At 70.4% G+C, this 56,296-nt stretch carries 55 protein-coding genes (2 of these 55 only partly in view); 28 read left to right on the forward strand and 27 right to left on the reverse strand.

Going from position 1 to position 56,296, the window contains the following annotated elements; translation table 11 throughout:
• On the reverse strand, positions 1–630 hold the 5' portion of the coding sequence (locus OG943_RS09340; RefSeq protein ID WP_328609310.1) for an amidohydrolase family protein. The gene continues 372 nt to the left of window position 1, outside the view; only the first 630 of its 1,002 coding nucleotides appear in the window; its start codon is at positions 628–630; its stop codon lies beyond the left edge, outside the window.
• Between the two features lie 60 nt (positions 631–690).
• Here OG943_RS09340 and OG943_RS09345 point away from each other — a divergent pair, with 60 nt between their 5' ends.
• The 4 genes from OG943_RS09345 to OG943_RS09360 all read left to right on the forward strand — a co-directional run bounded on the left by OG943_RS09345 (position 691) and on the right by OG943_RS09360 (position 2,656).
• Positions 691–1,110 carry a MarR family winged helix-turn-helix transcriptional regulator gene (locus OG943_RS09345; protein ID WP_328609311.1) on the forward strand — a complete coding sequence of 140 codons (420 nt, stop codon included), beginning with the start codon at positions 691–693 and terminating at the stop codon, positions 1,108–1,110.
• Between the two features lie 6 nt (positions 1,111–1,116).
• Entirely contained in the window at positions 1,117–1,500 is a 384-nt protein-coding gene (locus OG943_RS09350; RefSeq protein ID WP_328609312.1) for a hypothetical protein, read from the forward strand.
• Entirely contained in the window at positions 1,487–1,726 is a 240-nt protein-coding gene (locus tag OG943_RS09355) for a response regulator transcription factor (RefSeq protein ID WP_328609313.1), read from the forward strand. Before OG943_RS09350 ends, OG943_RS09355 begins: the two co-directional genes overlap by 14 nt.
• Before the next feature lie 105 nt (positions 1,727–1,831).
• The gene (locus OG943_RS09360) at positions 1,832–2,656 is read left to right on the forward strand and encodes an alpha/beta fold hydrolase (RefSeq protein ID WP_328609314.1); all 825 of its coding nucleotides are present in this window, start codon (positions 1,832–1,834) and stop codon (positions 2,654–2,656) included.
• Between the two features lie 91 nt (positions 2,657–2,747).
• Here OG943_RS09360 and OG943_RS09365 read toward each other — a convergent pair whose 3' ends face one another.
• Entirely contained in the window at positions 2,748–3,197 is a 450-nt protein-coding gene (locus OG943_RS09365) for a nuclear transport factor 2 family protein (protein ID WP_328609315.1), read from the reverse strand.
• Between the two features lie 100 nt (positions 3,198–3,297).
• Between OG943_RS09365 and OG943_RS09370 the strand changes: the two genes are divergently transcribed.
• Positions 3,298–4,248, forward strand: a complete 951-nt coding sequence (locus OG943_RS09370; RefSeq protein WP_328609316.1) for a helix-turn-helix transcriptional regulator — start codon at positions 3,298–3,300, stop codon at positions 4,246–4,248.
• Positions 4,249–4,409: 161 nt separating this feature from the next.
• Entirely contained in the window at positions 4,410–5,921 is a 1,512-nt protein-coding gene (locus OG943_RS09375) for a hypothetical protein (protein WP_328609317.1), read from the forward strand.
• Positions 5,922–5,933: 12 nt separating this feature from the next.
• On the opposite strand, the gene OG943_RS09380 is transcribed toward OG943_RS09375, so the two are convergent.
• The 6 genes from OG943_RS09380 to OG943_RS09405 all read right to left on the reverse strand — a co-directional run bounded on the left by OG943_RS09380 (position 5,934) and on the right by OG943_RS09405 (position 12,675).
• Positions 5,934–7,172, reverse strand: a complete 1,239-nt coding sequence (locus OG943_RS09380; protein WP_328609318.1) for a hypothetical protein — start codon at positions 7,170–7,172, stop codon at positions 5,934–5,936.
• Complete coding sequence (locus OG943_RS09385) at positions 7,169–8,797, reverse strand: putative N-acetylmannosamine-6-phosphate 2-epimerase (RefSeq protein ID WP_328609319.1); 1,629 nt, start codon at positions 8,795–8,797, stop codon at positions 7,169–7,171. Before OG943_RS09385 ends, OG943_RS09380 begins: the two co-directional genes overlap by 4 nt.
• Positions 8,794–9,639, reverse strand: a complete 846-nt coding sequence (locus OG943_RS09390; RefSeq protein ID WP_328609320.1) for a carbohydrate ABC transporter permease — start codon at positions 9,637–9,639, stop codon at positions 8,794–8,796. The genes OG943_RS09385 and OG943_RS09390 overlap by 4 nt, the downstream gene beginning before the upstream one ends.
• On the reverse strand, positions 9,636–10,541 hold the full coding sequence (locus OG943_RS09395) for a carbohydrate ABC transporter permease (protein ID WP_328609321.1): 906 nt from the start codon (positions 10,539–10,541) through the stop codon (positions 9,636–9,638). Before OG943_RS09395 ends, OG943_RS09390 begins: the two co-directional genes overlap by 4 nt.
• Before the next feature lie 5 nt (positions 10,542–10,546).
• Entirely contained in the window at positions 10,547–11,857 is a 1,311-nt protein-coding gene (locus tag OG943_RS09400; protein ID WP_328609322.1) for an ABC transporter substrate-binding protein, read from the reverse strand.
• A gap of 77 nt (positions 11,858–11,934) precedes the next feature.
• Positions 11,935–12,675 carry a GntR family transcriptional regulator gene (locus OG943_RS09405; protein ID WP_328609323.1) on the reverse strand — a complete coding sequence of 247 codons (741 nt, stop codon included), beginning with the start codon at positions 12,673–12,675 and terminating at the stop codon, positions 11,935–11,937.
• Positions 12,676–12,923: 248 nt separating this feature from the next.
• Here OG943_RS09405 and OG943_RS09410 point away from each other — a divergent pair, with 248 nt between their 5' ends.
• The 3 genes from OG943_RS09410 to OG943_RS09420 all read left to right on the forward strand — a co-directional run bounded on the left by OG943_RS09410 (position 12,924) and on the right by OG943_RS09420 (position 16,148).
• Positions 12,924–13,364: a hypothetical protein gene (locus tag OG943_RS09410; RefSeq protein ID WP_328609324.1), complete on the forward strand. Its 441-nt coding sequence runs from the start codon at positions 12,924–12,926 to the stop codon at positions 13,362–13,364.
• A gap of 513 nt (positions 13,365–13,877) precedes the next feature.
• Complete coding sequence (gene srmL / locus OG943_RS09415; RefSeq protein ID WP_328609325.1) at positions 13,878–15,017, forward strand: PheS-related mystery ligase SrmL; 1,140 nt, start codon at positions 13,878–13,880, stop codon at positions 15,015–15,017.
• A 105-nt stretch (positions 15,018–15,122) separates the two neighbouring features.
• Positions 15,123–16,148 (forward strand): amidohydrolase family protein, encoded by a 1,026-nt coding sequence (locus OG943_RS09420; RefSeq protein WP_328609326.1) that lies wholly within the window; start codon positions 15,123–15,125, stop codon positions 16,146–16,148.
• Positions 16,149–16,200: 52 nt separating this feature from the next.
• Here the strand turns inward: OG943_RS09420 and OG943_RS09425 are convergent, their stop codons facing one another.
• A complete protein-coding gene (locus OG943_RS09425; RefSeq protein WP_328609327.1) occupies positions 16,201–17,211 on the reverse strand; it encodes a hypothetical protein in 1,011 nt (336 codons plus the stop codon).
• A 131-nt stretch (positions 17,212–17,342) separates the two neighbouring features.
• On the opposite strand from OG943_RS09425, the gene OG943_RS09430 reads away from it, so the two are divergent.
• Positions 17,343–18,086, forward strand: coding sequence for an ATP-binding cassette domain-containing protein (locus OG943_RS09430; RefSeq protein ID WP_328609328.1), 744 nt, complete (start codon positions 17,343–17,345; stop codon positions 18,084–18,086).
• Positions 18,087–18,115: 29 nt separating this feature from the next.
• On the opposite strand, the gene OG943_RS09435 is transcribed toward OG943_RS09430, so the two are convergent.
• Positions 18,116–19,285, reverse strand: coding sequence for an FAD-dependent oxidoreductase (locus OG943_RS09435; protein ID WP_328609329.1), 1,170 nt, complete (start codon positions 19,283–19,285; stop codon positions 18,116–18,118).
• 81 nt (positions 19,286–19,366) lie between these two features.
• On the opposite strand from OG943_RS09435, the gene OG943_RS09440 reads away from it, so the two are divergent.
• From OG943_RS09440 to OG943_RS09460, 5 genes are all read left to right on the forward strand, one after another.
• Complete coding sequence (locus OG943_RS09440) at positions 19,367–19,951, forward strand: TetR/AcrR family transcriptional regulator (RefSeq protein WP_328609330.1); 585 nt, start codon at positions 19,367–19,369, stop codon at positions 19,949–19,951.
• A gap of 290 nt (positions 19,952–20,241) precedes the next feature.
• Complete coding sequence (locus tag OG943_RS09445) at positions 20,242–23,475, forward strand: NACHT domain-containing protein (RefSeq protein ID WP_328609331.1); 3,234 nt, start codon at positions 20,242–20,244, stop codon at positions 23,473–23,475.
• 63 nt (positions 23,476–23,538) lie between these two features.
• Entirely contained in the window at positions 23,539–24,333 is a 795-nt protein-coding gene (locus tag OG943_RS09450) for a hypothetical protein (RefSeq protein ID WP_328609332.1), read from the forward strand.
• 393 nt (positions 24,334–24,726) lie between these two features.
• Positions 24,727–25,203: a hypothetical protein gene (locus OG943_RS09455; RefSeq protein WP_328609333.1), complete on the forward strand. Its 477-nt coding sequence runs from the start codon at positions 24,727–24,729 to the stop codon at positions 25,201–25,203.
• Positions 25,204–25,285: 82 nt separating this feature from the next.
• Complete coding sequence (locus OG943_RS09460) at positions 25,286–26,110, forward strand: DUF72 domain-containing protein (protein WP_328612037.1); 825 nt, start codon at positions 25,286–25,288, stop codon at positions 26,108–26,110.
• 15 nt (positions 26,111–26,125) lie between these two features.
• On the opposite strand, the gene OG943_RS09465 is transcribed toward OG943_RS09460, so the two are convergent.
• The gene (locus tag OG943_RS09465; RefSeq protein ID WP_328609334.1) at positions 26,126–27,301 is read right to left on the reverse strand and encodes a cytochrome P450; all 1,176 of its coding nucleotides are present in this window, start codon (positions 27,299–27,301) and stop codon (positions 26,126–26,128) included.
• Positions 27,302–27,387: 86 nt separating this feature from the next.
• Here OG943_RS09465 and OG943_RS09470 point away from each other — a divergent pair, with 86 nt between their 5' ends.
• The gene (locus OG943_RS09470; protein WP_328609335.1) at positions 27,388–27,978 is read left to right on the forward strand and encodes a TetR/AcrR family transcriptional regulator; all 591 of its coding nucleotides are present in this window, start codon (positions 27,388–27,390) and stop codon (positions 27,976–27,978) included.
• 105 nt (positions 27,979–28,083) lie between these two features.
• Here the strand turns inward: OG943_RS09470 and OG943_RS09475 are convergent, their stop codons facing one another.
• Entirely contained in the window at positions 28,084–28,644 is a 561-nt protein-coding gene (locus tag OG943_RS09475; RefSeq protein WP_328609336.1) for a dihydrofolate reductase family protein, read from the reverse strand.
• A 197-nt stretch (positions 28,645–28,841) separates the two neighbouring features.
• Between OG943_RS09475 and OG943_RS09480 the strand changes: the two genes are divergently transcribed.
• Positions 28,842–29,507, forward strand: coding sequence for a S1 family peptidase (locus tag OG943_RS09480; protein ID WP_328609337.1), 666 nt, complete (start codon positions 28,842–28,844; stop codon positions 29,505–29,507).
• A 3-nt stretch (positions 29,508–29,510) separates the two neighbouring features.
• Here OG943_RS09480 and OG943_RS09485 read toward each other — a convergent pair whose 3' ends face one another.
• From OG943_RS09485 to OG943_RS09505, 5 genes are all read right to left on the reverse strand, one after another.
• Positions 29,511–30,143, reverse strand: a complete 633-nt coding sequence (locus tag OG943_RS09485; RefSeq protein WP_328609338.1) for a cupredoxin domain-containing protein — start codon at positions 30,141–30,143, stop codon at positions 29,511–29,513.
• Positions 30,140–30,697: a hypothetical protein gene (locus OG943_RS09490; protein ID WP_328609339.1), complete on the reverse strand. Its 558-nt coding sequence runs from the start codon at positions 30,695–30,697 to the stop codon at positions 30,140–30,142. Before OG943_RS09490 ends, OG943_RS09485 begins: the two co-directional genes overlap by 4 nt.
• An 80-nt stretch (positions 30,698–30,777) precedes the next feature.
• Complete coding sequence (locus OG943_RS09495) at positions 30,778–31,764, reverse strand: cupredoxin domain-containing protein (protein WP_328609340.1); 987 nt, start codon at positions 31,762–31,764, stop codon at positions 30,778–30,780.
• A 28-nt stretch (positions 31,765–31,792) separates the two neighbouring features.
• Positions 31,793–32,707, reverse strand: coding sequence for a copper resistance D family protein (locus OG943_RS09500; RefSeq protein ID WP_328609341.1), 915 nt, complete (start codon positions 32,705–32,707; stop codon positions 31,793–31,795).
• Between the two features lie 4 nt (positions 32,708–32,711).
• On the reverse strand, positions 32,712–33,356 hold the full coding sequence (locus OG943_RS09505; RefSeq protein WP_328609342.1) for a hypothetical protein: 645 nt from the start codon (positions 33,354–33,356) through the stop codon (positions 32,712–32,714).
• 346 nt (positions 33,357–33,702) lie between these two features.
• Between OG943_RS09505 and OG943_RS09510 the strand changes: the two genes are divergently transcribed.
• Both OG943_RS09510 and phoU read left to right on the forward strand, forming a co-directional pair.
• On the forward strand, positions 33,703–34,323 hold the full coding sequence (locus OG943_RS09510; RefSeq protein WP_442874702.1) for a copper resistance CopC family protein: 621 nt from the start codon (positions 33,703–33,705) through the stop codon (positions 34,321–34,323).
• 117 nt (positions 34,324–34,440) lie between these two features.
• Positions 34,441–35,136 carry a phosphate signaling complex protein PhoU gene (phoU, locus tag OG943_RS09515; RefSeq protein WP_328609343.1) on the forward strand — a complete coding sequence of 232 codons (696 nt, stop codon included), beginning with the start codon at positions 34,441–34,443 and terminating at the stop codon, positions 35,134–35,136.
• Positions 35,137–35,151: 15 nt separating this feature from the next.
• Here phoU and OG943_RS09520 read toward each other — a convergent pair whose 3' ends face one another.
• A complete protein-coding gene (locus tag OG943_RS09520) occupies positions 35,152–35,490 on the reverse strand; it encodes a winged helix-turn-helix transcriptional regulator (protein ID WP_328609344.1) in 339 nt (112 codons plus the stop codon).
• Between the two features lie 196 nt (positions 35,491–35,686).
• Between OG943_RS09520 and OG943_RS09525 the strand changes: the two genes are divergently transcribed.
• The 3 genes from OG943_RS09525 (at position 35,687) to OG943_RS09535 (ending at position 39,640) form a co-directional block, all read left to right on the forward strand.
• Complete coding sequence (locus OG943_RS09525) at positions 35,687–37,240, forward strand: Na+/H+ antiporter (protein WP_328609345.1); 1,554 nt, start codon at positions 35,687–35,689, stop codon at positions 37,238–37,240.
• 112 nt (positions 37,241–37,352) lie between these two features.
• Positions 37,353–39,350 (forward strand): APC family permease, encoded by a 1,998-nt coding sequence (locus OG943_RS09530; RefSeq protein ID WP_328609346.1) that lies wholly within the window; start codon positions 37,353–37,355, stop codon positions 39,348–39,350.
• A 71-nt stretch (positions 39,351–39,421) separates the two neighbouring features.
• Complete coding sequence (locus OG943_RS09535; protein ID WP_328609347.1) at positions 39,422–39,640, forward strand: cold-shock protein; 219 nt, start codon at positions 39,422–39,424, stop codon at positions 39,638–39,640.
• 11 nt (positions 39,641–39,651) lie between these two features.
• On the opposite strand, the gene OG943_RS09540 is transcribed toward OG943_RS09535, so the two are convergent.
• The gene (locus OG943_RS09540) at positions 39,652–42,204 is read right to left on the reverse strand and encodes a sensor histidine kinase (RefSeq protein ID WP_328609348.1); all 2,553 of its coding nucleotides are present in this window, start codon (positions 42,202–42,204) and stop codon (positions 39,652–39,654) included.
• 133 nt (positions 42,205–42,337) lie between these two features.
• Here OG943_RS09540 and OG943_RS09545 point away from each other — a divergent pair, with 133 nt between their 5' ends.
• Entirely contained in the window at positions 42,338–43,210 is an 873-nt protein-coding gene (locus tag OG943_RS09545; protein WP_442874703.1) for a magnesium and cobalt transport protein CorA, read from the forward strand.
• 7 nt (positions 43,211–43,217) lie between these two features.
• Here the strand turns inward: OG943_RS09545 and add are convergent, their stop codons facing one another.
• From add to OG943_RS09560, 3 genes are all read right to left on the reverse strand, one after another.
• Positions 43,218–44,198: an adenosine deaminase gene (add, locus tag OG943_RS09550; protein WP_328609349.1), complete on the reverse strand. Its 981-nt coding sequence runs from the start codon at positions 44,196–44,198 to the stop codon at positions 43,218–43,220.
• 44 nt (positions 44,199–44,242) lie between these two features.
• Complete coding sequence (locus OG943_RS09555; protein WP_328609350.1) at positions 44,243–44,803, reverse strand: TetR/AcrR family transcriptional regulator; 561 nt, start codon at positions 44,801–44,803, stop codon at positions 44,243–44,245.
• Positions 44,804–44,885: 82 nt separating this feature from the next.
• Positions 44,886–45,806 carry a TIGR03564 family F420-dependent LLM class oxidoreductase gene (locus OG943_RS09560; RefSeq protein WP_328609351.1) on the reverse strand — a complete coding sequence of 307 codons (921 nt, stop codon included), beginning with the start codon at positions 45,804–45,806 and terminating at the stop codon, positions 44,886–44,888.
• Positions 45,807–45,958: 152 nt separating this feature from the next.
• On the opposite strand from OG943_RS09560, the gene OG943_RS09565 reads away from it, so the two are divergent.
• The gene (locus OG943_RS09565; RefSeq protein WP_328609352.1) at positions 45,959–46,534 is read left to right on the forward strand and encodes a TetR/AcrR family transcriptional regulator; all 576 of its coding nucleotides are present in this window, start codon (positions 45,959–45,961) and stop codon (positions 46,532–46,534) included.
• 27 nt (positions 46,535–46,561) lie between these two features.
• Here OG943_RS09565 and OG943_RS09570 read toward each other — a convergent pair whose 3' ends face one another.
• Positions 46,562–47,479 carry an NAD-dependent epimerase/dehydratase family protein gene (locus tag OG943_RS09570; protein WP_328609353.1) on the reverse strand — a complete coding sequence of 306 codons (918 nt, stop codon included), beginning with the start codon at positions 47,477–47,479 and terminating at the stop codon, positions 46,562–46,564.
• Positions 47,480–47,576: 97 nt separating this feature from the next.
• On the opposite strand from OG943_RS09570, the gene OG943_RS09575 reads away from it, so the two are divergent.
• Positions 47,577–48,530, forward strand: a complete 954-nt coding sequence (locus OG943_RS09575; protein WP_328609354.1) for a GlxA family transcriptional regulator — start codon at positions 47,577–47,579, stop codon at positions 48,528–48,530.
• Positions 48,531–48,550: 20 nt separating this feature from the next.
• On the opposite strand, the gene OG943_RS09580 is transcribed toward OG943_RS09575, so the two are convergent.
• From OG943_RS09580 to OG943_RS09590, 3 genes are all read right to left on the reverse strand, one after another.
• Positions 48,551–49,798 carry a lipase family protein gene (locus OG943_RS09580; RefSeq protein ID WP_328609355.1) on the reverse strand — a complete coding sequence of 416 codons (1,248 nt, stop codon included), beginning with the start codon at positions 49,796–49,798 and terminating at the stop codon, positions 48,551–48,553.
• A gap of 354 nt (positions 49,799–50,152) precedes the next feature.
• Positions 50,153–51,544 (reverse strand): DUF4041 domain-containing protein, encoded by a 1,392-nt coding sequence (locus tag OG943_RS09585; protein ID WP_328609356.1) that lies wholly within the window; start codon positions 51,542–51,544, stop codon positions 50,153–50,155.
• A complete protein-coding gene (locus OG943_RS09590) occupies positions 51,537–52,805 on the reverse strand; it encodes a hypothetical protein (protein ID WP_328609357.1) in 1,269 nt (422 codons plus the stop codon). The genes OG943_RS09585 and OG943_RS09590 overlap by 8 nt, the downstream gene beginning before the upstream one ends.
• 360 nt (positions 52,806–53,165) lie before the next feature.
• On the opposite strand from OG943_RS09590, the gene OG943_RS09595 reads away from it, so the two are divergent.
• Together OG943_RS09595 and OG943_RS09600 are read left to right on the forward strand one after the other, a co-directional pair.
• The gene (locus OG943_RS09595) at positions 53,166–53,513 is read left to right on the forward strand and encodes a hypothetical protein (RefSeq protein ID WP_328609358.1); all 348 of its coding nucleotides are present in this window, start codon (positions 53,166–53,168) and stop codon (positions 53,511–53,513) included.
• Complete coding sequence (locus OG943_RS09600) at positions 53,510–54,343, forward strand: hypothetical protein (RefSeq protein ID WP_328609359.1); 834 nt, start codon at positions 53,510–53,512, stop codon at positions 54,341–54,343. The genes OG943_RS09595 and OG943_RS09600 overlap by 4 nt, the downstream gene beginning before the upstream one ends.
• Positions 54,344–54,561: 218 nt before the next feature.
• On the opposite strand, the gene OG943_RS09605 is transcribed toward OG943_RS09600, so the two are convergent.
• Positions 54,562–54,684, reverse strand: a complete 123-nt coding sequence (locus OG943_RS09605; RefSeq protein WP_328609360.1) for a hypothetical protein — start codon at positions 54,682–54,684, stop codon at positions 54,562–54,564.
• Between the two features lie 84 nt (positions 54,685–54,768).
• Between OG943_RS09605 and OG943_RS09610 the strand changes: the two genes are divergently transcribed.
• A protein-coding gene (locus tag OG943_RS09610) for an ATP-binding protein (protein ID WP_328609361.1) crosses the window boundary here: on the forward strand, positions 54,769–56,296 show its 5' portion. 728 nt of this gene lie beyond the right edge of the window; only the first 1,528 of its 2,256 coding nucleotides appear in the window; the start codon lies at positions 54,769–54,771; the stop codon falls past the right edge of the window.

Here is a 56,296-nt window from a genome sequence, read left to right on the forward strand (position 1 = left end):
CTGCCGTTTCCGGCCGCGGGTGACGAGGTCGGCGGCGGCCTTGTAGGTCTCGTTCGGCACCTCGCTGACCGGCGTGGGCAGGTATTCGTTCGGCATCCGGTTGCGCCCCGGGGTCTGCTCGCCGTGCAGGAAGACGAGCGTGCCGCGGCGGTCCAGCTCCGCCCAGAGCGGTTCGAAGACGTCATCGCCCAGCGAGCGGGCGTCGGCGCCGGTTCCGTAGACGTTCGTCAGCGTCACGCCGTCGGCCCCCAGCTCGTCGAGGGCGTACGCCATCTCGTCGAGCGCGCCGTCGACATCGGTGGGTGCCGGGAGGTGCGCGAAGAAGCCGAACCGGCCGGGGTGGTCCTCGACCGCCTGGCGGGCGGTCAGGTTGACCTCGCGGGCGTACTCCCGGCGTTCGGCGACGGGCAGGACGTGCTCGAGATCGTTGGGCAGGGACAGGATCGCCGTGTCGATGCCGAGGCCGTCCATGAACGCCACGCTCGTCGCGGGGCTCCAGCGCGGGGCGCCTTCGGGGAATTTCCAGCCGGTGTCGAGGAGGCTGCGCTGCAGGAGTTCGGCGCGCTCGCCGCCGGGGAACAGGTGGTGGTGGAAGTCGACCCGTCCCGGGCCGGGGGTGCTGGTGGTCATGTCCCCAGTGAAGCACTTAGTTGACATCTGTCAATAGTTTGCTTCTGATAGGGTGACGGGATGAGTGACCTGCCGTCCACGCCGGAGCTGCGGCTCCTGGACGCCCTGTTCCGGCTCAGCAAGTCGGTGCTGGCCGACGCGCGGACCCACGTCACGGCGGCGGCCGATCTCGACCTGGGGGACTTCCTCGTGCTGCGCAGCATCCAGTTCGGCGCCGACTCGCCCGGCGCGCTGGCCGCCGATCTCGGTCTCAACCCGGCCGTCGTGAGCCGCTCGCTGACCAAGCTCGTCAAGGAGGGCCTCGTCGAACGGCGGCTCGATCCCGATGACTCCCGGCGCTCCCGCGTCGAACTCACCGAAAAGGGCACGCGGACCAACGCCTTGATCGCCGCGCGCGTCCGGCCGGGCGTGGCCGAGCGCCTCGGCCGCCTCGACCCGGACCGGGTCGCCGCCCTGCTCGACGGCCTCGAAGCACTCTGAACTCCCATGCTGGAGAACACCACTGGCCTCACCGCACCCGTCGCCTCCGCGAGCGTCCTCGAACGTGCCGGGCGGCTTGTCCCGCTAATTCGCGATCTCGTCAAATGTGACGCGGTGGCGCTGACGGCTTCGAACCCGTTCGCGCTGAGCCCGCAACACAAGTTGCTCGCTGCCGACGGGTACTCGGACGCCGCGCTCAGGCGATCTCCCCGCCGGATTCCGCGAAGGCATCACGGCCTGTTTGTGGTTCTCGCCGAGGCCAGCAATCTCTTGCACCCTCACCGCGTTCTCGCGGACGAGGTGCACGGCGACGCGCACGTCGCGTTGATCGGCGGGACGTTCCACCGGATCGAGCTGACCCGGCGCGACGGTGCTCGTGGCCGAGCGTGAACTGCCGGCGCCCTATGCCCTCACCGCACGGGAACTGCAGGTCGTCACGCTCCTCGCGGCCGGCGCCAGTAACCCGAGGATCGCTGACGCCCTCGTCGTCAGCCGGCGCACGGTCTCGACCCATGTCGAGCACATCCTGGCGAAGCTCGGAGTGGCGTCCCGGGCCGAAGCAGCCGCGCTGGCCACACGCGAAGGCCTGCGGCTGATTCAGCCGGACTCGTTCTGACCTACCGCCGCGTCGGCCTGGCCGGATACGTCAGTTGACCGATGTCGCCGAGGCCGAGTCTGTACCTAGACTCGGCTTCCCCGCGTACGGATCAAGGAGCAGTCCATGAGCAAGATCGAGCAGACCGTCGAGATTCCCCACCTCGGCGGGTCGACTGTCGGGTACACCTTCGGCCGGCCGTACGACCCCGCGCTCCCGACGCTGGTCCTGATCAACTCGTACACCACCTCGGCCGAGCTGTACCGGCCGCAGTTCGCCGACCCGGCGCTCGGCTCCGCGGTCAACCTGCTCGCCCTGGAGCCCTACGGCCACGGTCGCACAAGGGCGTCGTACCAGCACTTCACCTACTGGGACAGCGCGGTCGCGAACCTGCAGGCCCTCGCCGCCCTCGGCATCCGCGAGGCGTTCGTGCTGGGCACCTCGCAGGGCGGCTGGGTGGCGGTCCGCATGGCACTGCTCGCCCCGGACGTCGTGAAGGGCCTTCTCACGCTCGGCACGTCGATGGACTTCGAGAGCCCGCGCAGCCGCGAGCTGGGGTGCTGGGACGGGACCGCGGCCAACACGCCGATCGTCGACGCCCTCGCCGAGCCGGTCGGCGAGGACTGGGTCGTGCCGGACCTGTTCGTGGACGGGGTGTTCGAGGCAGCTCTGGGCGGCGTCTCGGGCGAGGAGCGAGAATTCTGGCTCGCCACCTACCGCGCGAACTACGCCGGTGACGCCGGACGCCACCGCCTGCGCGTCAGCACGGTGAACCTGCGGGACCGCGACGGGCTCCACGGCCGGCTGGACGACGTCCGCTGCCCCGTCCTCTGGCTGCACGGCACCGCGGACCAGTGTACTCCGTGGCGAACGCCGAGGAGGAGATCCGGCTGTTCACCCGCTCGCCCGAGGCGCGCCTGGAAGTCGTCGAGGGCGGGCAGCACTTCCTGAGCGCCTCGAACCCCGCGGAGGTCGGCTCCGCGGCGGTCGAGTTCGTGAAGCGCTGGGGCTGAGCGATACCCCGAAGTCCGGCGCGCAGGGCTCAGGCCGGAGACGTTCCCGGTGTGCTGCCGCCGAGCGCGTCCATGACGAGCAGCGGGTCGAGATAGTCGCGCCAGTGCACGATCTTGCGGTCCTGGATGGTGATCACCGAGACGAAGCGGTTCAGGTAGCGCTTGCCGTTGTGGACGGTCGTCCCGTGGATCGTGTACTCCAGGACGGCGACCGACTTCTCCCGGTCGTAGCAGGAGAACACGTCGCTGCTGCCGTCCTGGACGATCGTGTCCCCGTAACCGCGGTACAGCTCGGCGAGCGCGTCCCGGCCGACGATCTTCCTGGGGTAGCCCGGCACGGTGATCACATACTCGACGACCACGTCCTCGGCGTGGATGTCGAAGAAGTCCTCACCGTCCACCAGCCCTTCGAGGCCTTTTGTGATGACCTCGAAGTACGGCGTCATCGCTGCGTACCCGCTCATGTCCACGGTTGTCATGTCACTCGATCCTTTTCGTTCGTCCGCCGATGCCGGCTCTGCGAACGCTAGGGCCTGACCAGGACAGCTTCGGTCCTGGTCAGGACCTAGAATCGAGTGGGTGATCAGCACCTCGGCCCGCCTGCTCCGGCTCGTGTCGCTGCTGTCGGCGCGCCCGTCGTGGACGAACCGCGAGCTGGGGGAGCGGATGGAGGTCACCGACCGCACCATCCGGCGGGACATCGCCAAACTGCGGGAACTCGGTTACGGCATCGAGTCCGGCCCCGGTCCGTGGGGCGGCTACCGGCTCGTGGGCGGGGCCAAGGTGCCGCCGCTGAGCCTGGACGACGAAGAGGCGCTCGCGGTGGCCGTCGCACTGCGCGAAGCGGCGCTCAGCGGTGTGCTCGGCGGCGACCAGGCCGCGTTGTCGGCGCTGCTGAAACTGCGCAACCTGCTGCCCCAGCGCGTCGCCGCCCGGCTCGGCGAACTGGACGACGCGTTTGTGCACACCTCGCGGACCGACGCCGGCCAGGTGTCACCGGGCGTTCTGCTGGAGCTGGCTTCCGCGTGCCGCAAGGGCGAACGCCTCCGGCTGTCCTATCGCGACATGCGCGGCCGTGACTCGGTCCGCGACGTCGACCCGCACCGGCTCGTGCGCACCCGGCACCGGTGGTACCTCGTCGCCCTCGACGTCGCGCGGGGGAACTGGCGGACCTTCCGCGCCGACCGCGTCACCGACTCGCACCCGACCGGCACCCGGACCGAGCTCGACGACCCGCCCGACGCCGCGGCGCTCGTCGCCCACATGCTGCTGCGCGACTACCCCCTCTACACGACCATCCGGGTGCCGCTGGGCCTGGACGACGCGCGCGGGCTCGTCCCGCCCCACCGCGGCAGTCATCAGCCCGACGGGCCTGCCGTCACCCTTGTCACCATCGGCGGCACGGATCCCGACCAGCTCGCCGGCTACCTGCTCAGCCTCGCGTCCCCACTGCGGATCCTCTCGCCCGACAGCGTCCGCGAAGCCCTGCACCGGCGCGTCCGCGAGCTGCTCGACCCGGACGACGTCTAGCTTGCCGTCAAGGACTCCTTACCTACCTTGAGGGTAGGCAAGGAGTCCTTGACGGCGTCCAGGCGGTGGTGAGTGGTCTACTCCAACGGGGCGGAACTGCTTCTCCTCCCGGGATTCCCGGCCTAACGTCGAGGGATTACCCGGACACCGTGGGGGCCCCGATGGTCAGCAGACGTGACGTACTACGGATCGGAACCGCCGCCCTCGCGGGCACGATGATCGAGTCGGCCGTGGCGGGCGGCTCGGCGCACGCGGCGCCGGCACCGCTCCCGGCACCGCTCCCGGCGGGCCCGGTGACGCCGGTGACGCCGGTGCCCGTCGAGCACGGGTGCTACCTGACCTTCTGCCGCATCCCGACCGCCGGTCTGGCCACCTGGAAGTCCATTATGGACAGCTTCGCCGAGGACGGCGTCGACCGCGTCGTGTTGTGGCTCGGTGGCGCGTTCCGGTCCCGGAAGTACCCGATCACCTGGCAGTACAACCGGTCGCACCGCAACGTGCGGGAGGACTTCGCCGGTGACCTCATCGAGTACGCGCACACCTTGGGCATCCGCGTGCTGCTGGGTTTCACCCCCTACACCTATGACGGCACCAACCAATACGCCTTCGAGCGCCCGGACCTCAAGGCCCAGCAGGCCGGCGGGCAGCTGGCGCGGATGCAGGGCATCCACTCGTGGGGCTACAACCTCGACCCGACGAAGGCGGACGCGAAGCGGTTCATGCTCGAATACGCGCGCGAGCTGTACTTCGACTTCTACCCGAACGCCGACGGCCTGCTCATCGAATCCTCCGACATCGACATCTGCACCGGCGGCGACTGCGGCGGGCCGCGGCACTACTACGAGATCGAGTTCGAATTCGTCCGCCAGCTGTCCGACGAGGTGTGGGCGCACAACCCGGACGCGGACATCATCGTGCACCCCAACTACTTCGTCGGCGGCAGCAACGGCGCGGAACTGCCGTACGATCCACGGTGGACGGTGATCTTCAGCCCGTGGACGGTCAACCTCGACTTCGCGAAGAAGGTCTCCCGCGCCTACTACTTCGACCTGGACGTCATCAGCCAGCCGCCGGAGAACGTCGCGTCGAGCGTCCGCTGGGTGCGCGACCACGGGTTCGCCTCGTACTTCCCCTCGCAGGAATTCTTCACCTTCGTCGCGCAGCACGCCGAAATCGGCGAGACCAATCTCATCGGGCAGCAGCTGCGCCCCTTCGGCTTCGATTTCCTCGGCCTGGACGAGAACCCGTACGCCGACCCGGTGGTCAGCGTCAACCGGGTCGCGTTGCGCGAGTACGCGAAGAACCCGGACCTGCCGGACGCGGACTTCCACGCCCGGCTGGGCGCGGCGGTGTTCGGCGACACCGCGACCGAGCAGAACGTCACGGACCTGCTGTTCCTGCACGATTTCTGTTACGGGCACGACAAATCGCTGTTCTCGCTCGCGGTGCAGGCCGATCCGCGGGCGATGCGGGACCGGCTGGAGCGCGGGCTGCTCGGCTTCGCCGACCTCCGGGCCATTCAGGGCAAGCTCGACGCGCTGCCCGCGGTCGCCGAGCGGATCCGCCGCTCCCGGAACCCGGCGGTGCGGCGGCTCGACCGGCACACCAGCCTCGTCGCCCGCAACTGGGACCGCGATTCCCGCGACCTCCTCGGCGCCCACCTGCGCGGCTGAACCGGTCCGGGGTCAGCAAGTCCGCAGCAGCCGGACGGCCTCCCACACCGCGAGTTCGGCACCACCCTCGCCCACCGGGGAGATGTTGACCTCGTAAACGTCGGTGCGGTAGGCGGCGGCGCCGGGCAGGTAGCCGAGGTATCCACCGGTGTAACCGGCCACCGCGAGCGGGCCGGGTACTTCGGACGACAGTGCGTCCGCCAGTTCGAGATAGGGTTCGCCGCCGAAGCCGACCAGCCTCAGGTCGCCGAGCCGGACCGCGCTCACCACCAGCCGCGGGTCCCGGATCCGCGCGGACGCGGCCAGTTCGGCCCCCTGCAGCGCGGTTTCCGCGGTACGCACGGCCACGGCGTCCGCGGTCCGGCGGGCTGCGCCGAGGTGCCGCCGGAGGGCGCCGGTGTCCGGCATGGGTTCGTCCGCCCGGCCCGGCAAGCCGAGGGACAGGGTTCGCGCACCGGCGATCGACGCGCGGCTCAGGTCGATCGGCCGGCCCGGCGTTTCGATCAGCGCGAGCACCTGCTCGGCGGCCAGCGCGCCGAGCCGGGCCAGCTCGTCCGGCCGCTGCTCCCGGCGGTGCGGGCGGGTGCTGACGTCGCCCGCGGCCCCGGTGGCGACCATCGCCCAGCCGCCGAGCCGCGCGGCCAGCGCCCGGCGCACCGCCCCGGCGAGGTCCGCGCTGACCAGAAGGTTGTCCGCGCCGAGCACGGTCGGGTGCACCGGGAGCACGACGACGGCCCCGAGCACCCGCTCCCGGCCGCGGACGGCCAGCACGGTCACCGGCACGTCCTTCCTCGGGTGCGGCCCGCTGCGTTGCCCGCCGACGCCTTCGATAAGTCCGTTGTGGACGGTGAGGTCGGCCGGTGTTTCGGCGGCCAGCGCGTTCGCCGCCGCGTGTTCGGCGGCTTGGACCACTCGGCTGCGCCATTCGGGCGGAGTCCGGCCGCCGCCCGGCTGGCAGCCGACGTCCGGCCCGGAATGCGTGTGCGTCGCCGACAGCCACACCAGTTCCGGCCGGGTCCGCAACGCCTCGGCCAGCCCGTCCGCCAGCGGCCCGGCGAGGTCGGTGTTCACGGCCGGCAGATCGGCCACGACCCAGGCGAACCGGCGCCCGCCCGCGCTGATCGTCACGGCGTGCACCTCCAGGGGGTCGAGCGTGCCGGTGCTCGTCCCGGTCCGGGCGGCATAACCGCCGAGCGGGGTGCCGGCGGGCACCGCGAGGCCCGCCCGGCCGTGGCCGATCCCCGTGGTCAAGACAGCGCCTGCGCGAGCCGGGAGGTGATGGCCGTCGGGTTCGTGATGGCCGCACCGACGACAACGGCATACGCACCCGCGTCGACCGCCGCCCGCACGTCGTCGGCACTGCGGTAGCGGCCTTCGGCGACCACCGGGCAGTCGAGCCGGGCCACCAGCGCGGCGACCAGGCCGACGTCCGGCCGCTCCGGCACCGGGCCGCCGGTGTACCCGGCCAGCGTCGTGGCGATCACGTCGGCGCCCGCCGCCCTGGCCGCGAGGCCCGAGGCGACGTCGTCCACGTCGGCCATCACCGGCACGCCCAGCTCTTCGTGGATCCGCCGGACCTGCTCCCGGAGCGTGCCACCGCCGGGGCGCGGCCGCGGGGTGCCGTCGACGGCCACCATCACCGCGCCGGCCCGTACCACCGCGGCGGCGTCCTCGAACGACGGCGTGATGAACACCCCGCCCGGAGCGGCGACCTTGTTGATGCCGAGCACCGGAATGTCCACTTCGGACCGGATGGCGGCCACGTCGGCCGCCCCGTTCGCCCGGATGGCCCGCGCCCCGCCCGCGGCCGCGGCGGCGGCCATTCTCGCCATCGACGCCGGTCCGTGCAGGGGGTCGCCCGGCGGTGCCTGGCACGACACCAGCAGGGCACCGGACGGGAACGGCAGCGGACTGTCCACTGTGTCCTCCTTGACGACGGGAAAGGCGTTCGTAATACGGTGTACGGACAAGAGACGGGCATACGGACCGGGCTCGGACGTGGCGAGCCGGACGGCGCCGTCCAGCGGGTCACCGGCCGCGGGGGCGAGCCGAGCCGTGGGGGAGAGGTCGGCCAGCCGCTTCCGGAGCGGGTCCAGCAGCAGTTCACCCGCCTCGAAGACCCGGCCGGTGCAGGCCACCGGAACGGCGACGCCGCGGTCGAGCACGTGCACCGCGGCGGCGATGGTGTGCGCCAGGTCTTCGGCCGCGCCGGTCACGATCGCGGCCGCGACCGGGTCACGGTCAGCGGCCGCGGCGAAGACCTCGGGCGCGAAGGCCGCGATGACGGCGACCGGCGCCGGGGTCTGGTGGATCCGCTGGGCCAGATCGGGTCCGAGGCCGAAGCGCCGCTGGGCGGCGGCAGTGAGGATCGTCGCCGCACCCCGGCCGTCCGCGGCGGCGAGGACCGCGCCGAGCCCGGCCCGGCCGATCGCGAACCCGCTTCCGGCGTCACCGAGGAGGTACCCGCCGCCGTCGACCTTGCGGTATTCGCCGTCCTCGCCTACCGCGAGGCCGACCGTCCCGGTCCCCGCCGCCAGGACGACGCCGTGGCCGTGCCGCAGTGCCCCGGCGTGCGCGGTCACCATGTCCTCGCACAGCCGCACCTCGGCGGCCCGCAGTACCACGGCGACCCCGGCGGCGAGCCGGTCCCGGTCCGCGGGCTCGGCCGGGTAGCCGGTCAGGCCGAGGCAGACGACGCCGACCGGTCCGGACAGCCCGGCGTCCAGCGCCGCGATCCGCACCGCGTCGGTGATCGTGACGGCCGAATCGCCTTGGCGGTAGTCGAACCCCGGGCCCTTGCCGACGCGCGATTCGGGGCCGGACACCAGCCGCAGCGCGCTCTGGCCGCTGTCGACCGCGACCCACGGGGCGGTCATCGGATGCCGGCCGACATGGTCACGCCTTCCACGAACTTCCGTTGCAGCGTCACGAACAGCAGGATCGTCGGCAGCGCGGCGAGCAGCGCGGCGACGAGCATCATCGGCACCGCGGCGCTGCCCAGGTTGTCCGCCTGCATGGCCGCGAGCCCGACCGGGAGCGTGCGGTGCTCGTCGTCCGAGGCGATCAGCAGCGGCCACAGGTGGGAGTCCCAGTTCAACATGAAGATGAACAACGCCAGCGCCGCCATCGGGCCCTTCACTACCGGGACCACAATGGACACCAGTGTGCGCAGGTCGCCCGCGCCGTCCAGCCGGGCCGCCTCGAGCAGCTCGTCCGGGACGTTGCCGATGGCCTGGCGCATGAGGAAGATCCCGAACGCGCTGGTCCCGGCGGGGACGATCAGCCCGGCGAAGCTGTTCACCCAGCCCAGCGAGTACACCAGGCTGTACAACGGGACGTAGATGATCTCGACCGGGATCATCAGCGTCGCCAGCACGATCATGAAGGCGGCGTTGCGCCCGCGGTACTGGAACTTCGCGAAGCTGAACCCGGCCGCGGTGCAGGTCACGACGTTCAGCAGGGTGACGCTGACCCCGACCACCGTGCTGTTGAGGAAGTACCGCGCGAAGGGGGTTTCGGTGAACGGCAGCGTGAGATTGGACCACTCGAACGTCGTCGGGAGCCAGCGCAGCGGAACGGCGAGGACTTCCGACGCCGGCTTGAGCGCGGTCAGCACCGCGTAGACGAGCACGGACACGAACACCAGGCCGCCGAGCCCGGCGACGACCAGCGTCGTCACGCGCCCCACCCGGGCGGCGGTGCCGCGTGGCCCGCTCATCGGTCCCTCCGCGCGAAGACCTTGAGCTGCAGCAGGGTCAGCCCGAACAGCAGCAGGAACATGAGGACCGCGACCGCGGACGCGCGGCCCATCCGGGCGTTCTCGAACGCGGTCTTGTACACGAACAGGTTGACCACCTGCGTGCCGAATCCGCCGTCGGTGAGCACCAGCTGCGGGCTGAACGCCTGGAACCCGCGGATCACCGCCATCACCGAGCACACCGCGGTCACCGGGAGCAGCATCGGCCAGGTGATGTACCGGAAGCGCGCGAACGCCCCCGCACCGTCCAAACGGGACGCTTCGTGGAGTTCCGGGGGGATGGACTGGAGGCCGGCCAGGAACAGGATCAGGAAGAACCCGGTCTCCTTCCACACGCCCATCACGACCAGGCCCCACATCGCGCTGCTGGAGCTGGTGAGCCAGTTGAGGTGCAGGCCGAGCGCCTGGTTGAGCAGCCCGTCCGGGTTGAGCACCACGCGCCAGATCACCGACACCGCGACCCAGCTGATCGCCACCGGCAGGAAGTACAGCAGCCGCAGCAGGCCGCTGCCGGGGGCGCGGGTGTTGAGCGCGTGCGCCAGCACCAGCGCCAGCGTGAGGGCCGGCACGTAGGTGCCCACCGCGTACACCACGGTCTGCCACAACGCCGCGCCGAACTGGGGATCGGTGGCCAGGTAAGTGAAATTGCGGAACCCGATGAACTCCGGTGGCGCGGTCAGGCTGTAGTCGAACAACGACAGGTAGAACACTCGCAGCATCGGGTAGATCGCGAAGACGAGGAACAATCCCATCGCGGGCACCGCGAGCATCATGGCGACCGCGTTGCGCCGCCGTCGCGCCGGCTTGGCCCGCCGGGGCGCCGGGGAGTCCGGCGCCTGGGGCCGGATCGAGAGCACGGTCATCCGCCTCAGCTCCCCAGGCTGCGGTCGATCTGGTCGGAGGCCTTGCGGCTGGCCTCCGGGAGCGCGACGTGGTCGAAGACGGCGTCGTTCACCATCGTCATCATCGCGTCCTTGATCTCGGCGAAGTGCGGGGCCACCTCGTCGAACTTCCCCTGCTGGTACGCGGCCGACCACACGTCCAGCCCGGGCACCTGCTTGCCCGCGGCGCTGGTGTCCCAGCCCTTGACCGGCTGGATGAACTTCACGTCCGAAAGCCAGCGCTGCGACTGGCTCGCCAGGTAGGCGATGAACTGCCAGGCCTGCTGCTGGTTCTTGCTCGCCCGGCTGACCCCCCAGTAGTAGCCGTACCAGCGGTTCACCGGTTTCGCCGGGTTCACCTGCGGCAGCGGGACGAGCTTCAGCTGGGCGAAGGTGTCCGGATTGCTTTCCCGGATCTGCTCCATCGCCCACGGGTAGACCATGGCCATCGACTGGCGCCCGGTGGCGAGGTCGCTGAACGGCGAGGTCGCCTCGCGCGAGGTCTTGTTCGGATCCGCGGTGCGGCCGGCGCCGGTGGCGAGGTCGGTCCAGATCTTCAGCGCCGCCTCGGCCGGTGGCGCGGTGACGGTCGCCTTCTCGTGGTTCGCGTCGGTGATCGTGCCGCCGGTTTCGTTGAGCAGCGTCTGCAACTGCTGGGTGTACCAGCCGGCACTCAGGTAAAGGAAGCTGAACGCCTGGGTGTGCCCGGCGGCCGCGAGCTTCCGCGACGCCGAAGCGACGTCCTGCCAGGTCTTCGGCGGCGCGTTCGGGTCGAGCCCGGCGTCGGCGAAATGCTTGGTGTTGATGGCGAACGCGGTCGCGTTGAACTCGCTCGGAAGGCCGTAGAGCTCGTTGTCCGCCGACGCGCCGTCGAGCGTTCCCGGCAGGTACCGCGCCTTCAACGCGTCCTCGGACGCCACCCCCAGCGCGCCGTAGTCGATCGGGGCGAGCAGCCGTTTGGGCAGGTACTCGCCGCGCAGCGTGGTGTCGTCGAGGTTCAGCAGGTCCGGCCCGCTGCCGTTGCTCATCGCGGTGAGCATCTTCGTGTCGAACTCGTCGTTCGGGATCTGCTGGTACTCGATCTTGACGTTCGGGTGCAGCCGCTCGTACTCGGTGATGAGCGTCTGGTTGAGCTTGATCATCGGCGGATGGGTGTGCGTCCAGAAGGTCAGCGTCACCTTTCCGTCGCCCGAGCCGCCGCCGCACGCGGAAAGCGTGGCGGCGGCCATGATCGCCGCGAGGATCCCGGCGCCCGCCCGCCGGATGTGCCGCAGGGAACGGAGTCCGCGCTTGGCCATGATGCCTCCAGGGTGGGGTGGGTGGCTGGGCAGGTGGGGGGTGGGGGGGTGACTGGGCAAGTGGGCTGGGTGGGTGGTCAGCTGGGCGGGCGGGGCCCGGGCAGGCGGGTCCGGTTCGGCCGCCGGAGGTCGGCGGTGATGGCGTAGCGGTCGCCGCGGTAGGTCGCCTCGCAGCTCTCCATCACCCGGCCGCGCGCGTCGAGGCTGATCCCGCGGATGCGCAGGCACGGCTGGCTGACCGGGATGCCCAGGTGCTCGGCGGTCTTCGGGTCGGGCAGCACCGGGTCCAGCCGGCAGGTCCCGGTGACGATGTCGGTGCCGTACCGGGTCGCGAGCAGCTCGTACCAGGAGCTGTCGAGGTCTTCGACGGACAGGCCCGGCACGTACCGGTCGGCGACGAAGGTGCGCTCCAGCGCCATCGGGGCGTCGTCGGCCAGCCGGAGCCGGACGAACTCGACCACGACGTCGCCGGCCGGGATCCGCAGCAGCCGGCACCGGGCGCGGCCACCCCGGCGGCGGCGCAGCTCCAGCGTGCGGCTGGCCGGCCGCATGCCGCGCCGGCGCATCTCCTCGGAGAACGACGTCATGGCCAGCCGGCGGCTGACCTTCGGCCGGGAGGTGAAGGTGCCGGTGCCCTGCCGGCGCACCAGCAGGTCCTCCAGCACGAGGTCGTCCATCGCGCGGCGGAGCGTCATCCGGGCCACTTGCCAGCGCCCCGCGAGCTCGCGCTCCGGGGGCAGCGCGGCCCCCTCGGGCAGGAGGTCGACGAGGTCGAGCAGGCGTGCCCGTACCTCGCCGATCTTTCCGGGAGCGGTCATAGTGCCCTCCTCGCCACCGCGGGCCACCGGATCCAGCACACGCCATGGGCGCGTCGTGGCCAAGGCCCGGGTTGTTTTCCCGTGGACCAATGCGTCTGCCGATGATGCCCCGGAAACGGTCCTCACCAGTAGGTTTCGTGGCCGGATTGGGCTGACAGTGGTCCACTCCGGGGGCCACCGGAGCGACCATCGCGGCGTTCGCGGTGCCCGGCCTGATCAGCGGGCCCGGGGCAGGCTAGTTTTCCCGGGTGAGCCTCCTCGATGATGTGGCCGAGCGTGACGGCTGGCGGTGCTGGGTGTGCGACGAGCCGGTCGACCCCGCCATGTCGGTGAACGACCCGCGGGGGCCCAGCGTCGACAGCCGGACCGCCGACCGGAAGGCCAAGGTCGCCGAGCGGCTGGCGCACCGCGGGTGCAACACCCGCCGGGGCGCGGTCAAGGTGGTGATCGCCTGGCCGGAGCGTCTGTACGTGGTCGAGCCCGCGCCGTTGATCACGGTCGCCGGGCGGCTGGAGCGCAAGGGGGGCCGTGAGATGGTGGCCCGTTGCCCGACCGAGAACGATGCCCAGGAGGCGGCGGACTGGCTGGTGGACCGGTTCTCCCGGCTCGTGCCAGGGCTGCCGGTGACCGCCAGCATCGAGGCGGGCGGCGGGCAGTTCCTCGTCATCCTGGCCGCCGGCCGCCGCTGACCCGGGATTGCCGAGCGCAGCCGACGTTCAGCTTCGCGGTGGTCCTGGCCCAGAGGCCGGACTCCGACCGGTATGCCGCCGCCGTCTGCCCCACGTGGTGCCGCCGTTGGCCGGTTCAGCACCGCGGAACCGCTCGGCGAGGAGCTCGCTCCGACCGCGCTGTTCACCCTCGCTACGGAGCAAGCCGCCTCCGGCCGCTGGACCGCCTACGCGGCCGCCGCCAGCCGCCGCGCTGACGAGCGGAACCGTTGGTACTGATCAAGGTCTGCGCGGCGACCGGACACGGCGCCGGTGCTGCCACCGAATTCGGGTGCCGGCCCCCAGCCGGACCGCTAAGGTGCTTTCGTGGCCACCATCGCGGATTCCCGCCGATTTACCGGCCCCCTGGCCCCCATCGGGCGCCGCGGGGGTCGAGTCCGGCCACTTCGGCTGCGCTGACCGGCCTCGCCGAGCGAGCTCACGGGCCAGGGGGACTGTCGTGTCCCGCCCGTCCGCTCGTTTCAGGAGGCTGTCATGCCCGCTCGGCTCACCACCGACCAACTCGCCGGTGACCTGGCCATCCGCGACCTCACCGATCCCGCCGCAGGCCCCCACGCCGTCCAGCTCGTCATTCACCGCATGGTCGGTGCGCTCGCGGATCTGTGGAGGTGCGAGGTCCGATGGTGGCGTGGCGACCGGATCGTCACCATCGACGACAACTACGACAATCTGGGTTACGCGCCCGAGGATGTCACCCGCGACGCGCGCTACACCCGCTACCTCGATCACCACCGGATGCTGCGCAGTCACTCCACCGCGATGATCCCGGCAGCCCTGCGCGCGCTCGCCGACGATCCGGCCGGGAACGTGCTGCTGGTATGTCCCGGAATCGTCTACCGCCGCGACGCCATCGACCGGCTGCATACCGGGACACCGCACCAGCTCGACCTGTGGCGCCTCACCCGCCGCACGCCGCCGATGGCCGGCACCGACCTGGACGAGATGATCGCCGCGCTCCTCGGCGCGACGCTCCCCGGAGCCGTGGACCGCCGGGAAGCCCGGGTCCACCCGTACACTCTCGGCGGCCGCCAAGTGGACGTGGCCCGTGACGGCGACTGGATCGAGGTCGCCGAGTGCGGCCTGGCCCACCCCCGCGTACTGGCCAAGGCGGGGCTGGACAGCTCCTGGAGCGGGCTGGCGCTGGGCCTGGGACTCGACCGAATGCTCATGCTGCTCAAAACCATCCCGGACATCAGGCTGCTCCGCTCCACCGACCCGGCGGTCACGGCCCAGATGACGAATCTGGATCCCTACCACCCCGTGTCGGCCATGCCACCGATCCGCCGCGACATCTCCATCGCCGTGGACTCCGACGACCTCGCCGAGGACCTCGGTGACCGCGTCCGCACCGCACTCGGCGACGACGCGGCCTGCGTGGAATCGGTGGAGATCCTCGGAGAAACGCCCTGCGCCGCGCTCCCTGCCCACGCTGTCACCCGCCTTGGCGCCCGCACGGACCAGAAGAACGTCCTCGTCAGGATCGTCCTGCGCCATCTCCGCAAGACCCTGTCGGATCAGGACGCGAACGCCATGCGCGGCCGCATCTACGCCGCCCTCCACCAGGGCACCGCCCGGCAATGGGCCACCGCTCCCGCACACACGCCGAAGCTCTGACGCCTGGTCCATTCAGGCACTGCGAAACCCCTGGCACGCTCAGGTCCGGAGGCCATCTCACCGGAGTTCTCCCAAGATCGTCACCGAACCAGTAGCCTCGCACCCGTGACTGCAGCACGGCTTCCGAAGATCGCGCTCGAAGAGGCCTACGAACACCCGGACAAGGTGGCGCGCGTCCTGTCCGATGAGGATCTGCTGGCCGACGTCTCCGACAAGGGCGGCGTCACGCCGGAGTTCTACCGGCCGGTGATGGAGAAGCTGCCGGAGTTCGGTGAGACCCGGCTGGGCAGCATGGACGCCGCCGGTGTGCGGCACAGTGTGCTTTCGCTGACCGCGCCGGGGATCCAGAGCATCCTCGATCCGGCCGAGGCGGTGGCCGAAGCCCGCCGCCAGAACGATTTCCTCGCCGAGCAGGTCGCTCGGCGGCCGGACCGGTACTCGGGTTTCGCGGCGGTCGCGTTGCAGGATCCGGAGGCGGCCGCGGCCGAGTTGCGGCGCGCGGTGCTCGACCTGGGGTTCCGCGGGGTGCTTGTCAACGGCTACACCAACGTCGGCGACGGGGCGCACGGGAGCTATCTCGACGAACCGCGGTACCACCCGTTCTGGGAGGCGCTGGGGGAGCTTGACGTGCCGTTGTACCTGCATCCCCGGCCGTCACTGCCGCCGGTGCTCGAGATGTACGCGGGGCACCCGGAGATGAAGGGCGCCACCTGGGGATTCGGGACGGAAACCGCGTCGCATGTGGTGCGGTTGCTGCTCGGCGGGCACTTCGACCGGTTCCCCACGGCGAAGCTCGTGGTGGGGCATCTGGGGGAGGGGCTGCCGGCGTTGCTGTGGCGCACGCAGCACCGGTTCGAGGACAACCCGTTCGGCAAGCGGCTGGGCAAGACGTTGCCGGAGTACGTGGCGGACAACATCTGGATCACCACGAGCGGGACGTTTTCCGACCAGGCCTTGGCCAACGCGATCCTGACGGTGGGCGCCGACCACATCCTGTTCTCCGTGGACTACCCGTATTCGGAGAACGCCGAGGCGGCCGAGTGGATCGAGCGCACGCCGATCAGCGAACTCGACCGGCGCAAGATCGCGTACGGCAACGCGAGCACGCTGTTCGGCATCGACCTGGACTGACTGCGGGCACCGGAGGGAGCAGGGCCACCGATGGCACCGGGTACCGCGTGCGTCAGGCGCTGCCGGGTTGCCGCCGTTCGGTGGGCTGCTCGGCGACGGGGCGGACGTCGTCCATGATCCGGTCGGCGTACTTGTCGAGCATGCGGGTGCCGACCTGCTGCGCGTAGCCGAGCAGCACCGACCACAGCAGCAGCGCGGCCTGCGAATCGACGTTGACGAAGCCGTGCGCGAGCCCGGCGCTGAAGCCGAGCAGGCCGACGATGGCCAGTGTCGCACCGAAGAGCACCTTGATCAGCCCCTGGTACCCGGTCAGCACGTACGGGCTCACCTCGGGGCGCCGCCGGATCATCAGCACCACGACCGACAGCGCCGCGCCGATCACGCCGAAGGTCTGCGCGAGCCAGACGTCCCAGCCGCTCGGGGCGTTCGCGCCGCTCGGGCAGACCGTTGTGGACGGTCCGAAGTGGTCGGCCGGGATGCACAGCGGAATCAGGCCGGGCCGGACGATGCCGAGGACGCCGAGCACGGTGTTGAGGACGAACAACGCCGCGGTCGCGATCACGAGCTTGTTGCGCAGTGAACGCGCCGCGGCGTGCGCGTCGTCGGACGCGTCGAACGCCGCCCGGAGCGCGTCGACCACGACGGCGCGGTCGGTGGCCGTGACCGTGCCGGACAGGTCCAGCTGGTGCAGCGCCTGCCAGCGCGGATCCTCGGCCGGGAGGTAGAGGTCGATGCGCGCCCGCAGGCCCGGCATCCGGCCGGGCAGCTGCGGGTCGGCCGAGATCGCGGCGATCTCGGCCTCGTGCAGGGCCCGCCAGGCGCGCTCGATGTGCCAGCCCGACCACCACGACACCAGCGACCACCACCGCCGCGGCGCACCGTACAGCGCCGCGTCCACCACCTCCAGCGACGACAGGGCCGCGGTCCTGGCGACCTCCGTGCCGGGAATCCCCTCGCACGCCGCGAGATCGGCGCGCACCCGGCGGGCCCGCGATTCCACCGTCAGCTGCCAGTCGGTGCCTTCCGCCCCGGATACCAGGCCGGCGAACCCGTTCTCGACCATCGTCATCACCTCTGATCGAGCATCGCAGCGGAAGGCCGCCGGCCGAGACGGCCAAACGCGCACTCCTCGGGCACGCTCGGTGATCGGCCCCGGCCGTTCGGGCAGACTGAACGGGGAACTCGGGAGGCGGCATGGTGACTGCTGAACTGCGTGGGCTGACCGTCCATATCGACACGGGCCGGTGGAGCGAGACCGTCCTCGACGCGGTGAACCTCGCCGTGCCTGAAGGCCGGATTACCGCTCTCCTAGGCGAATCCGGATGTGGCAAGTCCATGACCGCCGCCGCGCTGAGCGGCCGGCTGCCCACGTCGGCGAAGACCACCGGGCACGTGTGGATCAACGGCACGGACGTGCAGGACGAGCGAAGCTGGCGGCAGCTCCGGGGCCGGACCGTCGGCTTGGCGCCCCAATCGGGAGCCGTCGCCTTCACCGCGGGGGAGACCGTCGGCACGCAGTTGCGTGAGCTGGAACGTCGTCACCGGCGATGGACCCTCGACCGTGCCTGCGCCGCGGCCCGCTATCCGGTCGAGGCGTTCGATCTGTACCCGGGCCAGCACTCCGGCGGGCAGATCCAGCGGGCCGCACTCGCCGCCGCGCTTTTGCCCGCACCCGATCTGCTCATCGCCGACGAGCCCACCGCCTCCTTGGACGCGGGCCTCGCGCACGAGGTGTGGGGCGCCCTGCGCGAGTACGCGGACACCGGTGCCGCCGTACTCGCCATCACGCAGGAAGTGCCCTTGCTGACCGCCACCGGCGTCGCCGACCGCATGGTGTTCATGCGCGACGGCCGGATCACCATTGCCGGCCCCGCGACCGAGATCCGCGGCCTCGCCGACCCGTATGTGCAAGGCTTCTTCCGAGAGATCGGGGAATAGCTCGCCGCCGTTCCTCGCGGGGCGGCGGATCAGCGGGTGTTCTGGGGACGCAGCAGGCGTTCGTTGAGGTGTCTCCGCGCGTCTTCCACGTTGATGACGGAGTCCACCTTGATGATGCCGGCCAGGTCGGCGCAGGCTTCGGCGGCCGCTCCGGCGCGGGGCAGCATGAGGTCTTCGTAGGCGCGGACGGCGTGGTCGAGGCCGGGGTGGGTGGCGATCGCGGTGGCGAGGTCGGCGCCGTCGAGCATCGCGAGGTTGGCGCCGATGCCGTACGGGGGCATGAGGTGGGCCGCGTCGCCGAGGAGGGTGATGCCGGGGACGTGCTCCCAGGTGTGTCCGATGGGCAGGACGTGCAGGGGCCGGTTGACGAAGCCGCCGTCGGACTCGCGGATCAGGTCGAGCAGGCGGTCGTGCCAGCCGTCGAACACCGCGAGGAGGTGGCCGCGCACGGCTGCGGCGTCGTCGAGGTCCAGGCCGGCGGTGACGTGCCAGCCGAGGGGGACGTCGAGTCCGGCGTACACGCGGATGTGCCCGCCGCTGTTGCGTTGCGCGGACAGCATGGCGCGGCCGGACTTCGCCGCCAGGGTGCCGTTTCCGACCAGGCGCGCCAGGGCCGGGTGGCGGGTGTCGGCGTCGTCGAGCCAGGTTTCGACGATGGTGTCGCCCGTGTAGGCGGGGGTCGCGTCGGAGAGCGCGGGGCGGGTCCGCGACCAGGCTCCGTCGGCGCCGACGACGAGATCGAAGTCCTGGGTCGTGCCGGCACCGAAGTGCAGGCGGGCGGTGCCCTCGCCCGGGGTGACCGCGTCCACCGAGTGTCCCCAATGGACGGTACCGGGGGTGAGGGAGTCCAGGAACAGGTCGCGCAGCTGGCCGCGGTCGATCTCGGGCGCGTTGGTGGCACCGTCGGTGGGCTGCTCGTGGTGGACCAGCGCGCCGGTGATGGGGTCGAGTCCGCGCATTTCCTGGCCTTCGGGGCGGGCCAAGGCGCGGAACTCTTCGAACAGGCCGGCGGTGCGCAGCGCGGCTTGGCCGGTGTCGACGTGCAGGTCCAGCATGCCGCCCTGGGAACGGGCATGACGAGAGCTCTCGCGCTCGAACACGGTGACCCGATGGCCGTGCCGTTGGAGGGTCCGGGCGCAGGCGAGGCCACCGATACCGGCGCCGACGACCGCGATGTGAGGACTGCGAAGGGAGTTCATGCCAGCAGGAAATCACAACGACTACAAACATGCAACGTTCAATGTTTTGACTGTTTCACCTTTGGTCCGTACGGTGGCGGGGTGAGTGAGCAGACCGGCCGGCGCGAGCGCAAGAAGGCCCAGACCCGCCAGGCCCTGGCCGACGCCGCGCTCGAGCTGTTCCTCGACCGCGGCTACGACCAGGTGGGGGTCAGGGAAGTGGCTGACGCGGCCGACGTGTCGGCGACGACCCTGTTCAAGTACTTCCCGACCAAGGAGTCGCTGGTCTTCGACATCGACGAGGACGTCGAGGCGGCGCTCGTGGCCGCCGTGCGCGACCGTGCCCCGGGCCGGCCTCTGCTGCCGGCCCTGCGCGAGCACATCCGGCACCGGGCGACCACGGTCGCCGCCTATCCGCACACCGCCGCCTTCACCCGCATGATCGAAGACACCCCGGCCCTGCGCGACTACGCCCGCCGCATGTGGCTGCGCCACGAGACCGCCCTGGCCCAGGCCATCGCCGACGAGGCCGGCGCCTCCGCGGACGACATCGGCTGCGCCGCACTGGCCCGGTTCGCACTCGAGGCCGTCAGCCTGGCCCATCAACATCCTGACCCGCCCCAGGCGGTCGACACGATCTTCGCTTTGCTCGAACGCGGATGGGCAGCGACGTATCCCGACGCCTGAGCCGTGGCGTTTCGGCGCACTTACGCGCGCTGTATGCGGCAGAAGTGGATATTCGATTACGCACGAACTGCTGTATTCGGCGAGCCGGGAAGCCCGTGCAGATCTTGCGCCGGATAGGTGACCGGGCAGCTGTACATTTCGCGGGAAATTCAAAAGTTTAGAGCCTGACCTGCGCTGATACCTCAGTTCGGGTGACAACTCGCTCTCATTGTTCCCCACGGTCCGATTCCCCCACTGCGGCGGCGGGGCAGCGGGTATCCTGGAATATCGGGCACGGGAGGGGCCGCGGCATGTCGACGGGCAAGGCGAGCGGGCAGCTTGGCTGGCTGGCGGCGATTCTGGCACCGCCGGGTGCCGCGGCCGGGCTCTGGTCCGGCTGGGTCCACGCGCATTTCGTCCTCGCCGTGATCCTGTTGATCGTCTACGAAGGTGTGCTGGCGCTCCTGTCGTTCGTCCGGGAAGTCGCCTCGGAACTCGTCAAACGCTGGCGGGCGCGATTCATCGACTGGATCGACCAGAGCCTCGGGCGCAAACTGGTGCGCTTCGACCGCCGGTACCGGGAGTTCGTCCTCGCGACCCTGCGGTTCGTCGATCTCAAGGGCCTGGCGACCATCGGGCCCTACACGCCCCAGCTCGACGAGGTCTTCGTGGAACCCTGGCTGGTGCCGCGAAGCCCGCACCAGGTGATGTCGGACCCGCTGGCCGACGTGCCGGCCGAACTGACCGAGCGCTCGTCGCTGTGGGAACGGCTCGACCGGCCTTCCCCGAACGTGCTGGCGGTCGTCGGCGCGGCGGGCAGCGGCAAGACGACCCTGCTGCGCCACGCGGCCCGCCGGATCTGCCACACCAGGGGGAAGCGGCGGCGCACGGTGCCGATCTTCTTGTTCCTGCGCGATCACGCGGCCGAAATCCTGGCCACCCCGGCCGTGACGCTGGCGGATCTCCAGCGCGGCACGCTCGGGCGATATCGGGAGGACGAGCCGCACGGCTGGTTCGAACAGAAACTGCGCGACGGTTCGTGCGTGGTCCTGCTCGACGGGCTCGACGAAGTGCCGGCCCCCGGCGACCGCCGCTCGGTCTCGGACTGGGTGGAGCGGCAGATCGGCCAGTACCCGGGGAACGACTACGTGATCACCTCCCGCCCGCACGGCTACCGGGCCGCCGCGATCACCGGCGCCACGGTGTTCCAGGTGCGGCGGTTCACCGACGAACAGGTCGCGCGCTTCGTGCGCGGGTGGTACCGGTCGATCGAGCAGCAGACCACCGGCGTGGACGCCGACGAGCTGGAGTCGCGCGCCGTCTCCGCCGCCGACGATCTGCTCGATCGGCTGAGGAATTCGGCCGCGCTGCGCGAACTCACCGTGAACCCGTTGCTGCTGACCATGATCGCCAACGTGCATCACTACCGCAGCGCGCTGCCCGGGAGCCGGGCCGAGCTCTACAGCGAGATCTGCGAAGTGATGCTGTGGCGGCGGCACAGTGCCAAGCGGCTGCCGATCGAACTCGGCGGGGACCAGAAGGAACTGCTGCTGCGCCAGCTCGCTTTCACCATGATGGAGCGCCGGATACGGGACCTCCCGCGCTCCGGGGTGCTCGCCGCGCTCAAACCGATGCTGCGCCGGGTCTCCAAGGACCTCACGGCGGAGGCGTTCCTGGCCGACGTCGGTGCCAGCGGGCTGCTGGTCGAACGTGAGAACGGCCTGTATTCCTTCACCCACCACACTTTCCAGGAACATCTCGCCGCCGTGCACATCCAGGACAAGGGACCGTCCGGCCTGCTCCCGGGGAATGTCGACGACGAGTGGTGGCGGGAATGCACGCTGCTCTACTCCGCCCGCGCGGACACCGACCCGATCATCCGGGCCTGCCTCGAGTCCGGCAGCGTCATCGCGCTCGCGCTGGCGTTCGACTGCGCGCAGCACGCCCGCGAGATCGACCCCGCGCTGCGGGACCAGCTGGACGGGCTGTTGCACTCGAGTTACGCCGCCGACACCGATCCGCGCCGCCGCAGGCTGATGGCGCGGGTGATGGTGAACCGGCATCTGCGTAATCTCACCCCCGCCGCCGGGACCGCGCGCATCTGCGTCCAGCCGATCACCGGTGACATCTACTGGCTCTTCCTCGCCGACACCGGCACCGCGCCTCCCGACGATCCGCGGCCGTTCGTCCCGGGGGCCGGCGGTCCGGTGGTCGGGGTGCGACCGGCCGACGTGCTCGGATTCATCCAGTGGGTCAACGAAATCGCCGGCGGCGGGCAGGTCTACCGGCTGCCCAGCCGCGCCGAGATCAAGGACCCCGCGGTGCGGCACGCGCTCGGTCAGCCCGCCGGGCCGTCGGGCAGCCTCAGCGTGTGGCTGCGGCCGGACGCGCCGGGGGCGCTGGAGCTGTGGACGGCGGAGGACGGGCCGCACCCCCACACGATCACCTCCGGGGACCTGATCCGGCACGTCACCCAGGATCTCGAGGGCTCGGCCACGACACTGGCCAGGTTGCTGGTGATCCGGTCGCTCGTGCTGCTGCGGTCCGTCTCGTTCAATCTCGATCATGGCGTGGCGAATGCCCGTGCCCACGACCTGACCGGCGAACTGGTCCGCGGCCTGGCCGGCGCGGCGGAGCTGGCCCACGCCGGCGAGCCGGCCTTGGTCCGGCTGCTCGATTCGGCGACGGCGCGCGCTTCCGATCTGGCGCGCGCGGTCGGCCGGGAGGTCGACCGCGCCGAAGCCCTCGACCTGGCCCGCCTGCGTGATCTCGGCCGTCTGCACACGCTGAACAACACGCTGGCGCTGGACCTCTCCCTGGGGCGCCCGTTCGACACGGCCCGCAAACGCGGACCGGACAAGGAAAGCGACCTGGTGCACGACCTCGACCGGTCCCTGTCCCGCGATTTCGAGTATGCCCGCCGGTTGGCCGGTGCACTGGGCAAAGACCTCGACCGGGCCCTCGAACCGGAACTCGAACTGGACCTGGACATCGTGCTCGGCCTCGACCTGGCCCGCGACGCCGAGCGCGGCCCGGCACCGTCCGCCGAGTTCGAACGGCATTTCACCCGGCTCACCGGACCGGCACTGGCTCGTGCCCTCGCGCAGGCGTTGCACGAGTCCCAGGACCTGAAAACCGGGGACTGGCACCGGTTCCAGGATGCGTTCGCGCGTGCTTTCGTGGCCGCCGCGGACATCGGCACCACCGGCTACGTCGTTCCGCCCGGCTCGCTCGCGGCGGAGATCCAGCGCGCCTGCGAAGCTGTCCGGGCCGGGGCCGGTCCGGCCGCGGGCAGGCTCGGCGAGGTCACGGTCCGGCTGGAGGAACTCGCGGTGCCCGTCTTCGGCCGCGAACGCGAACTCACCGTGGGCACCGCGAAGGCGATCCGCATCGCCGCGCTGTGCCTGGCGGCCGAAGCGGAAACGTTGGCGGACAGCGGTTCCGCCGCCGCGTTCCGCCGGGTCGCGGCGGGGGTCAGCCTGCTCGAGCTCCGCCGCAGCAGCCAGTCGCCCGCCACCGAGACGATCGTGCTCGCCAGTGCCTGAGACCGGTATCCGATGTCTCGTGACCGGTGGCGGGCCACCACCCGGGAGTCCGATGTGGACTCGGTGACACTGCATGTGGCGGCTCGCCGGCATCTGATGGAGCGCTACGACGAGCTGGTCGGCCGCTACGCCGCGCTGCCCAACCAGGGACGCGCCGAAGACGGGTACAACTACCGTCCCGAGGCGTGGCGGATCTTCCCGCGCTACAACGTGGTCGCGGCGATTCTGGCGGGGGTCGAGCGGCTCGATCCGGACCGGCTTCCCGAGCCACCGGACCTGCTCGACCAGCTTGTCGAGGCTGCGGCCACCGCCCAGTCGCTGTTCACCGAGCCGGCGTCCAACGAGGTGGCCGCGGCGGTGATGGCCGAGGAACGCCGTCTCTTCGCCTCGACCGTGCGGGGGTGGGCCGCCCGCGACGATCTGCCGGTACGGCCACTGCCGTACCGGCGCGTGCTCACCTCGGCCGAATCGGCTGCCCGGCAGCGGCAGCTAAACCAACGATGGGGGCTGGTCGGCCGACAGTGGCATCCGATGATCGCCGGACCAACCCCGCCGGACGTGCTGGTGCTGGCGGAGGAGTCCATGTGGGACGGCCAGGCCGTCGACCACGTGCGCGCCGCGCTGCGCACGGCGGGCGCTGGCCGCGTGACCGAGTTGCGCGAGTACGGCGAGGACTACCTCATCGACGTGGACCTCGTCGCGCCTCGGTACACCGGTGCCGAAGGCGTATGGAGCGACGACACGCTCACCTGGATCGCCTACGCATCCTTCGAAGGAACCGTCGCCTTCGGAGGCCACCTCGCCACCATCCTGACCACCACCTGGCCCGGCCTCGATCACTGGCGCTGGACTTCCTGACCCCGATCGCCACGCCACAACCGGGCAGGCAAAGGACATCGAGCGATCAGGGCCGGCGGTCCTTCTCGGTGGCAACGGCGGAGGCGGAGAGGAGCGTCGCGCCGGCGAGGCTGCCCCAGAGGGCGGCCGGGCCGTGGGAGGCGAGCGCGGTGATGACCGCCGGGGAGACGGCGAGGCCGAAGCCCGTGGAGAGCTGGAAGCGGGCGAGGGCGCGTCCCAGGACGTGGGCAGGACGTCACCGAGGAGTCGTTCCACCGGCTGCTGCGCAACTACGGCGAGTGGCACGAGCGCAACAGCGCGCCCGATTCCCGCTACGCCAGCCTCTTCAGCCCGCTGCTGCTCACCGGGCGCAAACCGGGCGACGACCCCGGCGGGTTCGCCATGGTGGCCACAGTGGACGGAGCCCGCCCCGATTCCGACGGGCTGCTGCGCGACTACCTCGCGGAGGTCACCGACGGCGTCCCGGGCACGGCCACGGTCGATCCGCCCCACCGGCTGCCGTGGCTGGCGGCGGTGAAAGCCGGGGCACTGAGCCAGGCCGACGAATCCGGGATGTTCAAAGCGAAAGCGGCCTACCTGCGGAGACGGTTCACCGACGAGCAGATCGGGACCGCCTACACCCACCTGACCAGCGCGGACCACAAACACGGCGTGCAGCGGGATGGTGAGGCGGCCCTGGCCGGCGAGGCCGGCCGCCAGTGGCAGTCCTGCCCAGCCCGGCGACTTTCGACACCGTGCGGAGCCAGTGGGGCAAGGCAGGAGGCCGCCGCAGCGCACGACATCAGCGCCACGGGCCACGCGCGCGGCAAGATCGTCATCACCGTGCGGACGATTCGGCCCGCAGCAGGGCGGCCGCTCCCGGGGCCATGAGCGGAAACAGTGGCCGGGGTAGTAATTTCACTCAGGATCGAGGGGAGCGGACGGAGTGGCACGTCTTCATGTCGGCTGCGCGATGTGGACGCACAAGGCGTGGGCCGGGAGGTTCCTGCCGCCGTCGCTGCCGGCCAAGGAGCGCCTGCGGGCCTACGCCGGCTGGTGCAACGCGGTCGAGGGCAACACCACCTTCTACGCGACTCCCGCCCGGGACACCGTCGCCACGTGGGCGGAACAGACGGACTCCGGTTTCCGGTTCGTGGTCAAGCTGCCCAAGGTCGTCACGCACGAGCGCCGGTTCGTGGGTGTCGAGACGGAGATGCGGGCGTTCCTGGACGCGATCGAACCCCTCGGCGAACGGGCGGTGCTGTGGAGCCAGTTGCCCGGCTCGTTCGGCCCTTCGGACGTCGAGGCCCTCGGCCGCTTCCTGCGCCGGCTCCCGGCCGGCCGCCGGCGCGCCGTGGAGGTGCGTCACCCCGGGTTCTTCACCGACGCCGGCTCGACGTCGCTGCTGGAGGGGGTGCTCGCCGGCGCGGAGGCCGAGTGGGTGCCGTTCGACACCACAGTCTTCTTCCGGAGCCCACCGGCCAGCGAGGCCGAGCAGGATGCCTGGGCCAAGAAACCGCGGCTGCCGCGGCGGACGCGGGCGCTGACCGACCGTCCGATCGTCCGCTATCTGGGCCGGGACTCGGTCGAGGAGACGGTTGAGGGGTGGCGGCCGTGGACCGCGGTGGTCGCCGGCTGGCTGCGGGAGGGCCGGTCGCCGACGGTTTTCCTGCACACCCCCGACAACGACGACGCGCCGGCGCTCGCCCGCCGGTTCCACGACGACGTGCGAGCGCTGGTGCCCGGTCTCGACGCACTGCCCGAGCCGGAGCCGGTTGAGCCCGCGACCCTGTTCTGAGCTTCGACGAGGCGGTCACCAGGTCACGGGGAGTGCGGTCAGGCCGCCGTTGAGGAGGTCCCGCCGGATCGTCAGGTCTTCGACGGGCACGGCGAGGCGCAGAGCCGGGAACCGGGGAATCAGGTGGGTGAACACGGACTGCAGTTCCATCCGGGCCAGCGGCGCGCCGATGCAGTAGCGGGCACCGTGCCCGAAGGTCAGGTGGGCCGAGGCAGTGCGGGTGAGGTCGAGGCGGCCGGGTTCGGCGAAGACGGCGGGATCTTGATTGGCGGCGCCGTTGCTGAGCAGCACGAGCTCGCCCGCTTGGACCGTGACGCCGTCGACCTCGAGATCCGTTCGCGCGTAACGAGGGATTCCGCCGCTGCTTTTCCCCGGCGCTCGTAGGAGTTCTTCGATCGCGTTCGGGACGAGCTCGGGATTGTCGCGCAGCGCGTTCCATTGGCCGGAGTTCGTGAGCAGGAGCAGCGCGCTCATGCCGATCTGGGCCGCGGTGGTTTCGTGGCCGGCGAACAGCAGCGCCATCGACAGCATGGCGGTCTCCTCGTCGGAGACCCCGTCGGTCGCGCACAACCGGGAGATGACGTCGTCGCCCGGGGATGTGCGCTTGCCGGCTACGAGGCGCAGGCCGTAGCCGAACAGTTCGCCCAGTCCTTGTTCGGATCTTGCCCGGTCGCGGGTGTTGGCGGCCGCTTCGGACCAGGCACGGAACTGGTCGCGGTCCTCGTACGGGACACCGAGCAGGTCGCAGATCACCAGGATCGGCAGCGGCAGGGCCAGCGCGGCATGCAGGTCGGCGGGCTGCGGGCCGGCGCTCAGGTCGTCGAGTAGCTGCGTCGTGAGTGCGTCGATGCGTGGCCTGAGCGCCCGCATGTGCCTGGCGGAGAAGTGCGGTTGCAGCAGGGCGCGCAGCCGGGCGTGGTCGGTGTGCTCGGTGTCGAAGTCTCCTTGCGGGCCGCCGGACAACGCCGACTCGCCGGCCCGCGCCGCGCTCTCGGGATCGCGGTGGGACCGGCCCAGCCGGTCGTCGGTGAGCAGGCGTCGCACCTGCTCGTGGCCGGTGACCAGCCAGGCCTCGTCGCCGACGGCGGTGCGGACCCGGTGGATCGGCCCCTGGGCCTGCAAGGCGCGCAGCCGGGGCGCGACGGCCAGCAGGTCCGGTTGCTCGAAAGGCAGCTGGGCGGCAGCGCTCACGATGAACCCCTTGGTGAACTCGCAGTTGTATATTCTGATGTAAACAACGGTACTTGTATACTCTGGTGTTGACAAGTGGAGGTGGGATGGCGACTGAACCGGAGGCCGTCCGGCGTTTGCCCCGCGCCGAACGGCGCGAGCAGATCCTGGACGCGGCGACCCGGGCGTTCGCGCGCAGCGGGTACGCCGCCACCGGCCTGGACGACGTGGCAGCCGAGGCGGGGATCACGCGTGTGCTGCTGTACCGGCACTTCGACTCGAAGAACGACATGTACCGGGCCGTGCTCGACCGGGCCGGCGCCCGGCTCGGCACCGCGATGGGATCCGGGGACTACGACGAGGGCAGCCTGCCCGCGCTGACGCGCAGCGCCGCGGCCGATCCGGACGGTTTCCGGCTGCTGTTCCGCCACGCGGTGCGAGAGCCTGAGTTCCGCGACGTGGTGGACGGCATCCGAGCCGCCTCCGCCGAGGTCACCCGCAAAGAGCTCGGCGCCACGATCCCGCCCGGCCCGTGGCTGGACTGGGCGGTCCAGCTGGTTCCGGCGGTCACCATCGAGGCGGTGATCGCCTGGCTCGACGCGGGACAGCCGGATCCGGATCAGGCCGCGGGCCGTATCGCCCGGATCGTGCGCGGCATCATCGACGTGGCTGGGGCCGTTGACCGCCCGAAGAAGTAACGACATGGGCGACGGACATGGCGGCGGTGTCGCCAAGCGACGACCCCCGGCATTTCTCCGAGCTGAGCGGCAACCATCGTCTCGATGGCCCCGCCTCCGGCCAACTCAGCGGATGCGCTGGTACCGAAGGTAAACGACCCGGGAGCTGAAGGTCCGGGACTCGATCAGCCGCAGCTCGAGGGGCGTGGCCAGCGGCGGGAAGTACGGGGTGCCGCCGCCGAGGACGACCGGGTAGACGAACTGGCGGTACTCGTCGATCAGGTCCTCGGTGATGGCCTCCGCGGCCAGGCCCGCTCCGCCGACGGACACCACGCCCTCGCCCGGCTTGTCGCGCAGCCGGCCGGCCTCCGTGGCGAGGTCGCCGGTGGCCAGGCGCGCGTTGCCCGCCACCGAAGTCAGCGTCCGGGAGAACACCACCTTCGGGATCGGCCGCCAGATCCGGGCGAACTCCAGCTGCGCCTCGCCGGGCATGGTCTGCTCGGCGTTCTCCCAGACCAGCATGTCCTGGTACAGGCCGCGCCCGCACAGGTATGCGGCAAGGTGACGGGTCTGCTCGACGTGGAAGCCGAACTGCTCGGCGTCCGGGCCGCCCCAGCCGATGTCGCCGTCCGGGCCCGCGATGAACCCGTCCAGCGACACGCTCATCGAGTAGATCACCGGCAACATCGGGTACTCCTCAGCGGCTGGGTGATGCGTTCGAACAGGTCGAGGTCGTTGACGATAGTAGTCGCGCCGGCAGCCCCAGGGGGCCAGTTCCATCCGGGGGTGACCGGGTCACTCGTCAGACTGATGTCCATTGTGCCGCCCGCCGGCGGCCGCTGGACTGGTCGGGCCGGTCTCACGCGGAACGGAAGGACATGTCCATGTTTGGCCACTCACGTCGCAGCCTGGTCGGGGTGCTGCTTTCCCTGGCCACGGTCACCTTGCTGGCCTGCCCGGTCGCGTCCGCGGCCGGGACGGCGCAGCAATCCGCCGTCAACGGCGGTGACGCGATGTACACCGTCTCACCGGGACCAGGCCGCGAGCCGTACTACTGCTCGGCGGGGTTCGCGATCGTCGTCAAGGGGGTCCGGTACCTCCTCACGGCCGGGCACTGCACCGGGCACGGGCTCGACTGGAAGGACATCGGCTCCACTGTGGACACCCACTTCCCGGTGACCGATTACGGCCGCGTCCGGGACGTCTCCGGCTCCGGGCCCGGCCGCGTCGACCTCTACAACGGCAGCACCCAGCGGATCCTGCGCGCGGGCACCCCGCGGGTGGGGCAGCGAGTGTGCAACAGCGGCATGACCAAGAAGAAGATGACGTGCGGGAAGGTCCTCGGCCTCAACCAGACCGTGGACTACGGCGGCGGCAAGCAGGTAGTCGGGACGATCGCCACCGACATACCCGTCGCGAGCGGCGACAGCGGCGGCCCGTTGTTCTCCGGCAGCATCGGCTACGGAGTGCTGTCCGGCGGGAACAGCCAGGTCAGCTTCTTCCAGCCGCTGCCGCCCGTGCTCACCGCGTACGGCGCCTCCCTCGCCTGACAGTCAGGCTTTGCGGGAGGTCAGCGCCAGCAGGCAGCCGATGGCGACGGCCGTGACGAGGCCGGCGACGAGCAGCATCGGGTTCAGGGTGGTGGACGGCGCGGCGGCGGCCTGCTGGGCGACCGCCGGCTGGGGCTGGTCCGTGGACTGAGGCTCGGCCGGAGCGGCGGTGCTGGGCGGCGTCGAGACGGCGTTCGCCGGTGGTGCGGCCGCGCCCGTGCGGGTGGGCGCCGCGGCTGTGCGCTTCGAAGTGGGTGCGGCGGCCGTGGTCCGGGCCGGAGCCGGCCGGGCGGGCGTGGGGGCGGGCTGGACGACGGCCTGGGCGCGCATGTCGGGGTGCACCGAGCAGTAGTAGGCGTAGGTGCCGGCCGTCCGGAAGGTGTAGCTCCAGCTTTGCCCCTGTGACAGCAGCGGGCTGCGGAACGCGACGGGCGCGCTGGTCGTGACGACGTCGTGCGGGGCGGTGTCGTGCTGGATCCAGGTGACGGTGTCGCCGGCCTGCACGGTCAATGACGCCGGGGTGAAGGCGTAGTCCTGCATCATCACGGTCTGGGTCGCCGCGGTCGCGGGCGGCGCGACGGGGCCGGCGAGGACGAGGAGGACGGCAGCGGCGAGCAGGGCGAGGAGACGGTTCATCGGACGAACTCCGCGGCGAACTCGACGCGGATCGGCCGGCGGGCGAGGAGCCGGACGATCGGGTTTCCCGTCCTGAGTGGACGGCGCGGTGGTGGCAGGGTCCCGCGCAGCCAAAGGATGACGTGGCCGCGCTCGGGGTGCCGCAGCTCGCCGTCGAGGACGAGGTCGCGGGCCGAGTCGCCGATGGCCACGCGGCCGGTGATGTGCACGCCGTCCTGGATCCGGACCTCGTCGCTGGTGAAACCGAGGCTGGGCGATTCCCCGGCGCACAGGCCACCTTGGCCCGTCACCACCTTGGCCGGTAAGGGAAAGGGTGTCCGGAGTGACGCGGTGGCGAGCTCGACGGCCAGGGTGGCGCCCTCGGCGCTCACGGTGAACACCGCGTGGTCCACGGTCAGCCGGGCGTGGGGCCACCGGATCCCGAACAGCCGCGTCGTCAGCTCGGTCACGCACCGGCCGGGCCGGACGGTGTAGCGGCCGTCGATGTCCATAGAGGACGGATCGGCGAGCGCGAGATCGCCTGCCGCGGGCAGGAACCGGGTTTCGGCGGGCACAAAGTCCTCCGGGGGAGTGGTGGGCGGTCCGGGGCGGGTCGTCGGGGTGGCCCGCCCCGGACCGGGTCGTCAGGCGGTGGTCAGCAACTGGCCTGGTCGAGCAGCGGGGTCAGGACGCTTTCGAGCCAGACGGTGTGGGTCTTGATGTACTGGTCGAGGTTGAGCAGGTCCGTCACCTGCTGGCCGAGGGACTCTTCGAGGTGCGCGCTCTTGATGTGCGCGATGATCGGCGCGAGGGTGTCGGTGACGACCTTGTCGGCCGACCCGTCCAGCACCGGTGCGAGCACGGTCTCGAGCCAGACGGCGTGGGTCTTGATGTACTGGTCGAGGTCGAGGATGTCCTGCACCTGCTGGCCGGGCGAGGTCTCCAGGTGCGCGGCCTTGATGTGGTCGATGATCGGCTGCAGCACGGCCTTGGGCACGCAGTCGCCGGCGGCCGGCGGGGTGTCCGACGGCATCGGCATCGAGGAGCTGGCCGGGGCCGAGGTCGGCGGGGCCGTGGGGCTCGACGGCGGCGTCGTCGAGCCGCCTTCGACGGTCACGGTGGCCTTCATGTCCGGGTGGATCGCGCAGTAGTAGGAGTAGGTGCCGGCCTTGGTGAAGGTGTGCGAGTAGGTGCCGCCCGTCTGCAGCGTCGGGGAGGTGAACTTCTCCGGGCCGTCGGTGACGACGACGTTGTGCGGCGCGGTGTCGTGGTTGGTCCACGTCACCGTGTCGCCGACGTCGACGGTCAGGGTGGCCGGGGAGAATTTGTAGCCCATCATCTCGACCGACTTCGCTGACGCCGCAGCAGGAGCCGCCGCCGCGTCGGCCTGTTCCTGGCTGAGGCCTTGGTAAAGCGGCACGGCCAGCGGGCTCTGCGCGGAGAGCGCCGCCAGGTCGACGGCGGTGGTGGCCGGCCCGGCCGCCGGTGCCGGCTGCCCCGTGCGCATGGTCGTGAGGCTCACCATGGCCAGCGCCAGTGCGACGACCGCGACCGCGATCGGCCACCGACGCCGACGGGCCACCGCGGGCGGGGCGTCGGGCCGCGATCCGGTGGCGGCAGAGGGGGATTCGGGGTTGTCCATCAAGGGTTTCCCTTCCGGAGTGGAACGTTCACCGACCGGGGCTGGCGGTGACGAGGAGGCTCGCCGCGAACAGCACCACCACGACGAGCGTGGTTTCCGCGGCGACGGAGTAGACGAACGGGCGCACCGTGGCGGCGTCGCCGCGCAGCACCACGGCGAAGTCGAGCCGCCGGGCGACCCAGCTTTTGCTGCCCTGCGCGATCAGCAGCACCACGGCGAGCACCGCGAGCTTGACCAGCAGCACCCGGCCGTAGCCGGTGGTGAACAGCCGGCCGACGTCGCCGAGCGTCTGCAGCGCCAGCACACTTCCGGCGACGATGACCAGGAGCACGGAGGCCATCGCGAGTTTCGAGTAACGGGGCACGACGGCGGCCAGCTCACCGGGTTCGCGCCGCGGCAGCACCCCGAACAGCAGCATCGCGAGCCCGCCGATCCAGGCGCAGATCCCGGCCAGGTGCCCGAAATCCGCCAGCTGGCTCAGCAGCGGGTGCGCGCTCTCGGCCGAGTGCCCGGTCAGCCCCGTGGTGCGCAGCAGCCCGATCGAGACGGCTCCCGCGCCGACCCGCCACGCCGTCGACGTCGCGGCTCGCCGGCCCCGCTGCAGCAGATCGGCGAGGACCACCCCGCCGAGCACCCAGAGCAGCGCCTTCGAGAACCAGATCCGGCCGAACTGGCTGGTCAGAACCTGCCCGAGCAGATCGGGGTCGAACAGGTCCGCGGGCGAGCGCTGCGTCACCCAGACGCCCTGCAGGCCCAGTCCGGCGATTGTCCCTGCCAGGCCGAGGATCCAGCCCGTCACGAGCACGCCACGCGCCCGGCGCTGCTCACCGCCGCCCGGCCACAGCAAGGCGAGGAAGAACAGCCCGCCGATGAACAGGGCCATGCCGGCGTAGTCGACGCAGCGCGCGAGGACGTACAACGCCTTGGCGGAAGTGAGGTCCACGGGCTCAGCCCCCGCTGGCCGGGGTCGCCGGGGTGGGCTGGATGCCGGGAAGCACCGCGGGGGCCGTCGCGGGCTGCCCCGGGGTTTCGGGCTGCGGCCGGCACGAGCCCAGGATCGCGGCGAGGATCCCGTCCGGACCGGTCAGCCCGGCACCCGCGGTAAGGTCGCCGACGAGGGGCAGGCCGCTCGCCGTGTCGAGCACCGGCTGCGCCAGCCCGGGTTGACAGTCCGGGACCGGGTTTCCTGGTGGCGTAGGCGTTCCCGTGCCCGGGTCCGGCGGAGGTGCTTCCGTGCCGGGCGGCACGGAGCCGGTGGTCGGCGGGGCCGGCTCGGCCGACGGCGTGTCGGCGACCGGGCCGGTGGCCGGGAACCCGTCGGCCGGTGGCGCGCCGACGTCCGGCATGGCGGGCATCGGCTGGACGTCATTCGCCGGGGGCAACTGGCCTGCCGGCAGGGGTTGCCGCGCCGGTTCCTGTGGTGCGGCCGGGGTCTGCGGCGGGCCGCCGGCCGTCACCGAGGTGCCCGCACCGGCCGGCGTGGTCTTCAGGCCGAGGCCGGAGGCATAACCCACCACCACGACGACCGCACCGGCCAGGCAGGCCGCGACCACGTGATCACGCTGGAAAGCGCGCCCTCGAGAAGCCGACACAAGCAATTCCTTCCAGACGTGGCCGCGCTCGGGCACCCGGAATGAGAAGGGATGGGGGAGCGGGGACCGGGGCGCCGGCGGGAACCTTCTTCCGGCGTCTTTCGTTGAAAGCTGTGGATCGCGATGAGTGAGCAGGAAACCAGTCCCCGCGTTTCCGGTGATGATCTGTTCGTGACGCGCAGGTAAAGTCGATCGTCCCGGCGCGCGGCCCAGTGGTGAGATCCCCAGTGCCCGCTGCCGTGGTGAGAACAAGTTAACCTCTTCGTTTCGCCGCGGACGTGCACCCGGCGATCGGCCACCGGCACCATCGGCCCCCGACCTTCATCCCGTCCCAGAGGCAGGGTTCATGCGATTGGGCAACCGTGTTTCCGCCGTGCCGCGAAATAGGCTCCTTGTCGGCCTTTTCCGGATTTCGCAGATAGTGGTAGCTGTGGTTTTCGGAATTCTCGTGCTGGCTACTCCGGCTAATGCGCACAGCTTCCTGGTGTCGAGTACGCCGGTGAACGATTCGTCGATCGCGAACGCCCCGGCGGAAATCGTGCTGGAGTTCAACGAACCCCTCGACACCGGGTTCACCGAACTGGCCGTGCTCGGCCCGGACGGCAGCTCGCACTGGGAAGGCGGCAAGCCCTCGATCACCGGCCCGGACCTGTCCGCACCCCTCGCGCGGCTCGGGCCGGCCGGGAAGTACACAGTTCAGTACCGCGTCGTCTCCGCGGACGGCCACCCGGTGTCCGGCTCACTCGCCTTCACCCTGACCCAGCCCGGCCCGGGCTCCGCGGTTCCCGCGGTCCCGGCCTCGGCCCCGCCGGGCACTCCCGTGGCGGCGGCGCAGATGGCGGCACCGTCGGCGACCGGCGGCGAGGTGCCCGTGTGGGTGTGGATCGCCGCGGCCGTGGTGCTGCTGATCGCCGGTGCACTGGTCGCCGCCCGCATCGGCCGCGGGCCGGACCGCCCCGGGTCGTAGCCTTTGTCCACAACGGACCGCCCCGGTCCGTGAAGGAATGGGCCCCGGGCGTTGTGATCGCGTGAAGACGGGCCGTGGAATCGGGATTCGCGCTGGGCGTTCGGCAGAGTGATCGGTATGCGAGACGCTTACCACGACCAGCTCGACCTGCTCGGTGGTCGGCTGCTGGGGATGACCCGGCTGGTCGGCGAGGCCATGGACCAAGCCGGCTTCGCGCTGTCGGAAACCGACGCCGAACTGGCCGCCGAGGTGATCGCCGGTGGTGCCCGGCTGAGTCGCGCCCGCCAGGAGGCGGAGGAGCACGCGTACGCGATCTTGGCGTTGCAGTCGCCGGTGGCCACGGATCTGCGGGTCGTGCTGGCCGCGACCCAGGCGGTGGGGGAGCTGGACCGGATGGGGCGCTTGGCTGTGCACGTGGCCGAGGCCGTCCGGCGGCGGTATCCCGAGCCGGTGGTGCCCGCGGTGCTGATCCCGCGCTTCGTCGAGATGGGCCGGATCGCGGTGTGGCTGGCGGTGATGGCCGGGAAGGCGATCGAAACCCGGGACGTGACGCTGGCCCGGACGCTGGTGAGCGTCGACGACGACATGGACGATCTGCACCGGACGTTGTTCACGGTGATCGACTACCAGGATTGGGCGTACGGCCCGGCCACCGCGGTCGACGTCGCCCTGCTGAGCCGGTACTACGAACGCTTCGCCGACCACGCAGTGTCGCTCGCCCGCCAGACGACGTTTGTCGTCACCGGCAGGCCGGATCGGGCGGAGACGGTGCCGGGGCAGACCCGGGTGCCGGCGGACACGCGGGTCGGCTAGGGGCGCCGGACTGCCTCAGGCGAGCGGGCGGCCGTAGAGGCAGATCTCGTAGAGCGTGGTCCACACCTCGATATCGGACAGCAGATCGGCGACCCGCCGCCCGCCGCCGGTGAGCGCGTATCGGGTGTCCTCGCGGGGGCGGTGGTCCCAGCTCCCGGGCCGGTTTTGGCGGACCGCTCCTTCCGCGGCCAGCACGCGCAGGATCCGGCTGAGCCGCCGCCGGGACAGGTGCACGTCGCCGCGCAGTTCGGTGAACGACCGGGATGCGACGGTGAGTGCGTCGATCACCTCGACGGCGTGGCGGTGCGTCACCACGCGCAGCAACCGCGTCACCAGTTCGGTTTCGCGTGGCACGGATCGCCTCCTCGGCTTCGTCCTCCGCCGGGTGACGCTAGGCGGAAACCGTGCGGGGGAAGCACTTCCGGGGAGAGCTTTGACGAGATTCTGACGCGCTGGTGCCGCGCGGCCTCGTTCACTCCGTCGAGTACGGTGTGGACGGCGCGCCGGGAAGTCTGGTCGGCAAACGGCTCGACTGTGGAGGATCGCCGGTATGCGCAGTGTCGAGACAGTGTTGTTCCTCGTGGTCATCGCGACAGTGGTGGCCACCTTCGCGCGGCGCCTGCGCATTCCCGCCCCGTCGCTGCTGGTCGTCGTCGGGGTCGGGGTCGGGCTGCTGCCCGGCGTGCCGGCGGTGGAGGTCTCACCCGAGATCATCAGCCTGGTCGTGCTGCCGCCGTTGTTGTTCGCCGCGGGCGAGGAGCTGCCGCTGCGGGACCTGAAGGCGGTGTGGCGGCCGGTCACGGTGCTGTCGGTGGGGCTGGTGCTGGCGTCGGCTGGCGCGGTCGCGGCGGTGGTCGTCGCGATCACGCCGTTGCCGTGGGAGATGGCGTTCGTGCTCGGCGCGGTGCTGGCGAGCACCGACCCGGTGGCCGTCACCGCGCTGGGGCGCCGGCTCGCGTTGCCGCCGCGAGTGCAGGCCTTGGTGCAGGCCGAAAGCCTGTTCAACGACGCCACCAGCCTGCTGCTGTTCAAGGTCGCGCTCACCGTCGCGGTCAGCGCCGGCGCGTTGTCCTGGGGGCACACGTTGTCCCAGTTCGCGCTGCTCGCCGGGGGCGGCCTGGCCGCGGGCGCGCTCGTGGCGGCGGGCGCGTTCCTGGTCCGGCGGCGCACCGAGGACCCGGTGCTGGAGACCGTGGTCGCGCTGGTGACGCCGTATGCCGCTTATGTGCTCGCGGAGTCCGTGCAGGCGTCCGGGGTGACCGCGGTGGTCGTGGCGAGCGTCATCCTCGGCACGCTGTCGGACCGGGTCACCACCGCGCGGATCCGGCTGCAGCTGGGCGCGGTGTACGCGACGGTGGTGTTCCTGCTCGAGAGCGTGGTGTTCGGCCTGATCGGGCTGCAGCTGCCCACCTTGGTCCGCGGGCTCGACGGCGAGGGCGGCCAGTGGCTGTGGCAGGCGGCGGCGCTGGCCGCGACCGCCGTCGTGGTCCGGCTGCTGTGGGTGTTCCCGCTCTCGGCGATCGTGCAGCGCCGCAGCGGGGTCCGGCGCCCGTCGTGGCAGGTGCCCGCGGTGGTGTCCTGGGCAGGCGCGCGGGGAGTGGTCCCGCTGGCGGCGGCCCTGTCGATTCCGCTGGTCACCAGCGCGGGTGTGCCGCTAGAGCGGCGTGACCTCGTGGTGCTGCTGACCGCGGCGGTCATCGTGCTGACCCTGGTCGTGCAGGGCTTCACCCTCGCGCCGCTGGTCCGCCGCACGGGGATCGCGCTCACCCCGGACCACGTCCGCCGGGAGCACGAGTCCGCGCGGCTGGCGCTGGCCCGGGCGGCGCTCGCGCACCTGGACGTGCTCAGCGAGAGCGAAGCCGTCCAGCAGGTCGTGCTCGCCCAGCTGCGTGACCGCTGGCAGGGCCGGATCGACCGGATCGAAGAAGACGAGCCGTCCAGCGACTCGGTGTCGGCGGCCTACCGCCGTCTGCGGCGGGACCTGCTGCTGGTCGAGGGAGCGGAGCTGACGCGGCTCTACGAATCGGGCGAGATCACCGACGCCACCCGGCGGCGCATCCAGCGCACGCTCGACCTCGAGTTCGCCGGGCTCGACGAGCCGTAATTCGGCATCCTTCGGACATCCCCGAGGCTGTTGACGAAATCCATACAGTCATGGGCGGATCCTGACGAAATGCCTACGCGGGCCCACCCGGCCGCCGGGCACGCTCCGGGGCGTGCCGGCACCCACCTCCTGGATCAAGCGGCTGGTCCTCGGCCGGCCCTTCCGCAGCGACACCCTCGGCGAGACCCTGCTCCCGAAGCGTCTCGCGCTGCCCATTTTCGCCAGTGACCCGCTCTCGTCCGTGGCGTACGCGACGCAGGAGATCCTGCTGATCCTCAGCCTCGGCGGACTGGCGTTCCTGCACCTGGCCCCGTGGATCGGGCTGGCGGTGGTGGTGCTGCTGACCGTGGTGGTGCTGTCGTACCGGCAAGTGGTGCGCGCCTATCCCAGCGGCGGCGGGTCCTACGAGGTCGCGTCACGCAATCTCGGCAGCGGCGCCGGGCTGGTCGTGGCCGGCGCGCTGATGGTCGACTACATCATGACCGTCGCGGTGTCGGTCGCGGCCGGAGTGGACAACATCATCTCCGCGGTGCCCACGCTCAACGGCTACCGCGTCGCCATCGACATCGGGTTCATCGTCGTGCTGATGGCGATGAACCTGCGCGGCATCCGCGAATCCGGCCGGACCTTCGCCATCCCGACCTACCTGTTCATCACCGGGGTGATGATCATGATCGCGCTCGGCATCGGCCGGGCCGTGGCCGGCGACGCACCGGTCGCCGAAAGCGCCGGCTACGGCATCCGCCCCGAGCAGGCCGGCCTGACCGGCGTCGCGCTGGTGTTCCTGCTGCTGCGGTCGTTTTCCTCCGGCTGCACGGCGCTGACCGGGGTGGAGGCCATCTCCAACGGCGTCCCGGCGTTCCGCAAGCCCAAGAGCCTCAACGCCGCTCGCACGATGACGGCGATGGGCACCCTCGCCATCGTCATGTTCGTCGGGATCACCGTGCTGGCGCTGATCACGCACGTGCGGATCGCGGAGAACACGTGCGACCTGATCGGTTTCGCCGGCGACTGCACGACTGATCCGCAGCGCACCGTGATCAGCCAGATCGCCGCCGCGGTGTTCGGCGGGGACCACGCGGTGATGTTCTACTTCCTGCAGGCCATGACCGCGCTGATCCTGATCCTGGCCGCGAACACCGCGTTCAACGGTTTCCCTTTGCTGGCCTCGATTCTGGCCCAGGACCGGTTCCTGCCCCGGCAGCTGCGCACCCGCGGCGACCGGCTCGCGTTCTCCAACGGCATCGTCGCGCTCTCGGTCGCGGCCGCGGTGCTGATCTTCGCGTTCGACGGGTCCACCACCCGGCTCATCCAGCTCTACATCCTGGGGGTGTTCACCTCGTTCACGTTGTGCCAGGCCGGGATGGTCCGGCACTGGAACCGCGAACTCGCCACCGCGACCAGCGCCGCGCAGCGCCTCGGCATCCAGCGTTCCCGGCTGATCAACGCGCTCGGCGCCGTGCTCACCGCGGTCGTGCTGGTCGTCGTCCTGATCACCAAGTTCACCCACGGCGCGTACCTGGTCGTCATCGCCATTCCCGCGTTGTACGGCCTGATGCGGGGCATCCACCGGCACTACAGCCACGTCCGCGAGGAGCTGCTGGCCGACGACGAGAGCGAGCTGCTGCCCAGCCGGGTCCACGCCGTGGTGCTGATCTCGACCCTGCACAAGCCCAGCCAGCGCGCCATCGCGTTCGCCCGCGCCTCCCGGCCCGACACGTTGACCGCGATCACCGTCAACGTCGACGATGACGACACCCGCTCCCTGCAGCTGCAGTGGGAGCGACGCGACATGAAGGTCCCGCTGAAGGTGGTCGAATCGCCGTACCGGGAAATCACCCGGCCGGTCGTGGCCTACGTCAAGAACCTTCGCCGGGCCAGCCCCCGCGACGTCGTCTGCGTCTACATCCCCGAGTACGTCGTCGGCCGCTGGTGGGAAAACCTGCTGCACAACCAGAGTTCCCTGCGGCTCAAGGGCCGGCTGCTGTTCGAGCCCGGCATCATGGTCGTCAGCGTCCCCTGGCAGCTGCGGTCCACGTACCACCGGGACCTGCAGCGGGTCCGGCCCGCGCCAGGCGACATCCGCCGGGGCATCACTCCGAAGCGGTGACGGCCGGCGGGGCCCGATCCCGGACGGGGAACTCGGTTGCCGTGGTCAGGTCCGCGCCCCATCCTGGTGAAATGGCGAATGGCACGGTGAAGTTCTTCAAGCCCGAAAAGGGCTGGGGCGCGATCTCCTCCCCGGATCTGCCCGACGGCTGTGACGCCTGGGTGCACTACAGCTCGATCGAGGCGGACGGATTCCGCGCGCTGGCGGCCGGGGACCGGGTCGAGTTCGACTACGAGCAGGCCCAGCAGGACAGTTTCCGGTTCCGTACCACCCGCGTCCGCAAGCTCTGACGGCCGGCCCGTCAGGTTCCGGTTCCGCGGGCCGGTAGGGAGATCACCACGGTGAGCCCGCCGCCCGGGGTGTCCTCCGCGTGGATGGTGCCGCCCATCGCCTCGGTGAAGCCCTTCGCCACGGACAGCCCGAGGCCGACGCCGGGTGCGCCGCCGAGCCGGTGGAAGGGTTTGAAGATCGACTCGGTGGCGCCCTTGGGCAGGCCGGGCCCGTGGTCCACGACGCGCAGCTCGACCTGCCCGGCGTAGGCGCTCGCCCGGAGCGCCATGATCGGCTCGTCCGGGCCGACCCGGCCGTCCCCGTCGACGTCGACGGTCCGGCGCGGGTAAAGCCGGCCGTGCCGGACGGCGTTGTCGGCGACGTTGAGCACGACCCGTTCCAGCATGCCCGCGTCCGCGCTCACCAGGGGCAGATCGTCGTCCATCGAGGTCGTCACCCGTTCCGTGGTGTCCACATGGGACAGCGCTCGGGTGACGACCTCGTGGACGTGGACGGGTTCGAGCCGCGGCTCGACGTCGCCGTTGGTGAGCTGCGCGGAGTCCAGCAGGTTGTGCACCACCTGGGTGAGCCGCTCGACGCCGTCCCGTGCCAGTGCCAGCTGCCGGTCCGTGTCCTCTTCGGACAGCCGGACCGCGGGTTCGGCGAGGTGGTCCAGCGCGCCGCTGACCACGGCCACCGGCGCCCGCAGGCCGTGCCCGGCGGCGGAGAGCAGGGTGCCCCGCAGCTCGGTCCGCTCGGCATGCCGTTCCGACGCCGCGGCCTTGGCCGCCATCCGCTGCTGCCGCAGAGCCAGCAATGCCTGCCCGGCGGCGGCTTCCAGCACCAAGCGGTCGGCGGCGGGCAGCGCGCGGCCGCGCAGGGCCAGGTGCACGTCCGCGGTCACGGGGACGTCCACGTCGGCGTCGTCGGGCTCGTCACACGGGCTCTCGCCGACGCAGTCCACCCGCTGCCACCCGTCCTCGTCTTTCTCCAGCAACGCGATCGAGGTCAGCCCGAAGTTCTCGGCCATCTTCTCCAGCAGCCGGTGCAACGGGGCGGGGCCGGTCAGGACCGTGCGCGCGTAGGAGGCGAGCAGGGCCGCTTCGGTTCGCGCTTGCGCGGCTTGGGTGGATCGCCGGGCGGCGCGGTCCACTACCACCGCGACGATGACCGCGAGCACCACCATGGTGATCAGGGCGAGCAGGTTGTCCGGCTCGCCGATCACGAGCGAGTGCAGCGGCGGCACGAAGAAGAAGTCCAGCAGCAGCACGCTCAGCAGCGAGGAGAGCAGGGCGGGGCGCAATCCGCCGACCAGGGCGACGACCACCAGCATCAGGAAGTGGTCCAGCACGTCGGTGGTGAAGGTCAGCTGGTCGGTCCAGAACACGCCGGCCAGCGTGGCCAGCGCGGGCAACAGGACCGCGAGCGCCCAGCCGACGATCTGCCGGCTGGGTTTGAGCGGGCTGGGGGAGAGTTTCGCGCCCAGCCGGCCGCCGGATTCGTCGTGGGTGACCATGTGCACGTCGATCGGCCCCGACTGCTGGACCACGCTCGACCCGATGCCCTCGTCGAGCAGCCGGGCGAATCGGGAGCGCCGCGACGTGCCCAGCACCAGCTGGGTCGCGTTGGCACCCCGGGCGAAGTCGAGCAGCGCGGTCGGTACGTCGTCGCCGACCACGGTGTGGAAGGTGGCCCCGACGTCGGCGGCGAGTTTGCGCAGCCGGGGGACTTCCTGCGGGCCCACTCCGGCCAGGCCGTCGCCGCGCAGGATGTGCAGCACCAGCAGTTCCGCGCCGGCGCGGGCGGCGATCCTGGTGGCGCGGCGGATCAGGGTCTCGCTCTCCTGCCCGCCGGTGATCGCGACGACCACCCGTTCCCGGGCTTCCCAGGTGTCGGTGATCTCCTTCTCCGCGCGGTAGCGCTGCAGCGCGACGTCGACCTGGTCGGCCACCCACAGCAGTGCCAGTTCCCGCAGCGCGGTCAGGTTGCCGGGCCGGAAGTAGTTGCCCAGTGCGGCGGTGATCTTGTGCGCGGCGTAGATGTTGCCGTGGGCGAGACGCCGGCGCAGCGCTTCCGGGGTGATGTCGACGAGTTCGGTCTGCTCGGCCCGGCGCACCACCTCGTCGGGCACGGTTTCCTGCTGGCGCACGCCGGTGATCCGCTCGACGACGTCGTTGAGGCTCTCCAGGTGCTGCACGTTCACCGTCGAGAGCACGTCGATTCCGGCAGCGAGCAGTTCTTCCACGTCCTGCCAGCGTTTCGCGTTGCGCGAGCCCGGCACGTTGGTGTGCGCGAGTTCGTCGACCACGACGACCTCGGGCTTGCGCGCGAGGATGGCGTCGACGTCCATCTCGGTGAACTGACCCCCGCGATGCTCCAGTTCCTTGCGGGGCAAGACTTCCAGCCCGTCGAGCAGCCGCTCGGTCTTGGCCCGGCTGTGGGTCTCCACGAGGCCGACGAGCACCTCGGTGCCCCGTTCGGCCCGGCGGTGCGCCTCGCCGAGCATCGCGAAAGTCTTGCCCACACCCGGCGCGGCACCGAGGTAGATCCGCAGTTCGCCGCGTCGGCGCTGGTAGCTCACCACGTCAGTCTGCCTTGCCGGGTAAGTGTTTCTCCAGCAGCTCCGGCCGGGCAGCGGACCGGTGCGGCGTCCGTGGAAAAGCCGTCAAGAAACGTGCCGTGGGCGTAGGGAACTCGTAGTGATTGCTCAAGGTGTTTTGGCGGGTGCCGTGTACGTCGAGGGCCGGCGGGTGGCGGGCTCGTGGACGCCGGAAGAGGCCAAAGTGGAGGCCGCGCGCCGGCGCGGGTTCGTCTGGATCGGCTTGTTCGAGCCCGACGCGATCGTGCTGGAGGGGATCGCTCGCACATACGGCCTGCACGAGCTGGCCGCCGACGACGCGGCGCAGGCCTATCAGCGGCCCAGGCTGGAGCGGCACGCCGACACGATGTTCATGGTCTTCAAGACCGTCAGCCACGTGGCGCACGAGTCTCCGACCACGGCCAACGAGATCGTCGAGACCGGTGAGATCATGGCGTTCCTCGGTACCGGCTTCATCATCACGGTCCGCCATCGCGACCACTCCAAGCTCGGCTCGCTGCGCGCCGCGCTCGAGGCCGCTCCCGATCGGCTGGCGCTGGGGCCGGCCGCGGTGCTGCACGCCGTGGCCGACCACGTCGTCGACGACTACCTGGACGCGACGGAAGCGTTCGAGCGCGACATCGACGAGGTCGAGGCGCTGGTGTTCACGCCACGAAGCCAGGTCGGCTCCGAGCTGATGTACCTGATGAAACGCGAGATCGTGGAGCTGCGCCGCTCGGTCACCCCGCTCGCGGCCCCACTGCGTGTCCTCGTCCGCGAGGACAGCCACCTGATCCCGTCGCGGGTCCGGTCCTACTTCCGCGACGTCGAGGGCCACCTCGAGGAGGTGGCCGAACGCATCGTCGGCTTCGACGAGATCCTCAGCTCGCTGCTGGGTGCGACCACGGCCAAGATCTCCCTCCAGCAGAACCACGACGTCCGCAAGATCAACTCGTGGGCGGCGATCGTCGCGGTGCCCACCATGGTGGCCGGGGTTTACGGCTGGCTCTGAGCAGGCCTCAGCCCCCGAGGGTCCGGAGCGCGGCGGCGACGTCGCTTTCCGGCGCGAAAGAACCGGTGAAACTGTTGCGGGCCAAGCGGATCAGCCGGTCCTCGCCGAGACCGAGCGCGGCGTAGTTCTCGTTGACGTAACCGTCGAAGTAGGCCGGGTCGTCGGAGTTGACGGTGACCAGGACGCCGGCGTCCAGCAGACGGGCGAGGGGGTAGGCGGCCAGATCGGGAGCCACGCCGAGGCGGAGGTTCGACAGCGGGCACATCGTCAGCGGGACCTGCTCGTCGGCCAGCCGGGCGACCAGATCGGAGTCGTCGGTGACGGTGAAGCCGTGGTCGATGCGCTCGACCCGGCAGACGTCGAGGGCCTCCCGGAGGTAGGCGGCGGGGCCTTCCTCGCCCGCGTGGCAGGTGGTGCGGTAGCCCTGCGCGCGGGCGGCGGTGAAGTAGCGGGCGAACTTCGACGGCGGGTTGCCGCGCTCGGCGCTGCCCAGGCCGGCGCCCAGGATCTGTTCGCGCCAAGGCCGGACCAGGTCGAGCAGTTCGAGCGCGTCGGCCTCGCTGCGGTGGCGGTGGGCGCTGATCAGGAGGGCGCCGTCGATGCCCCAGGCTTCGCGGGCCTCGGCGATGGCGTCGAAGATGCCGCCGAGCTGGTCGTCGAGCGGGACTCCGGCGTCGAGGAAGTTCTGGGGCCCGAAGAACATCTCCGCGCGTCGGACGCCCTGCGCAGCGGCGCGGCCCAGGTAGGCCGTGGTGAGTTCGTGAAAGTCCTCGCGGCGGCGAAGCACCTTGCAGCCCTCGAAGTACACCGCGAGGAAGTTCTCGAGCCCGGTGAACGAGTAGGCGGCCCGTAGCTCGTGCTCGTCGCGCCAGGGGATCGGGATGGCGTTGCGGCGGGCGAAGCGGATCAGGTCGCCGGGCTCGAGCGTGCCTTCGAGGTGGACGTGCAGCTCGGCCTTGGGCAGGCCGTCGGCGAAGGACGCGGTCATCAAATCTCCCTAGAAGTGAACTGATCGATTCACTTCTGCGGAGACTACTCCCGTCCGAGCAGAGCCGCGACGGCCCGGTCGTGCGCCGCGTCGACGGCCGCCCGCGGCTCGCCGCCGATCAGCAGCATCTGCAGCCCGCGCCACAGCGCGACGACCGCGATCGCGGTGCCGCGCGGCTCGTCGACGGCCCCGTCCAGCGCCGCCGCGACGGTGTCCGTCCACTCGTCCCGGGTCCGGTCGAGGAAGTCGCGGTACCGGTCCGGGTCGTCCGCCGCCAGGCCGAAGCGGGTGAAGAACAGCCGCAGGTGCGTGAGCCGGCCCGGATCGGAGATGTGCCGCCAGGCGGCGCCGACGCGCTCGGCCGGGCTGCCGCCGGAGCGCAGCAGCTGGCCGAGCCGGGTGGTCAGCGCGGTGCCGTCGAGGATCTCGTCGACCACGGCGCCGAGGATGCCGTCCAGTGAGCCGAAGTGGTAGAGCAGCATGCGGTTGTTCGACCCGACGCCGCGGGCGAGCTCGCTCAGGGACAGGTCCACCACGCCGCGCGTGAGGACGTAGTCGCGCGCCCGCACCAGCAGCCGCGCGCGCTCGGCTGGACCGCTCGCCACGCCTGAAACCTTAAAGGACGCCGTGTTCCGGCGCCGGGCACCAGGCCGCTGCCGCCGGTGGCGCGGATCCGGCAGTCGCGGTTCACGGGTTTGGCCGGCGGGAGGTCATGCCCGCGAGGACGGTCGTGGTGCGGTCTTGTTCCTCGGCCGTGCCGTACGGGGCGGCCATGAACTCCGTCACCCCGGCGTCGCGAAGCCGGTCGAGCCGGCGCGCGACTTTGTCTTCGTCGCCCGCGATGACGAGGTCGCCGGGGCCGGTCATGCCTTCGCGATCGAGCATCGCCCGGTATTCGGGTACCTGCCCGGCGAGGGCGAACTGGCCGGCGACGCGGGCGCGGACGGCGGCTTCGTCGTCGGTCACGCAGATCAGCAGGCCGGCGACGACCCGGGGAGCGGGCCGGCCTGCGGCCGCGGCCGCGTTGGTGATCGAGGGAACGATGTGGCCGGCCAGCGTTTTCGGGCCGGTCATCCAGGTGACGGTGCCCTCGGCGAGTTCTCCGGCGAGGCGCAGCATTGCCGGGCCGAGGGCGGCGAGGAGCACCGGCGGTGGCGTGGCCCCGGGTACGTGAGCCGCGCCGACGGCGGTGATCGTGTCCCCGTGGTGGTCCACGGTTTCCCCGCGCAGCAGGGGTTTCAGCACCGTGAGGTATTCGCGCATCCGGTGCACCGGCCGGTCGCCGGGCAGGCCGAACGCCGTTTCGACCATGGTGGCGATGCCGGCGCCGATGCCCAGGGTGAGCCGGTTTCCGGTGGCGGCTTGAACGCTCAGTGCCTGGCCGGCCAGTACGAGCGGGTGCCGTTGCGGGACGGGGAGCACCGCCGTGCCGAGCCCGATGCCCGGGATCGCGCCGGCCGCGGTGAGCAGGACGAGCGGGTCCCAGCCGAAGGCCTGGCTGGCCCACGCCGAGCTGAACCCGGCGTCGGCCGCGGTGCGGATCTGGCTGGTGATCTCCGCGGCACTGGCGGGCCCTCGTACGTCACCCACGGCGATGGCGATGTCCATGCGGTTTCCTTTTCCAGTCGAGGTCCGCGAGTGCGCGCCATTCGCGGGGAGGCGGTGGTGCCGGCCATCTAAGTGGGGTGGCACCCCGATTCCGTGCGCTACGATACGGAGGGGTACCCCACTTGGCAAGTTCCCGTGGTGAGGAGGTTCCGGTGGTGAAGCCGATGCGCGCCGACGCGCGCCGCAACTACGACCGGCTGGTGGCCGTCGCGGGTGCCGTCGTCGCCGAACAGGGTGCGGAGGCGTCACTGGAGGAGATCGCGCGACGGGCGGGTGTCGGCTCCGCGACACTGCACCGGCATTTTCCCGGCCGGTACGCGTTGCTGGAGGCGGTGTTCCGGGAGCGGGTGGAAACCCTCTGCGCGCGGGCGGACGGCCTGCTGGACGACCCCGCGCCGGGCGACGCGCTGGTCACCTGGCTGCGTGCGGTGGTCGCGCACGCGGCCGCGAACCGCGGCCTGGGTGCCTCACTGCTGATGGGGGCGCGTAGTGCCGAGCTGGGTTCCTCGTGTCACGCGAGGATTCTCGACGCGGGCGCGAGATTGCTGGCCCGCGCCCAGCGTGAACACGAGGTCTGGCCCGAGGTCGCGATCGCCGACCTGCTGCGCGTCGTGAACGCCATCTCCCTGGCGACCGAACAGGAACCCGGCGGTGCGGACCACGCGGACCGGTTGCTGTCCCTCGTCGTTCGCGGCGTGCGGGTTCCCGATCCGCCGGGCCGGAAATGACTACAGGGCGCCGTTGTCTATAAAGGACTATCTGGTTGGCTGGGTGTTTTCCAGGAGGATCTCGTCCAGTGGGGTCGGTTTGAGGTCGAAGGTGTGTTCGGTCAGGGAGGAGTCGAGGATGAACGGCCGCCGGAACTGGTACTGCATTTCGGGCAGTTCCCGGATCATCGGTGAGGTGAGGCCGGCTGTCTTCAGCAGCCAGGCGGGCAGGGAACGCAGCTTCGGGACGGGTGCCGCGGCCAGGCTCGCGAGCCGGGTTGCCAGTTCCCGCACGGAAACCGCCTGGTTCGTCGGCACATGCCAGACCTGGCCCCAGGCCCGTTCGTCCCGGCTCACCGCGACGAGCGCGCGGGCGGCGTCGCCGGTCGCGGTCCAGCTGTGTGGCAGGTCGAGGGCCGCGGGCACCATCGCCTGTTTGCCTGCCAGCACTTTCGGTGCGGCTGTCAGCGTGAACACCGACTGGGCGCCGTTGCCGATGAAGTCGCTGGCCCGCACTTCGGTGACCCGCACCCGGCCCGCGCGGTGCGCGTCGAGCGCGTCTTCCCACATCTCGGCCCGGATTCTGCCCTTCGCGCTGGAGGGCGCCAGGGGCATGTCCTCGGTCATCGGCCGGTCCACCGGCCCGTACGCGTAGATGTTGCCGAGCATCACGTACCCGGCCCCGGTCGCTTCCGCGGTTGTCAGCAGGGACTTCGCCAGCGGCGGGAACTCTTTCCGCCAGCGGTGGTAGGGCGGCGCGGCACAGTTGAACAGCGTGTCCGCGCCGCTGGTCAGCTCGATCAGCCGGCCGGCGTCGGCGGCGTCGGCCGTGACCCGCTCGATCCGCGGATGCTCCGGCCCGCTGCCGCTGCGGGTGACCAGGCGGACCTCGTGGCCGGACTCGGCCAGCAGCGTGGCGGTCGCGATGCCGGTTCCCCCGGCGCCGATCACGACGGACAAAGGCATGTATTCCTCCAGTTTCGCGGTTCGAGGAGGTTCACTCTGGGCCAGATCGGCCCGGCGGCACAGTGGCCTGAATGCCAGATAGGCGTAGGATCCGGCCATGCATCAGATCGCCGTCGTGGCGGTGCCTCCGGTGGGCACTTTCGAGCTGGCCATCCCCGACCTGATCTTCAGCGGTGTGGAGGTGGCCGGTCGCCCCGCCTACGAGGTGTCCACCTGCACGGGCGAGCCGGGCCGGGTCACCAGTACCGGCGGGCTGGACGTGTTCGTGCCGCACGGGCTGGAGCGCGCCGACACGGCCGACACGGTCATCGTCACCGGCACTGGCGCCCGCGACCACGCGGACCCCGCCACGGTGGCGGCCCTGCGCCGGGCGGCGGCGCGGGGAGCGCGGATCGCGTCCATCTGCACGGGCGCCTTCGTGCTCGCCCACGCCGGCCTGCTCGACGGCCGCCGGGCCACCACCCACTGGCGCTACGCCACCGAGCTCGGTGAGCGCTTCCCGTCCATCACCCCGCAACCGGACGTGTTGTTCGTCCAGGACGGCGGCATCGTGACCTCCGCGGGGCTGGCCGCGGGAATCGACCTGTGCCTGCACCTGGTCCGCGCCGACCACGGTGCCGTGGCCGCCAACACCGTGGCGCGCCTCGCGGTCGTGGCCCCGGTGCGCCCCGGCGGCCAGGCCCAGTTCATCAGCGCCCCGCTGCCCGCGGAGAACGGGACGACACTGGCCGACACCCGGGCCTGGGTGCTGCGCCGGCTGGCCGAACCGCTGACCCTGGCCGACCTCGCCACGCACGCGCGAGTGAGCGTCCGGACCCTCACCCGCCGCTTCCGCACCGAAACCGGCGAAAGCCCACTGCAATGGCTACTGCACCAACGGATCGAGCGGGCCCGCGAACTACTGGAGGCGACAGACCTGCCGTTGGCGCAAGTAGCCCACCTCAGCGGCATCGGCAGCATCGAATCATTACGCCAGCACGTCATCCGCCGAACCGGGCTCACCCCCAGCGCCTACCGCACGTCCTTCACCCACCGACGCAACACCGCGTAAACCGGATGAACGGCAGCGGGTCAGAGGCTGCCGCAGTTGCTCGCGGTGGGCTTTCCGGCGAACCGGTCGGCGAGCCAGCTCGCGGCGGTGCCGGAGGCGGTGCTCATGCCGAGGAGGTGGGAGAAGAACGGCAGGATCGACACGATGTCCTTGAACTGGACGTCCGCGCCCTCGGCGCACCAGTCCTTGGCCAGCTGCTTGCCGGTGGCGTACGGGATCACGTCATCGGCGGTCGAGTGTTCGACGATGACCGGGAACGAGGGCTTGACGGTGCCGAGCTTGTTCGCCGCGACGATGCTGCGGAACGGTTCCTGGTCGAGGTAGGCGGCGACCGGGCGGCCGTCCTTGGTCAGGGCGCTGGTGTTCTTGCCCGCGAACTTGAGGACCGCGTCCAGGGTGCAGGTCTGGCGGGCTTCGAGGAACAGCTGTGCCCCGGTCGGGTTGGCCAGGTCGAGGATGCCGGAATCGGGGTACGCGGTCTGGATGCCGATGAGGGCGAAGGCAAGGAATCCGGCATAGGTACTGCCGTCGAGGGTTTTGGCCAGTACCGCCTTGTCCGCCGGGGCGGCGCCGGCATACGCGCCCTTGATGTGCAGCTCGGGCGCGTACGTCGCCGCGAGCTCCGCGGCCGACGCGGACGCGCCGCCGCCCTCGGAATACCCGGCGATACCCAGCGGCCCGTCCGGTGCCAGGCCGGTGCCGGGCAGCCGCTGCGCGGCGCGGAGCACGTCGAGCACGGCGTGCGCCTCGGGAGCGCGCATGACGTACGGGTGATCACCCGGCGTGCCCAGTCCTTGGTAGTCGGTTTCCGCTACCGCGAAACCCTGACCGAGCAGGGCGTCGATGAACGAGTTCTGGAAGCCCGAGACGAGGTCACTCCCTTCGCCCGCCATGGTCTTCGACGTCGCGCACTGGTCGCCCATCCCGGCGGTGAACGGGGCGTAGGCCACGATCGGGCGTGGTCCCGGTCCGGTCCAGGCCTTGGCGGGCACCACCACAGTGCCGGTGATCGGGGTCGCCTGGTTCCGCTGGTCCCGGCTGAGGTACATGATCCGGGTCGAGGTGGCGTTGCTGTACTTCGAGGGCTGCGACTTGACGATGTCCCCGTTGCCGCCGGCCGGCAACGGGGACGGCGGCGTGTAGAAGTCGTCAGAGGCCGCGGCGGGAGTGGCCAAGCCCAGAGCGACCACCGTGGCCGCCGCGGACAGGGTGACTGTCATCGCGCCGGCGAGACCACGGCGGCAATACGAGCGGGAGAACAAGCGCATGACTGGCTCCACAGTGAGTAGAAACGCTGACCTGGCACCGATGCTCGAGAAAGTTCGCGACTGGCGAAGAGCGCCGTCCGCCGACGGTAAGGCCCGGCGTTACATCGCGGCAAGCTTGAATCCCCGGCTCGGCTGTAGTTGTCACCATCGTCCGCCGAGCCTGCCGGGAAATTGTCATCAGGACGCGACCGGTGACCGGACGGGGGAACCGCGCCGCCGGCCGCCGAAGACGGCATCACCGGGATCGACACGCGTGCCGCTCTTGATGAACCCGGTGTGCTGGTGGTGCTCAGTCGCCGCGACGGGCCTGACCTGTCCTATGTGGACAATTACGGGGGTCCCGGCCGATCTGATTCATCGGCTCTGGTTCGAATCAGGCCACGCCGAGCGGCTCTGGAAATACTGCGACGCCTCCGGTGTATCGTTGAACTCGAGGATATTACCGAGCTTCTCCGCCAGGACGGCGCGGATCTCCCACGGCGTGATGAAGAAGAACTCCCGGCGGAGGTTGACCCAGTTCAGCCGACGGTCGGCGAACATCTTGTGCAACTCGTTCTCGAGCGCGACCGCGTCTTCTGAAAAATGCAAAAGGTGAGTGTCGAAGGGGAACGGAACCGAGGCGTCACCGAGCTCCAGAATCCGGTCCCGAGGTTCGAGGCGCCGGGTCATCCCGATCTTCACGACGTTCTCTCCGAAGGCGCCGATGTTGCTGATGACGTACACGTACCCCGCTCGGATGTTGGCGATGCGGTAGTCGTTCTGCTCTATCGCTTCCTCGATGGCAGAAAGGCGTTTACGCAGCTCACCGGACTCGTCCTGCTTTCCTTGCTCCACGAGTTTCGCCAGTGCGTTGGCGTAGTGACCGCGTTCCTTCTGCAGCCGCTCACGTTCGGCCTGCAGTTCCACCTCGGCACGTTTCTCTTCACGCAGCCGCTCGCGTTCGGCCCTGGCCGCTTCGCGTTCCTCCTGCACCTTGATCTGGTAGTCGCCGGTCAGCTCGATCTCGCTGAGTCGGAGGAGGTGATAATCGGGTGCGACGCGCATTTCCATCATCTTGCCGAGCTTTGCGATCGACTCGGCCGATCGGTCGAGACGTTGCTTCGCCGAGGCCACCGTACCGGCGCGAACCGATCGGACGCAGTTGTCGGCCTCCGCGTTATACGCCCGCAGCATCAACTTCGAGAAGTCGCCGGTCATCTTCCGGCCCTGCGCCAGTGAGTTGTTGTAGGCGAACCGTTCGGCTGCGAGGATCGCGGTGCCGTTCTTGACGAAGTCCTTCACTCCCTGGCGGATCTCGACCAATGCTTCCTTGTACTGCTCGGCGGTCTCCAGCGGGTGGTGGTACTCGTAGATCCCGACCTGCTGAAGCAGGACCGCGTCGTCGAGTTCGACGAGCTCGAGTCTTGCCTGTCTGATCTGTTCGCGGACGGCCTGCAGGTCCCGTTGGGCCGAAGCGCTATGTTCCAGCTGCTGGTCGACGTCTCGCGGCGCATCGTCGCGGCCGGGCGCGGGTGGTGTTGGGGTCGGAAGACCTTCCGCCGGCGGGTCCACGGCGTCGTGCTGCCCCCGCTCGCCCGGCGCGTCGGCGACCCAGAACTGCCAGTCCTGGGGCGCGGGCGGCCAGGACGGATGCGGTTGCCACCCCGCCGGCGGCACCCAGCCGGGCTCCGGAGGCGGCCACCCCGGCGGCGCGACGAAGCGAAGCCCGCTCACCGCGCTGCCCCGCCGGCGAAGGAGGTCATCCACGAACACCCTTCTTGTCGTCGATCGGGGTCAGCCGGTGCGGAGACTTCGATACGACGGCACGAAGGTGCTTCAATGTTTCGGACGGAGTGATCCGGGACAGGTCGATGTCCAGGAAGTCCTCACGGCTCACCGCCAGCGCGACGAGCCGGACGAACACATCCTTGCCCACGGCGGGATCGACGTGGTTGGCTCCGCCGACCAGCGAGATGCTGTCGATCTTGCCCTCGCGGTCCGACTCCCACACCTCGTGAACGGTTCGCAACGTCATGTTGTTGATCAAGCCGGCGTACCTCGTCGTGAGGTCCTTCTGGGCCAGCTTGGTCTCCAGGACCTCGTCGGTGGCGCGGGCGTACCGGAAAGACTTGGTCGATGGGATCACGTCAGGCGGCGGCAACACCAATGTAATGGACAGTTCGCGCAGGTCCGGACTGTACGAGAAGTCGACATCACTGTGGGCGGCGATCACGTCCGGGTAGATCGAGTTGCCGAACACGATGGCGATGTACTCTTCGACCGCTTCGGGCTTGTTGTCCGCCAGCCGGTTGATCAGATCATCGAGGCGTTCGTTCTCCGCGTCGACGACCTGCCGGCGTTCGTCGCACTCGGCGTCGTACTGCCTTCGATCACTGGCAAGCCGTCGTAGCCGCTCGTTCTCCGTGGCCTGATGCTGTTCTGCGGCGGCCAGTTGCTGGTACGGAATTTGTGCGATCACCGCTCTCCAGGCCGCATGTGCTTGTTCGAACTGGGCTTGGCTGGCAGTGGTCGCCGCGGCGTGCTTCTTCTTGGCGAAGACTGCCGAGATGCCGGTCGGAGGCGCCGGGGGCTGGAAGTAGGGCTCCGGAGGCGCGGCGATCGGCGCAGGCGGAGGTGACGCCATCAGGTACGCCGACTGAAACGGTGGATGCTGGGGAATGCGGCGAAGCTTTTCGAGGTCGACGTAGTCGTCGATAGCCAGCGTCGACTCGAGCACGCTGTCGATGGCCACAAGCTCTTCCTGCAGGTTCGCGTTCAGCGACTCGACCTTTGACTGCTGAGCTTCGATGTGGAGGCGCTTGGCCTCACGCTCCGCTTGTACCACCGCCTGCGCGTCCGCACGCGCCATGCGCTCGCGCGCGACTGCAGCGGCGGCTTGAGCGCGATGCATCTCCTTTTCGAGCCGTACCCGTTCCCGTTCGGCGGCCGCGGCTTGTCGCGCCCTCTCCTGCTGGGTCTTGGCCGCCTGATACTGCATCTCGGCGAAAAACCCCCGGCGACGACCCATCGATGTTCCTCCGACCTCAACGATCCCAGTGCTACTGGGTATCGCTGAGGCGCACGAGATGTTTCACTCCGAGATCAAATCGTCGCGAGAAAAGTTCGCTCTCGGTCAAGGTTCAGCCAGACGGGAAAGCTGAGACGTTTATCGTTAGCAAATCGTTGCGACCGCTGGCCTTGACGGGGATGTCAGCGCGCCCGGTGCCGGTCGTTTTGTGCCTGCCTCGAGTGTCCACGGGGCTGCCTTCGAGGGCAACTGCCCGGCCGGCGAGGTCGCTAGCGTGGTGATTCAGTGCCGTCCGGCCGGCTGAGGGGAGTGGCAGGAATCGGCATCGGCAGACGCAGTCACGTACTACTTGGAGTCCGTATGGCAGCTTCGTCGAAGGAACTCAAGAGCCAGGTGATCGCCTATTTGGTCGAACAGCTGAAATCCGGCTCGTCGATCAAGGCCGAATCGGAGAATGCTGAGCCTTCCGCCGGGAAGCAACGGTCGGCGCCGTCGGGCGGACTGGCGTGGCTCCAAGCCGAAAGTCCGATGATGTGGAAAGTCGTCACCCTGTGCCAGAGCGAAGAAGGCGTGCGCCAGTTCGTCTTGGAGGTGCTCGGGCCCGACCTCGAAGAGATCAAGAAGGAGATCGAAGAGCTGCGGAGCGGTCTTCCGCCGGAAAAGGGTGGAGAGCCTTCGGATTCCAGGGATGAAGGGGTGCGGGTATGACAGGCTCGGTAGATGTTTCGGCGCTGGCCGACGGCGATGGCGGCGAGGTATCCGAAGGGTCAAGGGGCCCGCTGGCTGATCAGGGATCCGCCGACGAGGTGGTCGAAGGGTCGGATGAGGCAGTCGAAGTTGCACCCCTGTCGGCTGGGGATCGAATTATCCGTGAAAATCAAAGGCAGAGCGACATCGGCACGGCCAAGCGTCGGCTGGACGACAACGAGCACCGGGCGGGGGAGAAGGAGAAGGAGTTAAGGGAGGCGAAAGCGAAACTCGAAGAAATGGGTCTTGACGAAAAAGGAAAGATACCGCGGCCGCCGGGTGGAGGGGATGTCGAGGCGCAAGATCCGGGTGCTGATCCCTGGGTTGTGTATATCTGGCAATACTGCACCAAGGAGGAAGGGGAGGCGCTGCGTACCACTGCGTTGGCGGCGGGGCTGGGTGTTATTTCGTCGGCGTACCTGCTGGCGCAGCAAGTTGAGGCATTCATTGCCGCGAGGTCGAGCGAGGATGCGGCAGAACATCGGATCTTGGCTGGTGACGCGCCCGGCGCCAACTCTTCACACGATACGCAGCTGATGAACGACGAGCTGGGCGACTCGGCCAGTCAGAGTCGTCTCAGTGCGATGTTCGCGCCTTTGGCAACGATTGTTCTCGGGTTGGGGTCGTTGGGCGCGGCCTTGAACAAGTACTACAGTGTGCGGCTGGCAATACTCGCCCGCATCAAGGAGTTTGCCAAGAAATACGAGGACGGTTCGGCTGAATTGAATGGATTCAGGCAGAAGATGGATGAGCTGAATCAGGAATTGGACAGGCTGGGCGCGAACCGCTGAGCTTTTCGCTTGAGCAGGACGACGGCATCGCCCGGCCTGGGCGCCGACCCGCGCGGCATCCGCCCCGGAGTCCGCCGTGCGGACCTGCTGTGCCGACAAGAGGCGCTGCACGGTGTTCGCCGCCGGTAGCCACGAACCCTGGTCGCGGCCGTCCGGGCCCTCGATAGATGCGGCAATGATACCCAGCGATTGCCCGGATCGTCGTAGAGTTCATGGGCTCAGGTCGCCGGGACCTGATTACCGCTCGAACGTGGGGAAACGCCCACCGGATCGTCGATGAAGGTGTTCAGTATGGTGATGTCGCAGCGCGCCTCGACGACCATCTGCGACAGCGCGATCAAGTCGTCGTGACAACCATTCCGGTTGACGAATCCCGGGTAGTGGTTCCAGCGCCGAGCCGGCCGGCGGAGGGACTGCCCGCCGAATTGACGAGCTTCGTCGGCCGGAGGCGGGACCTCGCCGCGGTGCGCCGGTCGCTCAGTGGCGGGAGGCTGCTGACGCTGACCGGCATGGGTGGCGTGGGCAAGACCCGGCTGGCCCTGCGCGCGGCTGCCGAACTGCGCCGCGCGTTTCCCGACGGGGTCTGGCTGGTCGAACTCGGTGAGCTGCGGAGCCCGGGCCGCTTGGCCGCGGAAGTCGCGTCGGTGCTGGGATTGGGCGACGAGCGGGACCTCGTCGGCTTCCTGTCGGGCCGGCGCCTGATGCTGGTGCTCGACACCTGCGAGCACCTGCTCGATTCGTGTGCCGCGCTCGCCGACGAGCTGCTGTCGGCGTGTGCGGGCCTGCGTATCCTCGCGGCGAGCAGGCAGCCGCTGGGCACGGCGGGAGAACGGATCCTCCACGTGGACCCGCTGGCCGTGCCCGAGGCGGCCGGCCCGCTGGAATCGAGAATGCTGGGCCACTACGACGGCGTCACCCTGTTCCTCCGGCGGGCGAACGCGGTCAACCGGGATTTCGCCGTCACCGATCGTAATTGTGGCGAAGTCGCGGAATTGTGCCGGATGCTGGACGGCGTCCCGCTCGCCATCGAACTCGCCGCCGCCCGCTTGCGGACCTTGTCGCTCACCCAGGTCCGCGAGGCGCTGACCGACTCCTGCGCGCTGCTCACCGATGGCAACCGGTCCGCGCCGAAACGGCAGCAAACCTTGCGGGCGTCGATCGACTGGAGCCACCAGCTGTGCACGCCGGCCGAACGCGCGGTGTGGTCGCGGCTCTCGGTCTTCGCGGGCGGATTCGACTTGGCGGCGGCGGAGGCGGTGGCCGGGGCGGGACTCGGCGGGGCCGTCCTCGACGAGGCGCTGGCCGGGCTGGTCGAGAAGTCGGTCGTGGAGCGCGCCGAGACGGATGGCCGGACCCGGTATCGGATGGCGGAGGTGGTCCGCCAGTACGGCCGGGATCGGCTGGCCGAGGCCGGGGAGCAGGAGCGGACGGCAGCGCGCCACCGTGACTGGTTCGTGCGGCTGGTGGAGCGGGCGGAGGCGGAGTGGCTGGGGCCGGACCAGCTCGCCTGGTACAAGCGGGTCCGGGCGGAAAGCGCGAACCTGCGGCAGGCACTGGACTTCTGCCTGGCGAAGGCGGACGGCGGCCCGGCCGCCCTGAAACTCGCGACGTCCCTGTGCGCTCACCGCCGGGCGCTGGACTCGCTGAGTGAAGGGCGCCGATGGCTGGACCGAGCGCTCGACCAGGCGCCCGGACCGGAACCGGTGCGCGCGAAAGCGTTGTGGACCAACGCCTGGCTCGCCCTGATGCAGGGTGACGGCCCGGCCGCGCGGGTCCTGCTGAGCGAGTGCCGGGAGATCGCCGAGCGCACCCAGGACGCTTCGGTCATGGCCCATGAAGCCCAGTTCTCCGCGCTGGCCGATCTGTTCGACGGTGACGCCGGCGTCGCCGTCACCCGGTTCGGCGAAGCGATCCGGCGGCACGGCGAAGCCGGCGACCTCGACGGCGTGCGGG

Origin of the sequence: Amycolatopsis sp. NBC_00345, assembly GCF_036116635.1 — a bacterium.
GTDB lineage: Bacteria > Actinomycetota > Actinomycetes > Mycobacteriales > Pseudonocardiaceae > Amycolatopsis.

Bases quoted from the DNA above. Each gene is read 5' to 3' on its own strand.
- OG943_RS09570 (WP_328609353.1), bottom strand. From the start codon at position 47,479: ATGCCTTTGTCCGTCGTGATCGGCGCCGGGGGAACCGGCATCGCGACC.
- OG943_RS09395 (WP_328609321.1), bottom strand. From the start codon at position 10,541: ATGACCGTGCTCTCGATCCGGCCCCAGGCGCCGGACTCCCCGGCGCCC.
- OG943_RS09600 (WP_328609359.1), top strand. From the start codon at position 53,510: ATGACAGGCTCGGTAGATGTTTCGGCGCTGGCCGACGGCGATGGCGGC.
- OG943_RS09390 (WP_328609320.1), bottom strand. From the start codon at position 9,639: ATGAGCGGGCCACGCGGCACCGCCGCCCGGGTGGGGCGCGTGACGACG.
- OG943_RS09460 (WP_328612037.1), top strand. From the start codon at position 25,286: ATGTGGACGCACAAGGCGTGGGCCGGGAGGTTCCTGCCGCCGTCGCTG.
- OG943_RS09525 (WP_328609345.1), top strand. From the start codon at position 35,687: ATGCGCAGTGTCGAGACAGTGTTGTTCCTCGTGGTCATCGCGACAGTG.
- OG943_RS09435 (WP_328609329.1), bottom strand. From the start codon at position 19,285: ATGAACTCCCTTCGCAGTCCTCACATCGCGGTCGTCGGCGCCGGTATC.
- OG943_RS09345 (WP_328609311.1), top strand. From the start codon at position 691: ATGAGTGACCTGCCGTCCACGCCGGAGCTGCGGCTCCTGGACGCCCTG.
- OG943_RS09595 (WP_328609358.1), top strand. From the start codon at position 53,166: ATGGCAGCTTCGTCGAAGGAACTCAAGAGCCAGGTGATCGCCTATTTG.
- OG943_RS09400 (WP_328609322.1), bottom strand. From the start codon at position 11,857: ATGGCCAAGCGCGGACTCCGTTCCCTGCGGCACATCCGGCGGGCGGGC.
- OG943_RS09495 (WP_328609340.1), bottom strand. From the start codon at position 31,764: ATGGACAACCCCGAATCCCCCTCTGCCGCCACCGGATCGCGGCCCGAC.
- srmL (WP_328609325.1), top strand. From the start codon at position 13,878: ATGCCCGCTCGGCTCACCACCGACCAACTCGCCGGTGACCTGGCCATC.
- OG943_RS09560 (WP_328609351.1), bottom strand. From the start codon at position 45,806: ATGGACATCGCCATCGCCGTGGGTGACGTACGAGGGCCCGCCAGTGCC.
- OG943_RS09365 (WP_328609315.1), bottom strand. From the start codon at position 3,197: ATGACAACCGTGGACATGAGCGGGTACGCAGCGATGACGCCGTACTTC.
- OG943_RS09405 (WP_328609323.1), bottom strand. From the start codon at position 12,675: ATGACCGCTCCCGGAAAGATCGGCGAGGTACGGGCACGCCTGCTCGAC.
- OG943_RS09590 (WP_328609357.1), bottom strand. From the start codon at position 52,805: ATGGGTCGTCGCCGGGGGTTTTTCGCCGAGATGCAGTATCAGGCGGCC.
- phoU (WP_328609343.1), top strand. From the start codon at position 34,441: ATGCGAGACGCTTACCACGACCAGCTCGACCTGCTCGGTGGTCGGCTG.
- OG943_RS09445 (WP_328609331.1), top strand. From the start codon at position 20,242: ATGTCGACGGGCAAGGCGAGCGGGCAGCTTGGCTGGCTGGCGGCGATT.
- OG943_RS09360 (WP_328609314.1), top strand. From the start codon at position 1,832: ATGAGCAAGATCGAGCAGACCGTCGAGATTCCCCACCTCGGCGGGTCG.
- OG943_RS09510 (WP_442874702.1), top strand. From the start codon at position 33,703: ATGCGATTGGGCAACCGTGTTTCCGCCGTGCCGCGAAATAGGCTCCTT.
- OG943_RS09430 (WP_328609328.1), top strand. From the start codon at position 17,343: ATGGTGACTGCTGAACTGCGTGGGCTGACCGTCCATATCGACACGGGC.
- OG943_RS09375 (WP_328609317.1), top strand. From the start codon at position 4,410: ATGGTCAGCAGACGTGACGTACTACGGATCGGAACCGCCGCCCTCGCG.
- OG943_RS09425 (WP_328609327.1), bottom strand. From the start codon at position 17,211: ATGGTCGAGAACGGGTTCGCCGGCCTGGTATCCGGGGCGGAAGGCACC.
- OG943_RS09580 (WP_328609355.1), bottom strand. From the start codon at position 49,798: ATGCGCTTGTTCTCCCGCTCGTATTGCCGCCGTGGTCTCGCCGGCGCG.
- OG943_RS09385 (WP_328609319.1), bottom strand. From the start codon at position 8,797: ATGACCGCCCCGTGGGTCGCGGTCGACAGCGGCCAGAGCGCGCTGCGG.
- OG943_RS09485 (WP_328609338.1), bottom strand. From the start codon at position 30,143: ATGAACCGTCTCCTCGCCCTGCTCGCCGCTGCCGTCCTCCTCGTCCTC.
- OG943_RS09350 (WP_328609312.1), top strand. From the start codon at position 1,117: ATGCTGGAGAACACCACTGGCCTCACCGCACCCGTCGCCTCCGCGAGC.
- add (WP_328609349.1), bottom strand. From the start codon at position 44,198: ATGACCGCGTCCTTCGCCGACGGCCTGCCCAAGGCCGAGCTGCACGTC.
- OG943_RS09470 (WP_328609335.1), top strand. From the start codon at position 27,388: ATGGCGACTGAACCGGAGGCCGTCCGGCGTTTGCCCCGCGCCGAACGG.
- OG943_RS09480 (WP_328609337.1), top strand. From the start codon at position 28,842: ATGTTTGGCCACTCACGTCGCAGCCTGGTCGGGGTGCTGCTTTCCCTG.
- OG943_RS09575 (WP_328609354.1), top strand. From the start codon at position 47,577: ATGCATCAGATCGCCGTCGTGGCGGTGCCTCCGGTGGGCACTTTCGAG.
- OG943_RS09535 (WP_328609347.1), top strand. From the start codon at position 39,422: ATGGCGAATGGCACGGTGAAGTTCTTCAAGCCCGAAAAGGGCTGGGGC.
- OG943_RS09475 (WP_328609336.1), bottom strand. From the start codon at position 28,644: ATGTTGCCGGTGATCTACTCGATGAGCGTGTCGCTGGACGGGTTCATC.